Below are 55,225 nucleotides of genomic sequence, written 5' to 3'. Positions count from 1 at the left end.
AGGATGAGGATGTACACCTCCGGGTGGCCGAACAGCCAGAACAGGTTGATGTAGTTCATCAGGTTGCCGCCCTGGGTATTGGTGAAGAAGTGGAAGTCCAGGTAGCGGTCCAGGGCCAGCAGCAGGGTGGCCACGGTCAGCGGCGGCATGGCGAAGATCATCAGGATGCTGGTGCACAGCGCGGTCCAGCTGAACAGCGACATGTGGAACAGGCGCATGCCCGGCGCCCGTTCCTTGTAGAGGGTTACCGCGAAGTTGAGGCCGGTGAGGGTGCTGCCCAGGGAGCTCAGGGTCAGGGCCCAGATCCAGTAGTCCGGGCCGACGCCGGGCTGATATTCGATGCCGGTATAGGGCGGATAGCCGCTCCAGCCACCAGTGGAGAAGCGCCCCAGCACCAGTGAGACCATCACCAGCGCCGCGCCGGCTACCGTCAACCAGAGGCTGATGGCATTGAGCAGCGGAAAGCGCACGTCGCGGGCGCCGATCTGCAGCGGCATGACGAAGTTGATCAGCCCGGTAAGAAAGGGCATGGCCACGAAGAACACCATGATGGTGCCGTGGGTGCTGAACAGCTGCCCGAAGTGTTCCGGCGGCAGATAGCCCGGCGCGTCGATGGCCAGGGCCTGCTGAGTGCGCATCATCACCCCTTCCACCACGCCACGGCTGAACATCACCAGGGCCAGCACCACATACATGATGCCGATGCGTTTGTGGTCCAGGCTGGTGAACCACTCCTGCCAGAGATAGCGCCATTTGCCGAGCCAGGTGATCACCCCGGCCGTGGCGAGGGCGCCGAGGATCACCACGCTGGCGCCGCAGGTGGCCACCAGGCTGTAGAAGGGCAGGGCGTCGTAGCCCAGGCGGCCGAACAGCAGGTGCCAGAGGGCCGAGGAGTCAGTCATGGGCGGCTCCGGTGAAGGTGTCGCAGGCGGGTACCGGGTCCTGGCGATAGCGCGCCAGCACCCAGGCGAAGAGAGCGGGTTGGGTCAGGCGCAGCTCGGCGGCCTGCTCCAGGGTGCCGGGGCGGGCCAGCACCTGGTAATGAGCGCAGTCCAGCGCCTCGCGAGCCTGACCCACCCTTTGGGTCCAGGCTTGAAAGTCGGCCTCGCCCAACACCCGGATCGGGAAGTGCTGGTCCTGGAAGCCCTTACCGCTGTACTGAGCGTTGCGTCCCTCGAACTGGCCGGGCGCGGGAATCTGCAGATAGCGCTGCGTCTGCATGCCGGCCATGGCATAGATCTGGCCGCCCAGGCGCGGCAACAGCAGCGACTGCATCACCGTATCGCTGGTGAGCTTGAGCTGTACCGGACGGCCCGCCGGCAGGACCAGTTCGTTGACACTGGCGATGCCCTGCTCGGGGTAGAGGAACAGCCACTTCCAGTCCAGGCCGATCACCTGGACCTCCAGCGGCGCCACGCCAGGTGTCGGCGAGCGATAGGGGTCCAGGCTGTGGGTGCGGGTCCAGACCAGCATCGCCAGCACCGCGACGATCAGCGCCGGGACGCCCCAGGCGAAGACGTCCAGCAGCCAGGAGAACTCCCAGCGCGGCCGGTAGGCGGCGCGGTCGTTGCCGTGGCGATAGCGCCAGACGATCAGCGGGGTGAGCAGGATCACCGGCAGCACCACCACCAGGGCCAGACCGACGATCCACAGCAGCAGGTCGCGTTCGCCACTGGCGGCAAGGCCGGCCGGGGCGAAAAAGCCGTGTTGCAGCGGCGAACAGCCCGTGAGCGAAGCGGCGAGCAGCAGCCCGGCCAGCGCTCCGACGGCGGAGCGGCGCTTCGAGGTGCTCCCCGGACGAGGGGAAGAAGGACGCGATATTCGCGCTAGGGACATGAGCGGACCCGACCGTAACCAGTTGTTGCAGCCAACAGACCGCCCGAGGGGGCGCGACGTTCACTGGATACTGGCGCTTGGCCGCCTCAGCTCGGGGGCGGGTGACGTGCAAGGCCCGAACTAGGGCTGTTCGGTCTTCCACTGGCCGAGCAGGATGGCGACGAATTTCTCCGCGGCAGGCGACAGCGAGGCCCCACGGCGCGAGACCAGGCCGAGGGTACGGGTCACTTCCGGATCAGTGAGGGGCACGCTGACCAGGGTCGGGTGGTCGGCGTCCGGCATGGCCAGGCTGGGCATGGCCGAGACGCCGAGGCCGGCTTCCACCATGCCCAGGGAGGTGGACAGGTGCTGTACCTCATAGAACCACTTGGGGCGGATGCCCCGCGCGGAGAGGGCATGGTCGAGCAGCACCCGGTTGCCGCTCAGGCGCCCTACGCCGATCAGCCGGTGCTCGACCAGCTCGGCCCAGCTGATCGAGGGGCGTCCGGCCAATTCATGGTCACGCCGGCAGGCCAGCACGAACTGCTCCTGCACCAGGGGCACGAACTCGATGTCCGGATGCTGGCCGCTGAGCATGTTGATACCGAAGTCCGCTTCACCACGCAGCACGGCTTCCAGGCCGTCGTTGGCACTGAGGTCCAGCAGGCGGATGCGGATCTTGGGGTAGTGCTCGTTGTACTGGCGGATCACCGAGGGCAGAAAATAGAAGGCCGCGGTGGGGATGCAGGCCAGGGTGACCTGGCCGGTCTGGCGTTCGGCCAACTCGCGGATGCTGAGGATGGAGTCCTCGAAGTCATCCAGCAGGCGCCGCGCCTTGGGCAGGAAATCGCGGCCGACGCTGGTGAGACCGACGCGACGGGTGGTGCGTTCGAGCAGGGGCGTGCCCAGCCCGTCTTCCAGCTTCTTGATGCGTCGACTAAGCGCCGGCTGCGACAGGTGCAGGGCGTCGGCAGCCTCATGGAAGCTGCCCAGTTCGGCGATTTTCACGAAAGATCGAATATCTTGCAGCTCATAGTCCATGAACAGCCTCTGATCGAGCGTCTCGAGTATTGATTATCCAAGTGGAATAATAGCGACGATATTTGCATTGGATAGATTTATCTACGGCTGCCAATCTTGCCCCTAGAACATCAATAAACGCTATTGATCAACAAGAGACAGCAGTCATGCAACGTATTCCCTGCGTTCTCATGCGAGGTGGCACCTCCAAGGGCCCCTTCTTCCACGCCAGCGACTTGCCCAGCGATCCCGTCCAGCGCGACGAGATGCTGATCGACCTCATGGGTGCCGGTCATGAACTGGAAATCGACGGCATTGGTGGCGGTAGCCCCCAGACCAGCAAGGTCGCCATCATCAGCCCGTCCAGCCATCCCGATGCCGACGTGGACTATCTCTTCGTCCAGGTGATGGTCGCCGAGCGCCGCGTCGATACCGCGCCCAACTGCGGCAACATGCTCTGCGCCGTGGGTCCCTTCGCCGTGGAGCAGGGGCTGGTCGCCGCTGAAGACGGCAAGACCCTGGTGCGCATCCGCAACCTCAACACCAACAGCTTCGTCGATTCGCTGGTACATACGCCCGGCGGCCTGGTGCGCTATGAAGGCGACACCGCCATTGATGGCGTGCCCGGTACCGCCGCGCCGGTGCAGCTGACCTTTCTCGACGCCGTGGGCAGCAAGACCGGCAAGCTGTTTCCCACCGGCCAGGCCACCGACGTCTTCGAGGGCGTGCCGGTGACCTGCATCGACATGGCCATGCCGATGATGATCGTCGACGCCCGCCACCTGGGCGTGACCGGCAGCGAGCGCCCGGCCGAGCTGGACGCCGACTCCGGGCTGCTGGCGCGGCTGGAAGCCCTGCGGCTGCAGGCCGGCCGGGCCATGGGCCTGGGCGATGTCAGCGGCAAGGTGATCCCCAAGCCGGTACTGGTGTCTGCACCCCAGCACGGCGGCACCCTGCAGGTGCGCTATTTCATGCCGCACAGCTGCCACCGCGCCCTGGCCATCACCGGTTCCATCGGTCTGGCCACCGCCTGCGTCACCGCGGAAACGGTGGTGATGGCGTTGCTCGGCGAGTCGGCGCGTGACCTGACCCACGTCCGCCTGGAGCATCCCAGCGGCGGGATCGACGTCGTGCTGTCGCGCGGCGGCGCGGACGACACTACCATCCAGGCCTCCGTCGTCCGGACCGCGCGCCGCCTGTTCGCCGGCCACGTGTACGCGCCCACCGCGCGGAGGCTCGCCAGCTAAAGCGATATCCCCCAACCACCAGCGCATCCGCACAACTTCAATAAACGGTGATGCCCCATGAAACTTGCCAAATCGCTGTACTTCCAGATCCTCTGCGCCGTGGTCCTCGGGGTGCTGGTCGGTCACTTCTGGGCGCAACAGGCCGTCGCGCTCAAGCCCCTGGGTGACGCCTTCATCAAGCTGATCAAGATGATGATCGCCCCCGTGGTGTTCTGCACCATCGTCACCGGCATCGCCGGCATGACCGACAAGAGCACCCTGGGTCGGCTGATGGGCAAGACGCTGCTGCTGTTCCTGGTGCTCACCGTCATCAGCCTGTTCATCGGCCTCGGCGCGGTCTATCTGTTCCAGCCTGGCGTGGGCATGAACATCGATCCCGCGACCCTGAGCACCGCCAGCATCGCCCAGTACACGGCATCGGCGGCCAAGCTCAGCGTGGTGGACTTCTTCATGCACATCATCCCGGACACCTTCATGGGGGCGTTCAACAAGGGTGAGGTGCTGCCGGTGCTGTTCATCGCCGTGCTCTGCGGCTTCGCGCTGTCCGCCATGGGCGAGCGCGGCCGGCCGGTGCTGGATGTGCTGGAGTCGGCGTCGCAGATGGTCTTCCGCATCTTCGGCTACCTGATGCGCTTCGCGCCGGTGGGTGCCTTTGGCGCCCTGGCCTTTACCGTCGGCCAGTACGGCATCACCTCGCTGGGTTCCCTGGCCAAGCTGATCGCCACCCTCTACATCGCCTGCGCCTTCTTCGTCTTAGTGGTGCTGGGCGCGCTGTGCCGCTCGCGCGGCTTCAGCCTGTGGAAGCTGCTGCGCTACTTCCGCGAGGAATTCCTGGTGGTGCTCGGCACCTCGTCCACCGAGCCGGTGCTGCCGCGCATGTTGCAGAAGCTCGAAGGGCTGGGCTGCAAGAAAGGCGTGGTCGGCCTGGTGCTGCCCACCGGCTACTCCTTCAATCTGGATGGCACCGCCATCTACCTGTCGCTGGCCGCGGTCTTCATCGCCCAGGCCTGCAACATCGACCTCACCATCGGCCAGACCCTGACCATGCTGGCGATTATGCTGCTGTCCTCCAAGGGTGCGGCAGGGGTGACCGGCAGCGGCTTCGTCGCCCTGGCCTCGACCCTCACCGTGATCCATGACATCCCCCTGGCCGGTCTGGCGCTGCTCATCGGCATCGACCGCTTCATGTCCGAGGCCCGCGCCCTGACCAGCCTGGCCAGCAACGCCGTGGCCACGGTGGTGATCGCGCTGGGCGAGGGCGCCTGCGACCGCGACAAGCTGATGCGCGCCCTGGAAACCGGCAAAGCCGAACCCGTGGTGCTGCCCGAGGCCGCCGAGTGGACGGCACCGGACGTTCGTCCCCACGCCTGATCGTTTAAACCCCGCTACCGCTGCAGTCCCACCTCCGCGCCGTCACCTGGCCGGAGGAGGGGATCGGCTGGCCCGCGTTTGGCCAGGCACACGACAAGAACAAGGGATATGCCTATGCTCGCGCTTCTCGGTCTGATCATGGTGGTGACCTTCACCTACCTGATCATGAGCAAACGTCTGTCGCCCATCGTGGCGCTCACCGTGGTGCCCATCGTCTTCGCCCTGATCGGTGGCTTCGCTCCCACCACCGGCAAGATGATGCTCGACGGCCTCAAGATGGTGGCGCCCTCGGCGGCGCTGCTGCTCTTCGCCATCCTCTTCTTCGGCCTGATGATCGATGCCGGACTGTTCGATCCGCTGATCCGCAAGATCCTCAAGCGGGTCAACGGCGACCCGGTGAAGATCGCCATCGGCACCGCGCTGCTCTCGCTGCTGGTGGCCCTGGACGGCGACGGCACCACCACCTACATGATCACCTGCGCCGCCATGCTGCCGCTGTACAAGCGCATCGGCATGAATCCCATGGTGCTGGCGACCGTCTCCATGCTCTCGCTGAGCATCATGAGCGGCATGAGTCCCTGGGGCGGCCCGGCCACCCGCGCCATCGCCGCCCTGGGGCTGGACGCCACCGCCTACTTCATTCCCATGCTGCCCACGGTGATCGGCGGGGCGGCCTGGGTGGTCTTCACCGCCTTCCTGCTCGGTCGCCGCGAGCGCGCGCGCATCGGCAACGTCGCCCTGGAAAGCGGCGGGGCGGCGGGCGGCAAGTGCTATATCGAGGAGATCCTCGGTGACTCGCCGAACAAGCGCCCCCGCCTGGCCTACGTCAATCTGGTGCTGGTGATCGCGGTGATGACCGCCCTGGTCATGGGCGTGATGCACGCGGCCATCCTCTTCATGATCGGCTTCGTGCTGGCGCTGATGATCAACTACCCGCAGCTGGAGTTGCAGAAGGAGCGCATCCTGGCGCACTCGGGCAACGCCATGACCGTGGTGCTCCTGGTGTTCGCCGCGGGCATCTTCGCCGGCATTTTTTCCGGCACCAAGATGGTCGATGCCCTGGCCCAGACCCTGGTCGACTGGATTCCGCCGGCCTGGGGCCACTGGTTCCCGCTGGTGGTGGCCATCACCAGCATGCCGCTGACCTTCGTGCTGTCCAACGATGCCTATTACTTCGGCGTGGTGCCCATCCTGGCCAATGCCGCCGCGGCCTATGGGATCGATCCGGTGGAGATCGCCCGCGCCTCGGTGCTGGGCCAGCCGGTGCACCTGATGAGTCCGCTGGTGGCCTCCACCCTGTTGCTGGTGGGCATGGTCGACCGCGACATCGGTGACTTCCAGAAGGCCACCGTCAAATGGGCCGTGCTGACCTCCCTGGTCATCACCGCCATCGCACTGCTCACCGGCGCCATCTCCTTCTTCGTCTGATCCTCCTGGCGGGCGGGCATGCTCGTGCCCGCCCGCTGCAATCCCACTCCAAAAACAACAAGAGACTTCCTCATGTCCCAACTCCTCAAGGGTGGCGCGGGTTGCGCCGCCCTGTGCGCCTGTATGCCCTTCGCCGACGCCGCCGGCTTCCTCGAAGACAGCAAGCTCAGGCTGCAACTGCGCAATGTCTACTTCAACGAGAACTTCCGCGACGAACAGGGCCTGAGCGCGCGCGCCGCTGCCACGGCCAAGAGCGAGCGCACCGAGTGGGCTCAGGGGTTCCTGCTGGACTACCGCTCGGGCTTCACCCAGGGCACCGTTGGCTTCGGCCTGGACGCCCTCGGCCTGCTGGGCGTGCGCCTGGACTCCGGGCGTGGGCGTAGCGGTACTGGATTGTTGCCGGTGCACGGCGACGGGCGGGCGGCGGCGGAGGCCAGCGCCTTCGGCGCCACCGCCAAGGCGCGGCTGGGCAAGACGGTGGTCAAGCACGGCACCCTGTTGCCCAAGACCCCGGTGCTGGTCTACAACGATGCCCGCCTGCTGCCCCAAACCTACCAGGGCACCCAGGTCACCAGTGACGACATCCAGGGCCTGACGCTGACCCTGACCCACCTCGATCGCTTCAAGCTGCGCGATTCCACCAACAGCAACGGCCTCTTTCCCGACGGCTACAGCGGCAGCCAGTCCGGCAATTTCAGCTACGGCGGTGCCGAGTACCAGGTGAGCAAGAGCCTGAGGCTCAGCTACTTCCACGGTGAGCTGAACAACTTCTATCGCCAGGATTTCGCTGGCCTCCAGCATGACCTGCCGCTGGCAGGGGGCGTGCTGACGGGCGACCTGCGTTACTTCAAGAGTCGCGATACGGGCGCAGCCTACGCGGGCAAGATCGACAACGACATGCTCAGCGGCCAACTGACCTATTCCCACAGCGGCCATACGGTCGGCGCGGGGTTGCAAAAGCTCAGCGGGGATGCCGGCCTGCCTTACATCAGCGGTGCCACCGTCTATTCCTTCAGCAACGTCGGCATCGGCAAGTTCATCGAGGAAGACGAGAAGACCTGGCTGCTCAGCTACGTCTACGACTTCAAGACGCTGGGGCTGCCCGGGCTGACCTTCATGACCCGCTACATCAGCGGCGACAACGGCCGCTCCGGCAGCGAAGGCCTGCACGAGTGGGAACGCGATGTGGAACTGGCCTACGTGGTGCCCAAGGGCTCGCTCAAGGGGTTCGGCGTCAAGCTGCGCAACTATGTCTATCGCGCCGACTTCGCCCGTGGCCGGGACAGCAATCGCCTGTACCTGACCTACGACCTGGCGCTCTGGTAGCAGAGGGGAGGAGGGGAGTCGCGAGGGCGACTCCCCTGGGGTTCACTGCGCGGGAATCGGCTTGAGGCCGCTGTCCTGGATAACCTTGGCGGCGTCCTTCGAGGCCAGGTACTGCAGCAGGGCGCGGGCGGCATCCGGGTGCGTGCTCTTGCTGACCACGGCACCGGAATAGAGGGTCATCTTCTGCGCCTGGTCGGGGATCAGGCCGACGATGTCGATGCCTTGCACGGGCTTCAATTCGCTCAGTTGCTGGAAGCCCAGCTGCGCGTCACCGCGGGCGACGACTTCGCCCACCGGCTCGGCGGGGATCATGCGCGCCTTGGCCTTGAAAGCATCGCTCAGCTGCATGCGCGGGAAGAGGATGTGCGCCAGGTAGACGCCGCTGGCGCTGTCGGAATAGGCCACCGACTGGGCGCTTTCCAGGCTCTGCTTGAAAGCCTCCATGGTGGAGATGTCCGGCTTGGGGGCACCCTTGCGTACCGCCATGGCGATGAAGGATTGCCCCAGGTCGACGCGGCTGTCCTTGAGCGCCTGGCCGTTGGCGACCAGCTTGTCCAAGGCCGAACCCACCATCAGCACCACGTCGGCCGGCTCGTTGCGGGCCAGGCGCTGGGGGATGGCCTGGGGCGTGTCGCCCATGGACGGCGCGGCGGCGATGTCCAGTTTCACGCCGGTGGCCTTTTCATAGGCCGGCGCGACCTCGCGGATGGCGCCCATGATCCCGCCCGAACTCAGCACCGTGAGGGTGGTGGCGGGTTGCGCCGCCAGCAGCGGCGTGGAAGCCAGCAGCAGGGCGCCGAGGGCGAGGGTGGGCAAACGTCGAAACATGGTGATGACTCCAGGGTGAAAAGACCGACGATAGACCGCGGGCAAGGCGGGAGCGCGTTAGTCCGAATGAAGAAAAATTTAATTTACCGGCCTGGTGGTTTTCCCTAGGGTGTCCGGTCCGCCAGACCGGGCGCCAGATCCAGAGGCCGCTATGACCCAGGCTTTGGTCATCGAAGACGACGAGGTGACCGCCCATGCCATCGCCAGCGAATTGCAGGCGCAAGACTATCAGGTGCGCTGGGAACGCACCGGCCGCGACGGCCTGGCCGCGGCCATCGCCGGCGGCCACGACATCATCACCCTCGACCGCATGCTGCCGGATTTCGACGGCCTGACCATCGTCAGCACCCTGCGTGGCCTCGGCATCGCCACCCCGGTGCTGATGCTCAGCGCCCTGTCCGATGTCGACGAGCGCGTCCGCGGCCTGAGATGCGGCGGTGACGACTACCTGACCAAGCCCTTTTCCCTGGTGGAGATGATGGCCCGTCTGGAGGCACTGCTCAGGCGGCCGGTGGCCCAGTCCGCCAGTCACCAGCTGCGGGTGGGCGAGCTGACCCTGGACCTGATCGAGAACACCCTGACCCGTGCCGACGAGGCCATCGCCCTGTTGCCCACCGAATTCAAGATCCTCACCTACCTGATGCGCAACGCCGGCCAACTGGTGACCCGCACCATGCTCTTCGAGCAGGTCTGGGGCTATCACTTCGATCCGGGCACCAACATCATCGACGTGCACATGGGGCGGCTGAGACGCAAGATCGAGCGGGCGGGGCGGCCGCTGGTGCATACCGTCCGCGGAGCCGGCTATGTCCTCGTCGTCCCGGACTAGGGCCGGCAGGCGCTGGCGCTCGGGGAGCAGTCGCCTGCTGGCGCTCTATGCGCTGCTCTTCGTGGCCTGGGGTGCGGTCTTCACCGGGGTGCTCTACTGGCAGATCTCCGGCTATCTGGGCGCCGTGGCGGAGCGCACCCTGCTGCAGCGGGCGCACTACTACGGCAAGGTGGCGGATGCCGACCTGCTGGGCGAGCTGCAGGCCAGCGAGGTCTATTCCATGCCCGGTATCGACGCCTACGGCCTGTTCGAAGCCGATGGCCGCTATGTCGCCGGCAACCTGGTCAAGCTCTTGCGTAACCTGCCGGACGATGGCCGGGTGCACTACCTGCAGCGGGGACTCCGGACCTCCGACGCCCTGGACGAGACCCGCAGCAGCCATGCCTTTCTGCAGCGCCGCGCGGACGGCCGCATCCTGGTGCTGGCCCGCGATGGCGGCTCCATCTCCGCAGTCGGTGGCATCATCGGCCAGGCGCTGTTCTGGGGGCTGTCGCTGACCCTGATTCCCGGACTGGTGGGCTGGCACCTGTTGCGGCGGCGCCCGCTGCGGCGGGTGGAACGGTTGCAACGCAGCCTGGAGCGGATCGTCGCCGGTCATCTGGAAGAGCGGCTGCCGCTGTCACCGCGGCACGACGAACTGGACATGCTGGCCGATGCGGTCAATACCACCCTGGCCCAGCTGGAGCGCTCGATGCACGAGGTGAAGGGGGTCTGCGACGGCATCGCCCATGACCTGCGCACCCCGCTGACGCGGCTGCGGGCGCGCCTGCACCAGTTGCAGCAGCTGCCGCTGGCCGAACCCCAGGCCGACAGCCTCGCTGAAGCCCTGGCCGAGACCGAAGCCATCATGTCGCGCTTCCAGGGCTTGCTGCGTATCTCCGAGCTGGAGGACACCCGGCGGCGCATGGCCTTCGCGCCCCTCGATCTGGCCGCGCTGCTGCGCCAGGCCCATGATTTCTACGAGCCCCTGGCCCAGGAAAAGGCCCAGACCCTGAGCCTGGAACTGGGTGAGGAACTGCCGGAGGTGCAGGGCGACGCCGAGTTGCTGTTCGAGGCCCTGGTCAATCTCCTGGACAACGCCCTCAAGTTCGCCCCCGAGGGTGGCCAGGTGCGCCTGGTGGCACGCGGGGTCGGCACCGCGGTGCGCATCGAGGTGATCGACGACGGCCCCGGCATTCCCGAAGCCGAGCGGGAGAGCGTGCTGCGGCGACTCTATCGCGGCGATGCCAGTCGCCAACAGCCGGGCTACGGCCTGGGCCTGTCGCTGGTGGCGGCCATCGTCCGCCTGCATGGCTTCAGCCTGAGCATCGAAGCGGCCGAGCCGGTGGGAGCCCGGGTGGTCATCACCAGCGCCGGCTGAGGCGCGGCTTCCTAAATTTTTCTTCACTTTCCTTCATTTGAGACCGGAGCGGGCCGCTCCCAGGATGGCGGGCCCCACTGCCACACCGGATCCGTCGCCCGTGAAACACCCCTTGCTCTGCCTCGGTCTCGCCGCCCTGGGTCTCGCCTGGCTCGGCCAGGTCGAGGCCGCGCCCGCCGCTGCGCCCGCCGCCAATGTGCTCATTCCCTCGCCACCCCAGCTCTCGGCCAAGGCCTGGGTACTGATGGATGCCACCACCGGCCAGGTGATCGCCGAGGAGGATTCCCACGAGCACCTGCCGCCGGCCAGCCTGACCAAGCTGATGACCGTCTATGTGGCGACCCGCGATATCCAGGCCGGCCAGCTCAAGGCCGACGATCAGGTCACCGTCAGCGAGCACGCCTGGCGCACCGAGGGCTCGCGGATGTTTCTCGATCCGCGCACCTCGGTGTCGGTGCATGATCTACTGCAGGGCATCGTCATCGATTCGGGCAACGACGCCAGCGTGGCCCTGGCCGAGCACATCGCCGGCAGCAACGAGAGCTTCGCCAGTCTGATGAACGCCACTGCGCAGCGCCTGGGCCTGCACGACAGCCACTTCATGAATCCCACCGGGCTACCCGACCCCGAACACTTTTCCTCGCCCTACGACATGGCGCTGCTGGCGCGGGCCATCATCCAGGACGAGTCGGCCTACTACGAGCTCTATGCCAAGAAGTACTTCACCTGGAACGGTATCCGCCAGCCCAATCGCAATCTGCTGCTCTGGCGCGATCACAGCGTGGATGGTCTCAAGACCGGTCATACCGAGGCGGCCGGCTATTGCATGGTGACCTCGGCACTGCGCGATGGGCGCCGGCTGATCACCGCGGTGTTCGGCTCCAACTCCATCAACAACCGCGCGGCGGATACCCAGAAGCTGCTGACCTACGGCTATCGCTTCTTCGAGAACCAGACCCTGGACCAGGCCGGCGTCGCCCTGGGTACCCCGGCGATCTGGGAAGGCGAGCAGTCGACCTTGCCGGTGGGGGTGACCCAGGACGTGGTGCTGACCCGCCCCAAGGGTCAGCAGCCGCCCGAGCGTCGGCTGGTGCTGGACGAGCCGCTGGTGGCGCCCATCGCCCAGGGCGCGGTGGTCGGGCGCCTGGAGCTGGTGGCTGGCGAGCGCATCCTGCAGACCCGGCCGCTGGTAGCCCTAGAGGCGGTGGAGCAGGCCGGCTGGTGGTCACGCTGGCCGGAGCATCTCTACCGGCTGGTGCTGCACTGGTTCGGCCGGATCTGACCGGCGCGGGCGGCCCTAGGCCTCGTGCTGCAGATGCTCGCGTAGAAAGGCGTTCATCCGCGTCAGGGTCCAGCGCACGCCTGGCAGCACCCCGAGCATCTCGATGAAGCCATGGATCATGCCCGGCAACTCGTGGTACTCCACGGCGTTGCCGGCGCCGATCAGCGTCTGGGCGTAGAGGCGGGCGTCATCGCGCAGGGCGTCGCATTCGGCGCCAAAGATCAGCGCCGGCGGCAGGTCGGCGTGGGAGGGGGCATAGAGCGGCGAGACGCGCGGATCGCGGGTGTCCACGTCCCGCAGATACATCCCGGAGAAGTAATCCATCATCGGCCGGGTCAGGGGCGGGACCTCGGCATTCTCGATGCGCGAGGGGTGGTTCCAGGCGTCGGGCGTGTTGTCGACGCCGGGATAGATCAGCACCTGGGCCTTGAGCCGGAGCGGTCCTTCGCGCAGGTGCAGGGCAGCCATGGCCGCCAGGCCGCCGCCGGCGCTGTCGCCGGCCACGGCGACGCGGTCGAGATCGAGATTCAGGGCGCTGCCGGCCTGGGCCAGCCAGTGCAGGGCGGCCAGCACATCGTCGGGGCTCGCCGGTGCCGGATGCTCGGGGGCGAGAGCATAGTGCACCGCCAGCACCGCAAAGCCGGTGCCCAGGGCGATCTGGCGGCAGAGCGAATCATGGCTGTCCAGGTCGCCGATCACCCAGCCACCGCCGTGCAGATAGACCACCAGCGGGCGCGGTCGAGCGTCTTCCGCATAGGGCCGATAGAGACGCAACGGGATGGGGCCGAGGGGACCTGGCGCGGTGAGCGCCTCCACCCGCGTCACCGGCGCCGGCGGCAGGCCGAGGGCGCGATTCAGCTGCACATAGGCGGCGCGCGCCTGCTCCGGGGTGAGGCTGTCCAGCGGCGGCTGCGGGTGAGCGGCCAGCTGCACCAGCAGGCCGGCGACCTCGGGAGTGAGGCGCGCGAAGACGTCGGGCATGGGGCTTCTCCTGTGGTCCCGGGCGCCAGGATGGAGGCCGGGTCGCCGCCAGCCTCGCCGGAGGTCACGGGCGGGTCTATCGATCAGATGAACGATGGCGACCGGCGTTGGACCCCGGTTCGCGCGCGGCCGTTGCGCGGACGCGCGGGTAGCAGAGGGCGGCCTATCCTGCATCTGAACGATAGGCGCGCCGCAGCGGTACGGTAGACTCGGACCCAAGCCAGGCCCCGTCAGGGGGCCGGCATCCTACCCAACGACAATCAAAACAATGGGGGTAGCATGGATCAGTCAGCCGTCGTTTCCTGCAGCGTGCCCAGTGCGGTGGTCGCTCGCTTCAGCCAGGTCGTCCTGGCGCTGCAGGCCCGCCTGCGTGGCGGGGCCATCACCGAATTCCATGCCCAGGCACTGGAGCAGCTGCAGCGCCTGGTCGCCTTCGACAAGGCCTGGTGGGGCAACTCCGCCTGGCGCGACGGCGTCCCCGTGGCGCACAGCACCTTCCTGTTGGGGCTGCCTGGCAGCTATACCCAGGAATGGGATGCCCTCAAGGCCGAGGACCACGCCCTTGGCGACCTGCATCAGGAGCAGGGCCGCTGTCAGCTGTTCGATTGCCGGGACCAGACGGCCGCGCCGGCCCTGGCTGCCCTGGGGCAGCGGTATGGCCTGGCCCATGGCCTGCGCATCGTGCTCACCGACGACCAGACCCGCCTGGGCGTGCACCTCACCCTGTTCCGCGAGGATCCCGCCGCCCCCTTCACCGCCCTCGAATGCCAGCTGGTGGAATGGCTGATGCCGCACCTGCTGCATGCCGAGCGCGAGAGTTGCCTGCGCACCCTGGCGACCCTGAGAGACAGCCAGGGCAGTTTCGACGAAACGGCCCTGGCGGTGTGCGATCGCTATGGCGTGCTGCTGTCCATGGAGCCCGGCTTCGCCGCCCTGCTGGCCGGCGAGTGGGAGGGTTGGCAGGGCAATCGCCTGCCGCCCGCCTGCGATCCTCAGGGCACCTACCAGGGCCGCACCCTGCAGCTCGATGCCCAGCCGCTGGGCGATCTGCTGCTGCTCAAGGCGCGTCGGCGCAGTTCGGCGGAACGCCTCAGCGCCCGAGAACTGGAAGTGGCCCAGTGCTTCGCCCTGGGCCAGACCTACAAGGAAGTCGCCCGCAGCCTGGGCATGGCGCCGGCCACGGTCCGCCATCACCTGAGGCGCATCTACGAGAAGCTCGGCGTCAACCGCAAGGCGCAGATCGCCCAACAGGTCGCCGCCGCGCCGGACTGATCCTCCCCTGATCCCCTATGCCAAGACTGGGCGCCGCCCGTGCCCGGTGAGGCCTCGCTCGCCCGCTCGAATGCCCTGAGGAATCCTGCCATGCCGTCTCTGCCCGGAATGCTGACTCGCGCCGCCGTCCTGTCGCTCGCCGCGCTGGCCGCCACCACCCACGCCACCGAAAAGGGCATGCCGACCACCGCGGCCGGGGTGCAGGACTTCGGCGCCGGCTTCATGCCGCCGTCGACGCCCTTCGGTACGGTCGGCCTGCGCTTCAGCGACTATCAGGCACGGGTGATCAAGGACAGCCATGGCAAGGACGATGGCAACGATTTCAACATCAACGTCCTGGCCATCGGCCTGGCCTATCTACGCATGACCGACCAGCAGCTGTTCGGTGCGCGCTACGGCTTCGGCGCGGTCTCGGTGTTCTTTCGCATGGACGCCGATCTCGGCATCAACGCCGGCGGCCAGCGCGTGTTCAGCGACAGCGCCGAGCTGTTCCGCCCGGCCGATCTGCAGCTGATTCCGCTGATCCTCGCCTGGGAGCCAGCGCCTGGCGTCGGCATCAACACCCAGCTGTCGATCCAGGCACCTACCGGCGACTACGACAAGGATCGCCTGGTCAGCCCCGGGACCAACCACTGGACGGTCTCGCCGATCCTCAACGCCAGCTATATCAGCCCGAGCGGACTGGAGCTGTCGTCCAGCTTCCAGGTCGACCTCAATGCGCGCAACGCGGCCACCGACTATCGCAGCGGGGTGGAGTATCGCCACGAATTCGCCGTCGGCCAGCATTTCGGCCCCTGGACCGCGGGCCTGGGCGGCTACTACTACCGCCAGCTCAGCGACGACGACGCCCCCGGCCTGACCCGCGGCAACCGTGCCCGGACGCTGGCACTGGGGCCGGCGCTCAGCTTCTTCGAGCCCACCTCGGGGCTACCGGCCATCTGGCTGCACGCCTACAAGGAATTCGAGGCGCGCAACCGGGCAGAGGGCTATACCGTGGCGCTGAAGCTCGGCGCCAGCTTCTAGACCGCACCCATCATCTCGCGCACCCGCGCCGCCAGGGCATCGACGGCGAAGGGCTTGGTGAGGATCTCCATGCCGGGATCCAGATGGCCATTGCCGATGGCGGCGTTCTCGGCATAGCCGGTGATGAACAGCGTCTTGAGCCCCGGGCGTGACTGGCGCCCCGCATCGGCCATCTGCCGCCCGTTCATGCCGCCGGGCAGGCCGACGTCGGTGATCAACAGGTCAAGGTGCACGTCCGATTGCAGAATCTTCAGACCCGTCAGGCTGTCGGCCGCTTCGATCACCGCGTAGCCGAGGTCTTCGAGAATATCCATGACCAGCATCCGCACCGTCGGCTCGTCGTCGACGATCAGCACCGTTTCGCCCTGGCTGGTACCGGCCACGTCCAGGCGGGTGGCCAGGCCTTCGGCGGCCGGTGCCTCGCCCAGGTAGCGCGGCAGGTAGATGCACAGGGTGGTGCCCTGGCCGACTTCGGAGTAGAGCCGCACCTGGCCGCCTGACTGACGAGCGAAGCCATAGATCATCGACAGGCCCAGGCCGGTGCCCTGGCCGATGGGCTTGGTGGTGAAGAAGGGTTCGAACACCCGGGCGGCGACCTCGGGCGGTATGCCCACCCCGGTATCGGTCACGCACAGCGACAGGTATTGGCCTTCCGGCAGGTCCTGAGCGCGGGCGATTTCACGATCCATCCAGCGATTGGCGGTTTCGATGGTGATGCGACCGCCCTTGGGCATCGCGTCGCGGGCATTGATGCAGAGATTGAGCAGCGAATTCTCCAACTGGCTGGGGTCCACCAGGGCGGGCCAGAGGCCGGCGGCGCCGACGGTTTCCACCTGGATGCCAGGACCCACGGTGCGCTGGATGAGTTCGGTGAGGCCATCGATCAGCTGGTTGACGTCCACCGGGCGTGGCGCCAGGGTCTGGCGCCGGGAGAAGGCCAGCAGTCGGTGGGTGAGGGCGGCGGCGCGCTTGGCGGCGCCCTGGGCGGCCACCAGATAGCGATCGAGTTCGCGCAGCCGTCCCTGGGCGATGCGCGTCTCCATCAACTCCAAGGCACCGGAGATGCCGGCCAGCAGGTTGTTGAAGTCGTGGGCGAGGCCGCCGGTCAACTGGCCGACCGCCTCCATCTTCTGCGACTGGCGCAGCTTTTCCTCGGCCTGCATCAACTCGGCCGAGCGTTCGGCGACCCGGATCTCCAGGGTCTCGTTGAGGGTCCGCAGGGCGGCCAGGGCCTTGTCCCGCTCGGCTTCGATGGCTCGCCGCTCCTCGACGTCGATGAGCACCCCGGGAAAGTGCAGCGGGGTGCCGTCGGCGGCGTGATCGACCCGGCCATTGGCCTCGATCCAATAGTAGCGGCCATCGGCGCGCCGTACCCGGTACTGGTGGGCGAAGGGACCGCCCTGGGCGATCACGACGTCGATGGCGTGGGCGAGACCGTCCTTGTCGTCGGGATGGACGTTGGTCACCACCTGGGCCAGGCTCAGACCTTCGCGACCCAGGCGCGGGTCGAGGCCGAAGACCGTGGCGAAGGCCTCGTCCACGGTGAATCGGTCGGTGGGCAGGTCCCAGTGCCAGGTGCCGATGATGGCGCCAGCGGACAGAGCCAGCTGCACCCGCTCGATGTTTTCCCGCGCCAGGGCCTCGCTGATGCGCAGCCGTTCCTCGGCGTTGCGCCGCTCGGTCACGTCGCTGAAGAGGATGGCGATCTGGCGTTCGTCGGGATCGCCCACCCGCACGGCGCGGACATCGAACCAGCGCTCGAAGGTGTTGGCGTAGTTCTCGAAGGTCGCCGGCTCGCCGGTCTTGGCCACGTGGCCGTAGGTATCGAACCAGAACCGTTCCAGGTTGGGGGCGAATTCGGTCACCCACTTGCCGCGCAGGTTGACCCCGGCTTGGCGTTCGAAGGCCGGGTTGGCCTCCAGGAAGCGGTAGTCGATGGGCTTGTCGTCGGCGTCGAACTTGACCTGGACGATGGCGAAGGCCGAGCCGATGGTCTCGATGATGGCGCGAAAGCGTTCCTCGCTCTTGCGCAGGGCGGTTTCGGCGGTCTGCAATTGGCTCATGTCCAGCATGGCGCCGATCATCCGCGTCGGGCGGCCGTAGCTGTCGCGGATCACCCGGCCGCGATCGAACACCAGGGCATAGGAGCCGTCCGCCCGCAGGAAGCGGTACTCGCCGGTCCAGACCGTGCCGTCGCCGTCGATCACCCCGTGGATGGAAGCATCGATCCGCGCGCGGTCGTCCGGGTGGATCTGGCCGAGCCACCAGCTGCCAGTGGGCTCCACGGTTTCCGGCAGGTGACCATAGGCCGTGGTCAGGGCTTCGTTCCACAGGACCTGGCCACTGTTGAAGTCCCAATCCCAGATGGCGTCGTTGGTGGCTTCGGCCACCAGGCGATAACGCTCCTGGGTTTCCTTGAGCGCCAGGCCCGCCAGGTGTTCGACGGTGCGATCGCGCAGGATCTTGACGAAGCCCAGGGGCTCCCCGTCTTCGTCGGTGAGGGCCATCATCTCCCCCGAGGCCCAGAAGCGCTGGCCGTCCTGGCGCAGGTGCCAGCGCTCGTCCAGGGCGCTGCCGTCCCTCAGGGCCTTGGCCATCTCGTATTCGGCGCGATGGTTGGCGCGGTCTTCGGGGGTGAAGAAACGTGAGGCTTGCTCGCCGATCATCTCCCGAGCGCTCCAGCCCATGACCTGCTCGGCACCCGGATTCCAATCGGTGATGCGCCCCTGACGGTCGCTGACCACGATGGCGAATTGGGTGGTGCTTTCCAGCACCGCGCGACTACGAGCCTTGCTGGAGCGGGGCGCGGCAGGCTGCAGGGCGGCACGCAGGCGCAGAACTTCGGCTTCGAGCTCTGCGCGGGTCAGCGTGGCCAGGGGTACCTCACTCATCTTGCTGGAAATCCTCGGCGAAAGCGGTCACGGGAGGGTTGGACCGCGAAAAACGCCAGAGTGTGGCGGGCGCGCTTCGGGCAGAAAAGCCTCTGCCGCTGATCGGCAAGCCGACTGGATGAGAGGACGCTCCAGCGCGAGAAAAGCACTGCGCCTTCGAGCGAGACGGCGACCTGGTCCAGTCGCCTGGCCTAGAGCAGGGCAAGCGAGGCGGGCAGGGCAGCGAAACCGGCACGTCCGAGCGACGGCCAGGCCTGCAAGGCGTCCGCAGGTTCGCTGGATGAACGGTCCGCGCCTGGAACCCGGTCGTCGCCAGCGCTCTCTACGGTTGCACGAGACGGACCCGGCAAGGGTTCGCCGCTTTCCCTTCGATCGCTCAAGGAGCACCACCGCATGGCCCAGGAATCTGCAGCCGCACCGGGCGCACTCAAACGCGCCATCACCCTGCCCATGCTGTTGTTCTTCATCCTGGGCGACGTCCTAGGCGCGGGCGTCTATGCCCTGGCGGGCACCATTGCCGGCCGGGTCGGCGGCGCCATCTGGGCCCCCTTGCTGATTGCCCTGCTGTTCGCCCTGCTGACCGCGGCCTCCTATGCCGAGCTGGTCACCAAGTACCCCAAGGCCGGCGGGGCGGCGGTGTTCGCCGAACGGGCCTTCGGGCGGCCCTGGCTATCCTTCCTGGTGGGCTTCTCGATGCTGGCCGCCGGGGTCACCAGCGCCGCGGGATTGGCCGTGGCCTTTTCCGGTGGCTATCTGCAGGCGCTGGTGCCCTGGCCCGCCAGCTGGGTCTGCCTGGGCTTTCTGCTGTTGATAGGCCTGCTCAATGCGCGCGGCATCAAGGAGTCGCTGTCAGTCAATCTGGTGATGACCCTGATCGAGCTGTCAGGTCTGGTGATCGTCGTCGCGGCGGCGGCCTGGTTCGTCGCCCAGGGGCAGGGCGAGCCGGCGCGGCTACTGGAGGTGGATGCGCCATCGGCCACCTTGGCCATTCTCAGTGCTTCGCTGTTGGCCTTCTACTCCTTCGTCGGCTTCGAGACCTCGGCCAACCTGGCGGAAGAGGTACGGGACGTCAGCCGGGTCTATCCGCGGGCGTTGTTTGGCGCTCTGGTCATCGCCGGTATCGTCTACATGCTGGTAGGCGCCGGCGCCGCCCTGGTGCTGCCGGTGGCGCAGCTCAAGGCCTCGGGTGCGCCGCTGATGGACGTCCTCGGCGCCTCGGGCCTGGGCGTGCCGACCCGAGTGTTCGCCGTCATCGCGCTCATCGCGGTGGCCAATGGCGCGCTGCTGACCATGATCATGGCCAGCCGTCTGGCCTACGGCATGGCTCGTCAAGGTCTGCTGCCCGCGGTGCTCGGCCGGGTGCTGCCACGGCGGCAGACTCCTGGCATCGCCATCCTCGCCACCACCGCGGTGGCCATCGCCCTGACCTTCACCAGCACCCTGGATGTGCTGGCCGAAACCGTGGTGCTGCTGCTCCTGGTGGTGTTCATCAGCACCAACCTGGCGGTGCTGGTGCTCAAGCGCGACCGGGTCGAGCATCCGCATTTCCGCGTGCACTGGCTCTTCCCGGTGCTGGCCCTGGCCTCCTGTGCGCTACTGATCGCCCAGCAGGGCGCGGCGACCTGGTGGCGCGCCGGGCTGATGCTGCTGGTGGGCGTGGCGCTCTATGGGCTGACGCGGCTGGCCGGCGCGCGCCGGGTAACGGCCTAGGGGCCCACCAGGGCATAGAGGGTCTGCATGTCGGCCGGCTTGGTCAGGTGATGATCGAAGCCGGCCGCCAGGGCCTCGGCCTTGTCCTGGGCCTGGCCCCAGCCGGTCATGGCGATCAGCTTGACGGCCTGACCGGCCGGCGTCTCGCGGATCGCCCGGGCCAGTTGATGACCGGTCAGGCCCGGCATGCCGATATCCGAGATGACGATCTCGGGGCCATAGCTCTGGAACAGGGTCAGTGCCTGCTGGCCATCGTAGGCGACACGCACCTCGTGGCCGTTCAGCTCAAGGAGTTCGGCGATGGTGTCGGCGATGTCGGAGTTGTCGTCTGCGACCAGGATCCGGCGGGTGGCGGGCGCCGCCGAGGCGGCCGCTACGGCCTCCTGCTCTGTGGCCGGGGGCGCCACCGTCAGCGGCAGGTTCACGGTGAAGCGGCTGCCCTGGCCCAGGCCGGCGCTGGTGGCGGCGATGTCGCCGCCCTGCAGCCTTGCCAGCTCGCGGGAAAGGGCCAGGCCGATACCCAGGCCAGGCGAACGCTCCGCCAGGCGTGGATCGATCTGGCCGAACATCTGGAACAGATCGCTCAGGCGTTCTGGGGCGATACCGATGCCGTTGTCGGCAATCTCCACCCGTACCTCTTCGTCACCCGTGGAGACGGCGAGCACGATCCGACCGCCCTCCGGGGTGTAGCGGGCGGCATTGCCCAGCAGGTTGACGAAGATCTGCTCCAGGCGCAGCGGGTCGGCGTACAGCCAGAGCGGCGCCTCGGGCAGGTGCAGGTCGAAGCGCTGGTGCTTGTCCTGCATCGGCGCCAGGGTCGCATCGGCCGCTGCCTCGAGTACCGACTGCAGGGTGATGAAGGTGTTGTGCAGGGTGATGCGGCCGAAGGTGATGCGCGAGATATCCAGCAGGTCGTTGAGCAGGGCACCCATACGCTCCACCTGCCGCTCGATGGTCTGGCAACTGCGCTGTTGCTGTTCGGGCGACGCCTGCGGCGCGGCGATCAGTGCCGCCGCGTGGCGAATGGGCGCTAGGGGATTGCGCAGTTCATGGGCCAGCACGGCGAGGAATTCGTCCTTTTGCCGATCGTTGTCGCGCAGTTGCTGCTCCTGGCGCTTGCGCTCGCTGATGTCCAGAAACCAGACCGCCACGTTGCCGTCGAAGGGTGTCGCGCCGATCTGCAGCCAGCAACTGGCGCCCTGGGCATCCGGCCCCTGCAATTCGACGGACCAGGCGACTTCCTCGGCCTGGTGGTCCGCGCAGAGCTGCAGGATGTGGGCGCTGGCCCAGGGCAGGCGGGCGTTGGCGTCACGGCTGTCGAGACCCAGGGTGGTGGTTCCGATGGGGTTGAGATAGTCCCAGGCGAAAGTGCCTTCGGCAGCGGGTACGGCGATACCAAAGGACACCTGCGAGCTTTCCAGCGCCACCCGCAGGCGGCGTTGCGACCGCAGGGCAGCCTCCTGGATACGGGCACGATCGATCACCAGCACCGCCTTGGACGCGCACAGGTCGGCCAGGCGCTGCTCGCGCGGCGTGGGCTCGCGTGCCTCCGGCAGGTGCACGGTGAGGGCGCCCAGGGTGCCGTGCAGGGTGCTGCGCAGCGGCACGGCATGTACGGCTGCGAAACCCAGGCGGCAGCCGATGGCGGCCAGGGCGGCGAGCTCGGGTGCCTTTGCCAGGTCGGGCACCAGCACCCGTTCACCCTGCTCGATGGCGGCTGCACAGACGCTCTCCGCGGGAGCCAGGGCGGTCAGGCGTGCCTGGTCCTCGGCCGAGAAACCGGCGGTGACATGGAGCCGTGGCGGCTGGCCGTCTTCCACCAAGGACACGCAGCCCAGGGGCGTCTGATGAAAGCGACAGAGGACGTCGAGAATCTCCTGCAGCTGCTGTGGCAGTGAAGGCAGTTGCAGCAGGCGATGATTGAGCCGTTGCAGGATTTCCAGGTCGGCGACCTGCAACTGCAGCTGCGCCTGGCTCAGTTGCAGGCCGCGCAGGTAGTCGTCGCGCTCCTCTTCGATCAGCCGCCGGGCTTCGGCGGCGGCCAGCAGCGCTTCGCCCACCTGGCGGATCTCCAGCACGTCGCTGTCGGGCAATACCGGCGGCAGGCGCCTGCCCAGGGCCTGAGCGGCCTCCTGCAGGGCCTGCACCGGACGGCTGATGCGCCGTGACAGCAGCAGGGCTACCGTCCAGGCAAAGGCTACCGACAGCACCAGGCCGCCGCCATAGAGGGCGAAGGAGCGATTGGCGGCCGCGGCCACCTCTTCGGTGGGGATCGCCGTGGTCACCGTCCAGCCGGAATCGGGCAGGCGCACGAAGGCCGTATAGACGTCGTGGCCTTCCCGGGTACGCGAAGTGCCGACGCCTTCTTCGCCCGGCTGCGCCAGGATCTCCGCCAGACCTGGCAGGGCCGGCTCGCCCAGGCTTTCCTCGTGCCGGCTGGTACGAGCGATGCGCCGGCCATGGCGATCGAATACCGAACCCACCCAGTCCTTGGGCAGGGCGCGGGTCAGGCGCGCCGCGCGGATGCTCTCCGGCGTCATCACCGCGGTCAGCACGAAATTCAGTCGACCCTCGCGCAGCACCGGGACCCGGATCGGAAAGGCCAGAAGGCCGGCGGGACCGCGGCCGAGTTGCCCGATCACTGGCCGGCGTTGGGCGAGTACCTCGGCAAAGCTGTCCGGTTCGGCGAGAGGACCGCCGGTGGGCCGGTTGACGCTCGATATCCGCCTGACGACCTGGCCGTCCGGCGTAGCGAGCAGCACCGTTCGCCAACCTGGCACCAGCGGCAGGATGCGCCCAACCAGGGTTTCGAAATCGCTCAGGTCACCTGTCCGCAACAGGGGCGACTCGGCCAGCGCCTGGAGAATGGTCACAGAGCGGCGCAATTCGCTTTCGATGGTGGTCGCGGCTTGGCGACTGGACTCCAGTGCCCGCTGTTCGGCTTCGTGCTGCTGGTGTTGCACGAGCAGCCAGAGTCCCAGGCCGGCTACCAGCGCCAGGGGCACGATTCCGGCGAAGGCGATGGCCAGCAGGCGATTGCGCAAGGGGACCAGACGCGCAGGGCGAAGCTTCGTCGGCGGCATGGGGATTTCGATTGAGGAAAAGTCTCATTCTAGCCTGACTGTGCATGGCATTTTGCCAGGGCGGCGGTTGCTCGTCAGGTTGACACACTCCCCTGGAGCCCGCGTCAGCTCTAGCCTGCAGCTCGTGGGGGTTATGCCGTTGATCGCCGATGGGTGGCTATTCAGCCAGTAACGGTAGCGCCGACCAGAAGGGGTGAATACGCCTTTCCTGCCTGGAGTTGCGCCATGCGTACCCTGAAATTGTCGGCCCGTTCGGCCGTGTGTTTTGCCGCCGTTACCCTGTTGCTGCTGGTACTGGCGGTTACTTCGGCCGTGGGCCTGAATTCGCTTTATAAAGCGGAACAGGACGTCGAGACCAACTGGATGGCCAGCATCGCCCAGACCGCCAAGATGGATACCCTGGTACTTCGTCTGCGTCTGGAGACCCTGCGCATGGTGGCCTCGGAAGACGAGCAGATGAAGCAGACCGCCGCGGCGACCATCACCCAGGCACGCGGCCAGCTGCAGAAGGAAGTGGCGGCTTATCAGGCCCTGGTCGCTTCGCCCGAGGAGCAGCGGTTGGCCGATGCCGTGTCCGCCGGCGTCAAGGCCTACGACGCACGTCTCGACGAGATCGTTGCCATCGCCCGGACGCGTCCGGCCAGCGAAGGGACCGCCTACGTCAATGCCAATATCCGTCCGCTGACCAACGACCTGCAGGAGAAGATCGTCGCCCTGGGTGACTTCAACCAACGCGGCGCCAAGCAGGCGGGCGAGCTGGCCAACCAGACCTATAGCCGTAACCTCTGGCTGCTCGGGATCATCTCCGCCGTGGCCGTGGTGCTTACCGTGGTGCTGGCCGTGCTCTACACCCGCAGCATCCTGCAGCCGCTGCGCCAGGTGCTGGCCATCAACAAGCGCATTGCCGAAGGCGATCTGCGGGTCGCGGCCCAGGCAACCGGTCGAGACGAGATGGCCGACCTGATGCGCGCCACGGTGCAGATGCAGCAGACCCTGCGCGACACCGTCAGCCACATTGGCGAGGCCTCGACCCAGCTGGCGTCCGCCGCCGAAGAGATGAATGCCGTGACCGACGAGGCCAGCCGTGGCCTGCAGCGCCAGAATGGCGAGGTGGAGCAGGCTGCCGCGGCGGTCAACGAGATGACCGCCGCCGTCGAGGAGGTGGCACGCAACGCCGCCTCGGCCTCGACCTCGGCGCAGCAATCCGAGCGTTCCACCGGCCTGGGCGCGGCCCGCGTCACCGAGACCGTCAACGCCATCCATTCGCTGACCAGCACCGTGTCCCACACCAGCGAGCAGATCGTCGCTCTGGCCGGTCAGGCGCAAGGCATCGCCACCGTGGTCGATGTGATCCGCGGCATCGCCGAGCAGACCAACCTGCTGGCGCTGAACGCCGCCATCGAGGCCGCCCGAGCCGGTGAACAGGGCCGCGGCTTCGCCGTGGTCGCCGACGAGGTGCGCGCCCTGGCCCATAGAACCCAGGAATCCACCCGCGAGATCGAGCAGATGATCGGCGGCATCCAGAGCGGTTCGGAAGGCGCCGTGCAGGCCATGCAACGCAGCCGCGACGAGGCCACCGCCACCCTGAAGATCGCCAACGAAGCCGGCGCCGCCCTGGAGGAGATCGCCCGCTCCATCACCGAGATCAACGAGCGCAACTTCCTTATCGCCACGGCTTCGGAAGAGCAGGCCCAGGTCGCCCGGTCGGTGGACCAGAATCTGGTCAGCATCCGCGATCTGTCGATGCAGACCTCGGCCGGTGCCCACCAGACCGCAGCGGCCGCCCATGAGGTCTCGCGCCTGGCGGTGGACATGAATCGCCTGGTCGGTCGCTTCTCGGTCTGATCCGGACGCAAAGGTCAGGAAAGGCCCTGCCGAGAGCGCCTCGGTGGGGCCTTTTCGTTTCCAGGCTGCTGGCGGGCAGGGGTTGCAGGACCAACGGACGGGAACCCATCCGGGGTGCGCCAGGGTCTGCAGCCAATACCCCAGGAGAGACGGCCATGTACCTCGTCCAGTTGCTGCTACCCCTCAACGACAATGACGGCCAGCGCCTGCCAGGGGCGCTGTTTCAGGAGGTGCGCCAGGTGTTGGTCGAGCGCTTCGGCGGCCTGACCGCCTTCAGCCGCGCCCCGGTCGAAGGTCTGTGCCAGGACGAGGCGGACCGGGTCGAGGACGATGAGTTGCTGGTCTACGAAGTGATGACCGAGACCCTGGATCGGGCCTGGTGGGACGGCTATCGCCGCCAGCTGGAAACGGCCTTCCGCCAGCGCGAAATCCTCATTCGCGCCCAGCCCACGGAACGACTCTAGGCCTCGGCCAGTACGACCCGCGCACGTCCAGCCCGCTTGGCCTGGTAGAGGGCGGCGTCCGCCCGACGGATCAGCTCATGGACGTTGAGCGTGCCATCGGCGCAGTGGGCGATGCCGATGGATGAGGTGGTACTCAGGGTGACGCCCTGGATGTGCCAGGGTTCCTGCAGGGCGCGGCACAGGCGCTCGGCCATGGCCAGGGCGGCAGTGGGCGTGGTATCGCATAGGTAGACGATGAATTCGTCACCGCCGATACGGCCGAGCAGATCCTCCCGCCGCAGGCAGGCGCTGACCCGGGCGACGAACGCCACCAGGAGCAGATCGCCGAACTCGTGGCCGAATTCGTCGTTGATGGCCTTGAAGCGGTCGAGATCCAGGTAGAAGAGGGCACAGGGGCCGCTGGCGTCGCTGGCTCTGTGGCGTGCGATCTGGTCGAGAATGCTGCGCCGATTGGCGACCCCGGTCAGGGCATCCAGATAGGCCAGGGACTTGTAGCGACTCTCGCTTTCCTGCAAGGCGGTCTCCGCCAATTTGCGCTCGGTGACATTGCGGCTGACGATGGTCAGCAGCCGGCGTTCGCCTCGTGCGTCGAAGTGCGGGGTCTTGACCACTTCCCAAGTATTGATACGTCCATCCGGACCCATGAAGGACTTTTCGACCAGCGTAGGCGCGGCGTTTTGCCAAGCGAGTTCGTCGGTCTGGATGTTGTAGACGAACGCCTCGGCAAAGGCGGGAAAGCGTTCGATCAATTCGGCATCGGTGACGCCGACGTAGTCGAAGCCGACCATGGCATAGGCTTCGAGCACGATACGGTTGACGAACAGCCAACGCCCCTGGCCGTCCTTGGCGACGATGAACTCCTGGATCGAGTCGAGGAGGGCGCGAAGATCGACAGCGGAATCGACAGGGGACATGGGCAGGGCCTGGAGGTCGAACGAATTGTCAGGTTATCGGCCTGGCGCGGCGGGAACTGAGGTCTGTCGTCCGGTCACCCGTCGCCGTGTTGTCGGTGAGAGGAGGCAGGTGAGGCGATCGGGGCGTTCGCCGACGAATGGCAGACCGGGCAGGCGCAGGCGTTTGACGGCTTCAAGCGAGACGGCTAGCCCGCATGCCCGAGCCGCTCGGAACCAAGCTGTGGCCTGCAGGCCGAATAGGGTATTCATCAGCTGCCAGACGTGCCCTCTATGCAGACCACTACAAGAGCCGTGACCGGCCAGCACCCTGGGGCGACTCCCGTCGCCTTGGAACCCGCCAAGGCGCTCTATCGCGAACTACTGGTGGAAAATCCCAGCCGTGGTGCGCGGGAGCAGGCGCGGCACTATCTCGATGACCAGCTGCAGGCCGTGAGTGCCATGCAGGCCGACCTCCCGGCGGATCCCCAGGCGCTGGAAGCCTGGGTGCTGGAGAACAACGCCCGGGTCGGCGCCCAGTACCAGGACTATCTGGCCGCCCGCAAAGCCGGCGCACCGCGGCGCTATTTCGGCAGCAAGGCCCATGCGCTGTACTTCCTGCGTGGCGTGGCGCCCACCAAGCTGGTGGATGGTGCCTGGCTCTATGGCACGCTCGCCCACTGGGACGACCTGCGCTATCGCGCGGCTATCCAGATCTACCTGGAGGAACTGGGTGACGGTCAGCCCGACAAGAATCATGTAGTGCTCTATCGCAAGCTGCTGGCCAGCCATGGCTGTGAAGATTTCTCGCAATTGAGCGACGATCATTATGTCCAGGGCGCCATCCAGTTGGCTCTGGCCTATAACGCCGATCACTACCTGCCCGAGGTGCTGGGTTTCAACCTTGGTTACGAGCAGCTGCCGCTGCACCTGCTGATCACCTCCTACGAGCTCAACGAACTGGGTATCGATCCCTATTACTTCACCTTGCATGTGACCGTCGACAATGCCGGCACCGGTCATGCGCGCAAGGCGCTGCAAGCCGTACATGACGCCATGCCCGCCGAAGGCCGCGCTGCTTTCTACCAGCGCGTGGTGCAGGGCTACCTGCTCAATGAACTGGGCGCCAGCACCACCTCGGTGATCGGCGGCTTCGAGCTGGAGCAGGCGGTGATCGAGGTACTGGCGGAAAAGAGCACCGTTGGCCGCTATGTGCATTCGGACTATTGCCGCATCGGTGGCCGTAGCGTCAGCGACTGGTTGACCGATCCCGCGCAGATTCCCGAATTTCTCCAGGTGATGCAGGAGCAGGGCTGGATCAAGCGTCATGAAGACCCGACCAACAGTCGCTTCTGGCGCCTGATCCAGGGTGAGCGCGCCGAGATGTTCGGCGTCTTCACCGCCTACGAGCAGCAGCTGATTCACGACTGGATCGCCGGTGACTTCGTGCACAGCGGCGCCCGGCACCAGGCGGCCGCCGAGCGGGTGTCCGTCTTGCCGCGCCGCGAGGTGAGCTTTCGCGCTCGCCAGCGTCAGCAGGAGCGTCTGTGTCCAGCGCTGGAAGCCGAGCAGGGCACGGCGGCCAATGCGAGCAAGGCCCAGGCGAGCGACTTCGATAGTGATGAAGTCGCCCTAGAGCAGCGTCTGGCTAGCCAGCCCAGCCGCGCGGCCGCCATGGCATTACTGGTGGAGCAGCTGTCACCGGCGCGCCACCACAGCCGTGCCGGTCTGCTGGCGACACGACTGTTCGCCTCTCTGTTGGGCTGATCCCTATTCAAGGACCCGCAAGGGTCCTTTTCATTTAGACTGTCATTGAAGGAACCACCCGTGACGGCCATGGAACATCCTGAACGCATCGCGACCAGCCATGACGCGGTCGCTGCCCTGAAACTGCTGATCGAGACGCTGCGTGCAGCGGACTATCACTTCATCACGCCCACCCCGGCCTCTCACGCGCGGGTCAATGCCCGGCCAGGCAACGCCTGGGCGCGGGATCTGCAGGGCATCTTCGGCTGGAGCCGGCCGTTTTCCCCCGACCTGCTGCCCGGCTCTCTAATCGACACCCTGGCGGCAGCCGAGCTGCTGACCGCGGTGCCGGGCGGCTGGCGCAGTCGGGTGCGGGTATCGAGCCTGGGTGACCAGCTGTTCGTGCATTCCGCCTATCCCACCGAGGACGCCGATGCGGTGTTCTTCGGACCCGACACCTATCGCTATGCCAATGCCCTGGAAGCCCAGTTGCGCTTCGAGACCGCCGACATCCGCCGCGCCGTGGACATCGGCAGCGGGGCCGGTCCCGGCGCCATCCTGGTCGCCCTGGCGCGGCCCGATGCCGAGGTGCTGGCGGTGGACATCAACGAGCGCGCCCTGGCGCTGACCCGGGTCAATGCCGAGCTGGCCGGTGCCGACAATGTCAGCGCGTGCTACAGCAACCTGCTGAACGATGTGGCGGGCGACTTCGATTTCATCCTGTCCAATCCCCCTTATCTGGTCGATCCCGGCGAGCGCGCCTATCGCCATGGTGGCGGTCCTCTCGGGGCTGGCCTGTCGCTGGCCATCCTGGACACGGCGCTGCAGCGCCTGGCGCCGGGCGGCACCCTGCTGCTCTATACCGGCGTTGCCATGGTCGAGGGCCGTGATCCCTTCCTCGAAGAAGTCCGCACCCGCCTGGACGGCCAGGACGTGGCCTGGCGCTATCGCGAGCTGGATCCGGATGTCTTCGGTGAAGAGCTGGAGACAGGGGTCTATGCCCATACCGATCGCATCGCCGCGGTCGTGCTGACGGTGACGCGGCCGCACTGAGGGTGCACGGCAGCGGCTACACTGGCGGGTGCCTCTATCGCCCGCCCGTGTCCCGGAGTCCGCCATGCAACTGCTGCTGAACCAGACCTCACCCTACGCCCGCGCCGCGCGCGTCACCGCCCTCGAAGCTGGCTTCGGCGAGCGTCTTGAGCTGGTGTGGAGCGATCCCTGGAACGACGATCCGACCTTGCTGGCCGCCCATCCCGGCAACAAGGTCCCGGTACTGATCACCGACGAGGGCATCGCCCTCAGCGAGACCCTGCTGATCTGCCTCCATCTGCATCTGTTGGCCGGCGGCAGTCCGCTTTCCGCCAAGCGCCTGCAACTGGCCGGTCTGGGCCAGGGCCTGATCGACGCGGCCTTTGGCACGGTGATCGCCCGTAAGCATGGCGGTGCGGCCCAGGATGAGTCGGTGCTGGGCGCCCGCCGGCTGGCGGCCATCGACCGGCTGCTGGTGCGCTTGGACGAGGCTTCCACACTGGATGCAGAGGACCTCGATTTCAGCCACTACCTGGTGGCGGTCGGCCTCGACTACCTGAGCTTTCGGCTGCCGGAAATCGGCTGGTCCGCGCACTCGCAGCTGGTGGCCTTTCACCAGCGGCTCCTGGCGCGTCCCAGCTTTGCCGCGACGGCTTTCCAGTAAGGCAAAAAAGCCCCACGCGGCGGCCCCCGCCGACCGCGTGGTAAAGCCCTAGAGCTCGATCAGGATCTTCAGCTGGGTCCCGGCCTTGTCCAGCAAGGCTTCGAAGCCCTGTTCCACCACGTCGTCCAGCGCGATGTGGCGGGTCACGACCTTCTCCGCCGGTAGCTGGCCGCTGGCGATCAGCGCTGCTACCTGGGGCCACATCAGCGTCGAGTAGCACCAGGAGCCGCGCAGGTCGACGTCCTTGTAGGTCAGGGTGAAGCCATCCAACGCCGGCGGCTTGCCCTGCATCCCCACCTGGACCACCACACCCTGGCGGCGGACCGCTTCCAGGCACAGCCCCAGCGGTGCCTCGGCGCCCACGCATTCGAAGGCCACATCCACCCCCACGCCCCCGGCGGTGCGGGCACGCACCTCGCGCAGCACATCGGTGCTGCCGGGATTCAGGGTGATGAGCCCCTCCACCAGGCGGTGGGCCATCTCCAGCCGGTTGTCGTTGAGGTCCACCAGGAAGATCCGGGTGGCCCCGGCTGCGCGGGCGGCCATGACCTGCAGCTGGCCGATGGGCCCGGCGCCGGCCACCAGCACGCTGTCGCCGGGCTTCACGCCACCCCGGTGGGTGGCGTAGACGGTCACCGCCGTGGGCTCGATCAGCGCCGCGTGCTCGGTGCTGAGATCGTCCGGCATGGGGATGGCGTTGTAGTCCTCCACGAGGGAGTACTCGGCCATGCCGCCCCAGGGATGGGACAGGCCGATGATGGCCAGCTGTTCGCTGAGTTGATACTGGCCGCGGCGGCCGTAGTAGTCGTCGCGTGGCGACACCATGGGCTGGATGGAGACTCGATCACCGGGTTTCACCGCTGTCACCTGGCTGCCCACGGCCTCCACCACACCGGAATACTCGTGGCCGAGGATCTGCGGCACCTGGCCGCCGGTGTAGCTGTGCGGCGCGGTGGGAATGAAGATGGGACCGCCAAGGTACTCGTGCAGATCGGTACCGCAGATACCGCAGAACTGGTTTTTCACCAGGACCTGGGTAGGGCCCGGCGCGCCGGGGGCCGGGACGTCTTCCACCCGGATGTCGCGGGCGGCATGGAAACGGGCTGCTTTCATCGTGAGGCTCCTCTAGCGTTCGCAGCGGGGCAGGAAGGCCTGGATCAGGGCGTTGACCCGGTCCGCGGCTTCCATCTGCACCATATGGCCCTGGCCCTCCAGGATCTCGACCTGGACGGTTCCGGGCAGGCCTTCGGCATGCTGGACCGGAATGATGGCGTCGGCCTTGCCCCAGATCACCAGGGCGGGCAGATCGCCGTCGAGTGCCTGGCGCAGCACCTGGGCCTGCTGACCATTGGGGAAGAGCGTGTCGGCCAGTCGCTTCAGGGCCTGGTCCACCCCTTCCAGGCGCTTGTACTTGAGCAGGTCTTCCAGCAGTGGTCGGGTGACCAGGCCGGGATCACTGAACAGCAGGCTGACCGGTCCCTTGAGCTGGTTGCGGCTGGTGGCGGCGACGAAGCCTTCCAGGTAGGCGCCATTGATGTCCCGGCCCAGTCCCGCACTGCCGATCAGGACCAGGCCGGCGACCCGCTGCGGCGCCGTCTGCACCAGTTGCAGGGCCACGGCGCCACCCATGGAGTGGCCGACGAGCACGGCGCGGGGGATGTCCAGATGGTCGAGCAGAGCCAGCACGGCGGCGCCCAGCTCGGCGAGATCCGCCGTGGCGAGCGTCTTGCCGGACTGGCCGTGACCCGGCAGGTCCAGGGCGATCACCCGGCGCCCGGCGGCCAGCGCCTCGTGGTTGAACAGCCAGTTGTCCAGATCGCCGGAAAAGCCGTGGATCAGCACCAGCGGCAGGCCGCCTTCACCGCGCTCCAGATAGCGCAGCGGCCGGCCGTCGAGTTCGATGCGCTGGGCCTGGGGACCGGCATCGGCGGCGTCTTCGCCACCGGGCACGAACTCCTCCTGGAAGCGCGCGATCACCGCCTCGATCTCTTCGTCGCTGGCCTCGCCTTCCACCACGATGGCCAGCAGGGCGCCTACCGCAAGGGTCTCGTCCTCGCGGGCCAGGCAGCGGCGCAGGATGCCGGAGAAGGGCGCCTCGACGCTGCTGCTGATCTTGTCGGTCTCGACGTCGAGCACCTCGTCGCCCTTGGTGATGCTGTCGCCTTCGGTCTTGAGCCAGGCGTTGACCCGGCCTTCGCTCATGGACAGGCCCCACTTGGGCATGGTCAGGGTATGGATCTGGCTCATGCGGCCTGCCTCCCTTGGGTGATCTTCAGCACGGCGCGCTCGATCTTGGCCGCGTCGGGGATGTAGAGGTCTTCCAGGGCATCGGAAAAGGGCACCGGGGTATGCGGCGCGGTCACCAGCTGCACCGGGGCGCGCAGGTCGTCGAAGGCGTGCTCGGCAAGCAGGGCGGCGATGTCGGTGGCCACCGAGCAGCGCGGATTGGCCTCGTCGATGACCACCGCGCGGCCGGTCTTCTCGACGCTTTCCAGGATGCTGTCGCGATCCAGTGGGCTGGTGGTGCGCAGGTCCAGCACCTCGCAGGACACGCCCTGGCGCGCCAGGTTGGCGGCGGCCTCCATGGCCAGGTGCACCATGCGGCCATAGGTGATGAGGCTGACGTCGTCGCCCTCACGCAAGAAGCTGGCCTCGCCGAAGGGGATGGCGTAGGACTCCTCGGGCACCTCGCCCTGCATCCCGTAGAGCAGCTTGTGCTCGCAGAAGATCACCGGGTCGTTGTCGCGGATGGCCTGGATCAGCAGGCCCTTGGCATCGTAGGGGGTGGCCGGGCAGACCACCTTTAGCCCGGGGATATGGGTCCACCAGGAGGTCAGCATCTGCGAATGCTGGGCAGCGGCGCGGAGACCCGCGCCGACCATGGTGCGCAGCACCAGCGGGGTGACCGCCTTGCCGCCGAACATGTAGCGGAATTTGGCCGCCTGGTTGAGGATCTGGTCCAGGCAGCAGCCGGCGAAGTCGACGAACATCAGTTCGCACACCGGGCGGGTGCCGCGGGCGGCGGCGCCCACCGCGGCGCCGACGTAGCCGAGCTCCGACAGCGGGGTGTCCAGCACCCGCCCGGGAAACTTGTGGTAGAGGCCCTTGGTGACCCCGAGCACGCCGCCCCAGGCGTCCTGCTCGCCGGGCGCTCCGGCGCCCCCGGCGTTGTCTTCGCCCATGAGGAAGACGGTGGGATCGCGGCGCATCTCCTGTTCCAGGGCTTCGTTGATGGCTTGCTGGTAGCTGATCTTTCTGGCCATGGTGGCGCTCCTTGTTGTTTTCCGATCAGGCGTAGGTGACGTAGACGTCGGTGAGCAGGTCTTCCGGGCCGGGCTTGGGATCGGCCTTGGCCTTGCGCACGGCGTCTTCGATGAGCTGTTCCACCTCCTGGTCGATGCTGTCGAGCAGGGCGGGCTGGAGTTGGCCGGAGCGCGTCACCCGCTCGCGGAACTGCATCAGGCAGTCGCGCTGCTCCCGGGCCTGCTTGACCTCGTTGGGGTCGCGATAGGTCTGGGCATCACCTTCGAAGTGGCCGAAGTAGCGGGTGAACTTCACCTCGATCAGCGAGGGGCCTTCGCCGGCCCGGGCGCGGGCCACGGCGGCCGCGGCGGCTTCATGGACGGCGAAGAAGTCGAAGCCGTCCACCGTCACCCCGGGCATGCCGAAGCCGGCGGCGCGATCGGCGATGTGGTCGCAGGCCACCGACCAGTTGGCGGCGGTGGCCTCGGCGTAGCCGTTGTTCTCGGCGACGAAGATGCACGGCAGATTCCACACCGAAGCCAGGTTCATCGCCTCGAACACCGCACCCTCGTTGGAGCCGCCGTCGCCGAAGAAGGCCACGGCAACGGCGTCGCTGCCCTTGAGCTTGGCCGCCAGGGCGGCGCCGGCGGCCAGGGGCGCGCCAGCCCCGACGATGCCGTTGGCACCGAGCATGCCCTTTTCCAGGTCGGCGATGTGCATGGAGCCGCCCTTGCCCTGGCAGACCCCGGTCTTCTTGCCGTAGATCTCGGCCATCATGCCGTAGACGTCCACGCCCTTGGCGATGCAGTGGCCGTGGCCACGGTGAGTGGAGGCGATGCTGTCCTCGTGGCCCAGGTGGGCCATGACGCCGGCGGCCGAGGCCTCCTCGCCGGCATAGAGGTGGACGAAGCCGGGAATCTCGCCGGTGGCGAATTCCACGTGCAGCCGCTCTTCGAAGGCGCGGATGGTGCGCATCACTCGGTAGGCATGGCTCAGATTTTCGACGCTGGGGTTCTCGCTCATCTTATTGTTCTCCAGGATTGCCAAGGGGCGACGCGGGCAGGCGGCGGACCAGCAGGCGCTGCTGCGCCGCCAGTTCCAATACCCGCTCCACGTCGATGCTCAGGGGGCCGTCGAGGTCCAGCGTCACCTGCGGACGCTCCTCGGGGCCGAATTCGATTTCCCGCTCGCCGTCCAGCGCCAGGGTGCCGGTAGCGAGGGACAGCGCCCGGGGTTCGCCGGGCAGGAGCAGGCCACTGGCGGCGATGCCGGCCTGGGCCAGTACGCCGGGGGCGAGGGGAACGGTCAGTTGCGCCGGAGGTTCGGGCTCCAGCCGCACCCAGCCGCCATGGGGGGCGCTGCGCGCGACCGGATGCCAGAGGCCGCAGAGGGCCGACAGGCCGATGGCCCAGGGCTCGGCGAAGGTGGTGAAGACCTCCGCGAGATCCTCCACCTGGGTCACCGCGCGGGCACCGATATAGGCCTGGCGACAGACCGCCACGTCCACCAGCGCCCAGTCGCGAATGCCGCGCTCGGGCACTTCCACCCGCAACCGCTTGTTGCGCCGCAACGCGAGTGCCGGGTCGACCCGGCCGGCCGCGACCAGGCCGCCGGCCAGCCCCGCGCTGGTGGCCTCACGCAATTCCGGAAAGGCGTTGTTGGTGCCGGTGGAGAGGGTCAGCAGCGGCAGGTCGCCCACCTCGGCAGCCACCGCCTTGTGGGTGCCGTCGCCGCCGAGCACGGCGATCACCGCCGCGCCCTGGGCCAGCAACAGCCGCGCGGCGCGCCGGGTGTCGTCCACGGTCTGGGTCAGCGGCAGGTTGAGAAACGTAAGCTCCGGCCAGCGCTGCTCGCGGGCCTGGCGACTGCCGCTGGCCTTGAGCACGGCGGCGGCGATGCCGGTCATGTCCGGCGGCAAGAGCACCCGCTCCACGCCGGTGGCGCCAAAGGCGGCCAGCAGGCGCATCACCACCCCGGCCTTGTCGGTGCTGGAGGTCAGGGCGGCATTGCCGGTCAGCCGGCGTAGGTCTCGGCCGGAAGCGGGGTTGGGCAGGATGCCGACGGTTATGGGCATGGCTGGACTCCGACGCCTGGGCCAGCGGTCAGGGCAGCCGTGTGGCGATGCCGGGGTGCGCTCATGGGTCTGGCCCTCTTGTCGTTGTGATGGGAGCGTCGCAGAGCCCTGAGCAAGGCCGGTGCCAAGCCGCGATGAATCCGCTGCAGTGCAGGCAGGGCGCGGGTTTGGAAGGAGGCGGCAGGTAGTGGGAGGAGCGCCTCCACGCGCCGGGGCGTCTCACGACTGCGACGGGATGGCGAGACGCTGAGACGATTCGTCTCACGGGGTCGCGGACTTGAAGGCAGCGTCCTGGGAGCGCTAAATGAAGGCCAGAACAATGACCGGCCTTCCATGCCATGACCGGAATTCAGGGAGAGACGCCCATGTTGTCTACCCAGGCCCGCTATCACGCCCGCGCCATCGACCAGGCCCTGCGCGCGCCCTTGCGCTCGGCCAGTCCGCCCGGGCGCATCCTCGATTCCTGGCGCCGTTCCTTCGAGCAGTATCAGCTCGACCCGGGCAGCCTGCGCGGCCCGCGCATCCTCTCGCGCTACGAATTGCGCCAGCACCAGCAGGCGGCGGAAGACTTCCTGCGCGTCGCCGACGGCGAACTGGGCGCCCTGCATGCGCGGGTCGAGGCGGCCGACTATTGCGTGCTGCTGGCCGACGCCCAGGGCCATACCCTGGACTACCGGGTCAGCGATCGGCTGGACGACGAATGCCGGCGCGCCGGGCTCTACCTGGGCACCTGCTGGTCCGAGCAGGAGGAGGGCACCTGCGGGGTCGCCGCGGTGCTCACCGACCGGGCGCCGGTGACGGTGCACAAGGCCGATCACTTCCGCGTGGCCTTTACTGGCCTGACCTGTACCGCCGCACCGGTGTTCGCGCCGAGCGGCGAGTTGCTCGGGGTACTGGACGTCTCGGCGCCGCGTTCGCCGGACGACCGCCGCAGCCAGCTGCTGATCCAGCAATTCACCCGCGACAGCGCCCAGCGCATCGAGAATGCCTATTTCATGCACAGCGCCCGGGGCGACTGGGTGCTCTGCGGCCATGCCCAGGCCAGCTATCTCGACACCCAGCCGGAATTCCTGCTGGCCTGGGATTCGAATGGGCGCCTCACCGGCCTGAATCGCCCGGCCCGGCAACTTTGCCTCGCTCAGCTGGGCTATCTGCCGCAGCGCCTGGACGAGCTCTTCGGTCGCGATGCCCCGGTGCGGTTGCAGGAGGACGATGGCGAACCCCTGCGCCTGGGAGAAGCGCATTTCCACGCCCGGGTTCGGGCGCCGCGGCAGCGTCTTGGGGTGGTGATCCCGCTGGTTCGCGAGCCGCGTACGGCGGACCCCGAAGAGGAGTCCCGGGTCAGCCAGGCGCTCGCGACCGCTCTGCGGCTCTATCGCCATGGCCTGCCGATCCTGGTGACCGGCGAGACCGGCACCGGCAAGGAGGTGTTTGCCCGCGGCCTGCACCAGGGTGGCGATCGTGCCGGGCGGCCCTTCGTCGCCCTCAATTGCGCGGCGCTGCCGGAAAGCCTGATCGAGAGCGAATTGTTCGGCCATGCCGCGGGGGCCTTTACCGGCGCCCAGCGCCAGGGTCGCGATGGCCTGATCGTGACGGCCGATGGCGGCACCCTGTTTCTCGACGAGATCGGCGACATGCCCCTGGCGCTGCAGACCCGGCTGCTGCGGGTGCTGGCCGAGGGCGAGGTGCTGCCGGTAGGCAGCGCCCAGGCGCGGCGGGTCGATGTGCGGCTGGTCTGCGCCACCCACCGTGATCTCCAGGCGCAGGTCGCCGCCGGGCTGTTTCGCGAAGACCTGCTCTATCGCCTCAATGGCGCCGTCTTCCAGCTGCCGCCGCTGCGCACGCGTGCCGACCGCCTGGCACTGGCGCGGCGGCTGCTCGAAGAGGAATGCGGCGAGCGCCCTGCGCCGGAGCTGGCGCCCCAGGTGCAGGAGGCCATCCTGGCCCATGACTGGCCGGGCAATGTGCGGGAATTGCGCAACGTGCTGCGCTACGCCTGGGCCCTGTGCGACGGCGCGCTCATCACCCTCGAACATCTTCCGGCCAGTCTGCGGACGGGTGAGGCGCCTGCCGCCGAGCCGCCACCCGAGGTCGACAGCCCCGAGCGGCGGGCGATCCTGGCGGCCCTGGTCCGCCATCGCTGGAAGGCCATCCCTACTGCCCGGGCGCTGGGGGTGTCCCGGGCTACCCTCTACCGGCGGCTCAAATTGCACGGCATCGCCATGCCGCATCGCCAGTCCGAGGACTGAGGCGTTCCGCCGAACGGTCATGGCCGGCAGCGGCGCCCCTGGCACGGTAGTTACCGCAGACAACCGAAGCGGCAAGCGCCGGCATCGCTGGCCCCGGTCGTCTCGCTGCGGGACGTCAGCGCGGTCGCCGAGGAGTCACACCTCAGACACAGACCCTGAGGAAGCCCCCCTGATGCGTACCCTGCCGCTGTTGCTTGCCCTGCCTGCCGCCCTGGCTCTGCTGAATCGCACCTCGTCCCGCCGTGCGCCGCGGATCGATCGTCAGCAGCTGAATGGCCGGACTATCGTTGTCACTGGCGCCTCCAGTGGCGTCGGCCGCGGCGTGGCCCTGGCGCTGGCTCGGCATGGTGCCAATCTGGTACTGGCGGCGCGGCGCAGCGAGGCGCTGGAAGCCTTGGCGGTCGAGGTCCAGGCCCTGGGCGTGGCCGCTCTGGCAGTGCCCACCGACGTGGCCGAGGTGGCGCAGATGACCGCCCTGGCCGAGCAGGCCGAGCAGCGCTTCGGCCGTATCGATGGCTGGATCAACAATGCCGGCGTGGTGGCGGTTGGGCGTTTCGAAGAGGTGCCTCTGGAAGACCACCTGCGCCTGCTGGATACCAATGTAAAGGGCGTGGTGATCGGCAGCCACCTGGCCTTGCAGCGCTTCCGTCGCCAGGGCTACGGCCGGTTGGTCAACGTGGCCTCGGTGGACGGCGAGATCCCCCACGCCTACCAGGCCTCCTACTCGGCATCCAAGGCTGCGGTGCTCAGTCTCGGTCGGGTGCTGCAGCAGGAATTGCGCCGCGGCCGCCAGCCGAACATCCAGCTGTCGACGGTGCTGCCCTGGGCGCTGGATACGCCGATCTGGGGCCATGCCGCCACCTACACCGGCCACCGCGCCGACCTGCCCACCAAGGATTCGCCGGACAAGGCGGTGCAGGCCATCGTCGGCGCACTGTTGCAGCCGCAAAAGGAGATCACCGTAGGCTACAAGGCGAAGCTGGCCTATTGGGGCCATCGCCTGGCGCCGGAGCTGAACGAGCGCTTCACCGCGGCCGCGGTCCAGCGCGCCGAGATCGACTGGAATCCGGCCAAGGCCGCCACCTCGGGCAATCTGCAGCAGCCCGATCAGGCGGGACGGACGATCCGGGGTTCGAATTTCTGACGAGGCCAAAGCGACGTCCGGAGCCGGTCTGCGCGTCCGTTCGGGATCAGTGGTGGGTGGCGCCCGCCGTCGCGACGCCGTTATCCGTGCCGCCCACGATCAGCTGAGAGAGCAGCCCATGGCTGCGCAAGGCGGCCTCGAGCGGTGGCACGAGGGCCGCGCGGGTGCACAGCAGCGCCGTGGGTGCGACCGCCTCCAGGGCGCTCTGCCACTCGGGCCAGTCCAGCTTCGACGCGGTATCGAGCTCCAGGCGGGGCAGCAGCGGCAGGCCCGCCGCCAGCATGACCTCGCCGTGCCCCTGCAATTCGGCGTCCGCCCGGAGGGCGTCAGCCTCAACGTGCGCAACCAGCAGGATGCGCCTATGACCAAGCGCGATCAGCTGCCGGGTAGCCTGGGCGATCCGCCGGCCCTGGGCCGCCGCCGACCACCGGCGAAGCGTGACTGGGAGGGTGGCAGGGCGGGGCGCCGGAAGGGCAATGGGGGTGACGGCAACAGGCGTATCCATCGGGTGACCTCGGCCATGGGGCGATCGGGTCACCCAGCTTGGCCGCCACGGATGGCAGCTTCGTGACAGTGCGGCCAATCCCCTGGCTGGCCGTCTGCCGCGCCAGCATAGTTGTCTTGCGTTCCTCAGCGTGACGGCTAGCCTTGAGGGTACACGTCTGGTTTTAGCGAGGCCCGGCATGGACAAGTTGCACGAACGTTTGGCCCAGCTCGATCCCCCGCTGCGTCACCAGCTGGAGCAAAGGGATGACGGCCTGCTGATCACTCTTATCGATATCGATCACAATGCCCGGGTGACGCGACTGATCCGCGCCGAAGACCTGAGAGTCGAGCGGATCAACCTGATCCTGCTGCACGCCATCAACGAATTGCGCCGCAAGGGCGCCCAGGTCCCGCTCGACAAGGACAGTGTCTTCATCAACGACCTGTCCGACCAGTGCATCAGCTTCCACAGCTGACGCCTAGTCCTCCAGCTCCAGATCCAGCAACGCCGCACCCAGGCCCTTGCCGTGGGCGTCCAGCGCCAGCGAGCGGGTGACCCCGCCGCGCAGGGCGCCGGGCAGCACGAAATTCAGCGCGCCCAGGGCCGGCAATTCGTAGCGGCGCACCGGCGCGGCGTCGGCCGGGCGGCTGTCGGCGAACCAGGCGGCGACGCGTTCCGCGGTAAGCGCCTGGCGCAGGCGCTCGAAGTCTTCGTGGCGATAGGCGATCACCGCCATGTTCGAAATGTCCCCCTTGTCGCCGGTACGGACGTGGGCGATCTCGCGCAGTTTCATGGCAGCGTCTCCAGCTCCAGGGTAGGGGTGACGGCCGTACGCGGCCACAGCAGCGAGGCCACGGCGATGACCTCGCGGACCGCCTTGGTGGCGCCGCCACCGCCAGCCGGGCCGTTGGTGTACAGCGTTTCCACCTCGTTGCCGATCTGCACCGCCGCCGCCCGGCTGGCGCAGCGACCGACAACGCGCAGGCGCACCTCCCAGGGTTCGCCGCTGGCGCGCGCGGCCAGGGTCGCGCCATGCAGGGCGTCACAGCCGATCAGTTCGCAGCGCAGCTCTTCCACCGGTACGCCACAGAGTTGCAGGCGTTCGCGCACCACCTCAGCCGCCAGCCTGGCCCGGCCCACGGCGCCCGGTCCGGCGTAGGAGATCTGGCCTTCGCCATGCCAGCCGTCGCGATAACCCACCGAGACCTTGAGCTGCTCGGGGCGCGGCTGGCCCCGGGCCCCGCTGACCGCGACCCGGTCGGGCGCGGACTGCTCCAGGGCGACGCCGGAAAAGTCGGCGGTCACGTCCGGCGTCAGATAGGCCGCTGGGTCATGCACCTCGTAAAGCAACTGCTCGGTGCAGGTCGCCGGGGTCACGCAACCGCCGGAGCCAGTGACCTTGGTAAGGGTGGCGTGGCCATGCGCGTCTACCTCGGCCAGGGGAAAGCCCAGGCGAGCGAGGTCGGGCACGTCCTTGTAGCCGGGATCGGCGAAGTAGCCGCCGGTGACCTGCCCGGCGCATTCCAGCAGATGGCCGACCAGGGTGCCGCGTCCGCGACGTTCCCAGTCATCCGCCGCCCAGCCGAACTCATGCACCAGCGGCGCCAAAAACAAGGAAGGGTCTGCCACCCGGCCGGTGACGATGACATCGGCGTCGGCTTCCAGGGCCTGGACGATGCCGTCCACGCCCAGGTAGGCGTTGGCCGAGATCACCCGGTCGCCCAGTTCGGCCAGGGTCTGGCCATTGTCCAGCAGGGCGTCGGCCGGCAGCTGGGCCAGCACGTCGTCGCCGGCCACGGCAGCGATCTTCAGCCCGGTGACGCCCAGCTCTCGCGCCAGGGCCGCGACCTTGCGCGCCGCCGCGGTCGGGTTGGCGGCGCCCATGTTGGTGATCACCCGCAGGCGCGGACGGTTCGCCTGGCGCAGCAGTGGCAGGATGCGGCGCATCCGCGCCTCCAGCAGCGGATCGAAGCCGGCCTCGGGATCGGCCAGTCGCGCCTGTTGCGCCAGGGCGATGGTGCGTTCGGCCAGGCATTCGAACACCAGGTAGTCGAGACGGCCATGCTCGGCCAGCTCCACGGCGGGTTCGATGCGATCACCGGAATAGCCGGCGCCGCAGCCGATGCGAAGGAAACGGGTCATCTAGAAGACTCCCAGGAGCAGGGCGGTCAGGGTCATCAGGACCGAGGCCGCGAACAGGAAGGGGATGGTGAAGCGCTGGTGATCGGCGAGGTCCAGCTTGCACAGGCCCACCAGCAGGAAGGTCGCCGGGGTCAGGGGGCTGACCGGGAAGCCGGTGGTGTGCACCCCGAGCAGCGAGGCCTGGGCCACCTGCACCGGATCCACGCCCAGGTTGCGGCCGACCTCGGCGATCACTGGCATCACGCCGAAGTAGAAGGAATCCGGATCGAACAGCAGGCTCAGCGGCATGGACAGGAAGCCCACCACCGCCGGGATCAATTGGCCATGCCCGGCCGGGATGCCGGCCACTGCCACCTGGGCCATGGCCTTGAGCATGCCGCTGCCCTGCATGATGCCGGTGAAGACGCCGGCGGCGAAAAGGATGCTGGCCATGGTCAGGGCGGTCTTGGCGTGGGCGTCGATGCGCGCCTTCTGGGCGTCTACCGAGGGGTAGTTCAGGCACAGCGCGGCCACGGTGCCGAGCATGAACATCACCACCGGATCGACCCAGCCGGCGATCATCACGCCCATCACCACCAGGGTCAGCAGCAGATTGATCCAGAAACGCTCCGGGCGACGCAGGGCACGCTCGGCCTCGCTGAGTACCCGCTCCGGTGCAGCGCCCGCGCCACTAGCGTCCAGCCAGGGCGCCTGGCCGGCCAGGGTCAGGCGTTTTTCTTCGCGGCGCCCGAGCCACCAGGCACTGGCGAAGACGAAGGCCAGACCCACCAGCTGCACGGGGATCAGCGGCTGGAACAGATCGGCCACCGGCACGTGCAGGGCGGCGGAAGAGCGCAGCACCGGCCCGGTCCAGGGCAGGAAGTTGACCCCGGCAGCCATGGCCGCAACGCAGGCCAGGATGCGCCGGTCCAGGCCCAGGCGGGTATAGAGCGGCAGCATGGCAGGGATGGTCACCAGGAAGGTCACCGCGCCGGAGCCGTCCAGGTGCACCAGCAGGGCGAGCAGGGCGCTGCCGCAGACGATGCGCGTCGGCCGGGTGCCGACGGTGCGCAGGATGCGGTCGATGATGGGATCGAGCATCCCGGCGTCGGTCATGATGCCGAAGAACAGGATGGCGAAGACGAACATGCCGATCACCGGGGCGACGCCCTTGATCCCGGCGATGATGAAGGCGCTGGTGCCCAGGCCGAAGCCACCGATCAGGGCGGCGGCAATAGGGATGACGATGAGGGCGACCAGGGGTGAAACGCGTTTGCTCATGACCGCGACGAGCAACGCGAGAATGGTGACGACACCGAGCAGGGCGAGCATGGCGGACTCCTTGGACCGTGGCACGGCAGGCGGGCGCACGGGAGGTTTTGTTGTTGTAGGTCCAGTATTCGAAGACGTCCGATGTCCTGTAAATTGGAATCTTCCGAAGCAGCGTTCAGAAAAACAAAATGAAAAATCTGCTCCAGCACGTGCAGGCCTTTCTCGCCGTGGCCCGCCAGGGCTCCTTCGCCCGCGCGGCCGAGGAGTTGCACCTGTCACCGCCCGCGCTCACCGTGCAGATCCAGCAACTCGAAGCGTGGCTGGAGGTGCAGCTGCTGGAGCGCACCCCGCGGCGGGTCCAGCTGACCACCGCGGGTGAAGAACTGCGCGGCCCCCTGGAACGGGTCCTGGTGGACCTGGGCGATGTCCAGACCCATGCCCGGGACCTGGCGGGCCTGCGCCGGGGACGGATCACCCTGGCGGCCTTGCCATCCTTCTTCATGGGCCCCTTTCCCGAATTGCTGAAGACCTTCCAGGCCCGTCATCCGGCCATCGAGGTCCGCCTGCAGGATGTGGTGGCCGGTAGAGTCGAGGCGCTGGTCCGGGAAGGGCAGGTGGATCTGGGCATCGGCGTCCGGCCACGGGCCGTGGGCCTGGAGTTCCAGCCGCTGTATGTCGATCACCTGCAGCTGTTCGTCCCTCGCGACCATCCCTGGGCGGGCCGTGCCGAAATCACCCTGGCCGAACTCGACGCCGTACCCCTGCTGCTCACCGGTCGCGACAGCAGCGTGCGCGAGTGCCTGGACTTCGCCTTCGCCGCCGCCGGCCTGCGCCTGGTGGCGGCGCTGGAAGCCAACTACATGAGCACCCTGCTGGCCCTGGTGGCGGCCGGCCAGGGCCTGGCCCTGCTGCCGGAGTCGGCGGGCGGCGAGGCCCCGGTGGTGGCCCTGCCGGTCCGCGGCGAGAGCCTGGCCCGGCCGCTGGGCATCCTGACCCCCACCGGCCGCAGCCTTACGCCGGCGGCTCAGGCGTTCGTCGCGCTGCTCCGGGAGCGGCTGCAGGCAGACTAATACTCGAAGGGCTGGCCCAGCTCCTGTTGCAGCCAGTCGAGAAAGCGCCGCACCCGGGCGTAGCGCGAGTGCGCCCGGGGAAACACCAGGTGGTGCGCGGCCACCGGCAGGTCGTCGTCCTGGGGCAAGACCCGCACCAGATCGCCGCGAGCCAGATAGTCCGCCGCCAGCACCGTGCTCTCCAGGGCGAAGCCCAGACCATGGCGGGCGGCTTCCAGGGTCATGTAGGAGCGATCGAAACTCAGGGTGTAGGGTCGCTCCGGCAGCGCCAGGCCCTGCTGGGCGAACCAGTTGGGCCACTTCATGAGGGTGGCCTCGGACAGGATCAGTTCGCTGTGCAACAGATCCGCCGGCGACTGGACCGGGCGTTTTTCCAGCAACTGCGGCGCGGCCAGTACCGCCAGGCGTTCGCGCTGCAGGGTGCGGATCTCCAGGTTCGGCCAGCTGGGCAGGCCGTGGCGGATGTCGATGTCGACCTTGTCGCGGCTGAAGTGCAGGGATTCGTAGGAGCAGGAGAGATTGATCTGCAGGTCGGGATGGCTCTGGCGGAACTGTTCCAGCCGTGGCATCAGCCAGAGCAGGCCGAAGCTCGGCGCGGAGTGCAGGCGCAGGCATTCCAGGCCGGCATCGCTGGCCGCACGATCCGTGGCCATGGCCAATCGGTGCAGTACCTCGCTGACCTCTTCCAGGTATTGCTCCCCGGCCGGGGTCAGGGTCATGCCGCGCGCACCGCGGACGAAGAGCGCGCGACCCACCAGAGCCTCGAGCTTGGCCAACTGATGGCTGACCGCCGAGGGCGTCAGCGCCAGTTGCTCGGCAGCCCGGGCGACGTTGGCGAAGCGGGCGGTCTGCTCGAAGGCTTGAAGGGCTTTCAGGGGTGGCAGGGAAAGCGTCTTGCCTGAATCCATGGGTCGCGGTCCTGTAGGCGTTTCACGTCCGATTCTCGGCTGGCCAGGCGGGGCTGCCAAGCCGTAGGCATGAATATTATTCAGCACGGTCTGACGCAGGCTGCGTTGCTGGGGCCCTGGGGCAGGGGCACTCTGGCCCTCAGCGACAGCCCTCCACAACAACAAGAAGGATAGCGTCATGCCCCTGCATTCCCTGCTGCTGCAAGACAAGATCGCCCTCGTCACCGGCGCCGCCTCCGCCCGTGGCATCGGTCGCGCCACGGCCCAGGCCTTCGCCGCCCAGGGCGCGCGGGTGATCATCCTCGATCTGGATGCCAGCGCCGCCCGCGATGCCGCCGCCAGCCTCGGCGAAGGTCACCTGGGCCTGGCGGCCAACGTGGCCGACGAAGCCCAGGTCAGGGCTGCGGTCGACCAGGCGCTCGCCCAGTACGGTCGCCTCGACGTGCTGGTCAACAATGCCGGCATCACCCAGCCGGTGAAGACCCTGGAGATCGGTCGCGCCGACTACGACCGCATCCTCGACGTCAACCTGCGCGGCACCCTGCTGATGTCCCAGGCGGTGATCCCGGCCATGCGCGAGCAGGGCGGTGGCAGCATCGTCTGCCTGTCCTCGGTGTCCGCCCAGCGCGGCGGTGGCATCTTCGGCGGACCGCACTACAGTGCCGCCAAGGCTGGGGTGCTGGGCCTGACCAGGGCGATGGCGCGGGAATTCGGGCCGGATGGCATCCGCGTGAATGCCCTGACCCCCGGCCTGATCCAGACCGACATCACCGGCGGGCTGATGCACGACGAACGCCGCCAGTCGATCATCGACGGCATCCCGCTGGGCCGCCTCGGCGAGCCCAAAGACGTGGCCAATGCCGCGCTGTTCCTGGCCAGCGATCTCTCCGGCTACCTGACCGGCGTCACCCTGGACGTCAACGGCGGCATGCTGATCCACTGATCGCCCCCTCGTGTTCAACGCTCTGCATCGAAAAGGGTGCCCGCGGCTGCGGCGCCCATAACAACAAGAGATCAGACCATGACTACGCTCACCCTGGCAGCGGCCACCTCGGCGCGCGCCAATGCCTATCGCAAGACCGCCTGGCGGCTGATGCCCTTCCTGATGCTGTGCTACTTCTGCGCCTATCTGGACCGGGTCAACGTCGGCTTCGCCAAGCTGCAGATGATGAACGACCTGGCGCTGAGCGAAGCCGTCTACGGCCTCGGCGCCGGCATGTTTTTCATTGGCTATTTCCTCTGCGAGGTGCCCAGCAACATCATCCTGCACAAGGTCGGCGCCCGCCGCTGGATCGCCCGCATCATGATCACCTGGGGCATCCTTTCCGGGATGTTCGCCTTCGTCGAGACGGCCTGGCAGTTCTATGTCCTGCGCTTCCTGCTCGGCGTGGCCGAGGCCGGCCTGGCGCCGGGCCTGCTGCTCTATCTCACCTACTGGTTTCCCTCCTACCGCCGCGCCCGCATGACGGTGCTCTGGTTCGTCGCCATTCCCTTGTCGGGCATGATCGGCGGACCGCTGTCGGGCTGGATCATGAATCAGTTCGCCGGGGTCCACGGCTGGGCCGGCTGGCAGTGGATGTTCGTCATCGAAGCCATTCCCACGGTAGTGGTGGGGCTGATGGTGCTCGGCTATCTCAAGGACGGCGTGCACCAGGCGACCTGGCTGGACGATGAGGAAAAGGCGCTGATCCAGAAGGAACTGGCCGAGGACAACCAGCACAAGACCGAGCACGCCAGCGTGCGCGACTTCATCCGTGATCGCCGGCTGTGGCTGCTGGCCGCCATCTACTTCTGCGTGGTCATGGGCCAGTACGCCATCACCTTCTGGCTGCCGACTCTGGTGCGCAACTCCGGGGTCGCCGATCCGCTGCACATCGGCCTGCTCACCAGCCTGCCCTATATGTGCGCCATCGTCGCCATGCTGCTGGCCGGGCGCAGCGGGGACAAGCATCGCGAGCGCCGCTGGCACCTGGTGATTCCCATGCTGCTGGGCGCCTGCGGCCTCAGCCTCGCCGGGGTCTTCGGCCACAACGTCACCCTGTCGATCCTCAGCCTGTGCCTGGCCGCGGCCGGCATCCTCTCCGCGTCCTCGCTGTTCTGGATGTTGCCCACCACGCTGCTGGGCGGGGTCACCGCCGCCGCTGGCATCGCCGCGGTGAACAGCTTCGCCAACCTGGCCGGCTTCTGCTCGCCCTACCTGATCGGCTGGATCACCACCAGCACCGGTTCCAGCGCCATCGGCATGTTCCTCATCACCGGGGTGCTGGTGATAGGCGCCACGCTGGTCCTGCGCATTCCTGCCGCCCTGGTCAATCGCTAATCGAGGTACAGATCATGACCGCTTCTTCGCCACAACGCGCACCGCTCTCGCTGGCCGAGCGCGCCCACAACATCCGCCGCCATGCCCTGCGCATGGGCCAGATCCAAGGCCAGGGTTATGTCGGCCAGGCCCTGGGCGTCGCCGACGTCCTGGCCGTCGCCTACTTCCATGCCCTGAGCTACCAGCCGCAGGACCCCGACTGGGAAGGGCGCGACCGCTTCTACCTGTCCATCGGCCACTACGCCATCGCCCTCTATGCCGCCTTGATCGAGGCCGGGATCGTGCCGCTCGAGGAACTGGAGACCTATGGCTGCGACGACAGCCGCCTGCCCATGTCGGGCATGGCCGCCTACACCCCAGGCATGGAGATCACCGGCGGTTCCCTCGGCCAGGGCCTGGGCATCGCCGTGGGCGCCTGCCTCGGCCTCAAGCGCAAGCAATCGAAATCCTTCGTCTACAACCTGCTGTCCGATGGCGAACTCAACGAAGGCGCCACCTGGGAAGCGGCCATGTCGGCCTCTCACTGGCAGCTGGACAATCTCATCGCCCTGGTGGACGTGAACAATCAGCAGGCCGACGGGCACTGCCGCGAGATCCTGGCCTTCGAGCCCCTGGCCGAACGCTGGCAGGCCTTCGGCTGGTTCGTCCAGCGCGTCGACGGCAACGACCGCGCGGCGCTGGTCGCCGCCTTCGACCGGGCCCGCCAGCACCCTGGCCGGCAGCCCCGGATCATTCTCTGCGATACCCGCATGGGCAAGGGCGTGCCCTTCCTGGAAACCCGCGACAAGACTCACTTCATCCGCGTCGAGGCGCACGAATGGGCCCTGGCCCTCGATGCCTTGGATGCCGGGAGGGACTTCTGATGACTACCAGCACCGCCACCAAGCCACGCCTGACCACCTCGGCGATGATCGCCAGCATCGCCGCCGAGGGCCAACCGACCCGGCCGGCCCCTTTCGGTCACGCCCTGGCGGCCCTGGCCGAGCAGCGCCAGGACATCGTCGGCCTCACCGCCGACCTGGCCAAGTACACCGACCTGCACATCTTCGCCAAGGCCCACCCCGAGCGCTTCTACCAGATGGGCATGGCCGAGCAGCTGCTGATGAGCGCCGCCGCCGGCCTGGCTCGCGAAGGCTGCGTGCCGTTCGCCACCACCTATGCAGTATTCGCCTCGCGCCGCGCCTACGACTTCATCTGCATGGCCATCGCCGAGGAGAACCTCAACGTCAAGATCGTCTGCGGGCTGCCGGGGCTGACCACCGGCTACGGCCCCAGCCACCAGGCCACCGACGACCTGGCGATCTTTCGCGCCATGCCCAACCTCATGGTGATCGACCCCTGCGATGCCCTGGAGATCGAGCAGGCGGTGCCTGCCATCGCCGCCCACCAGGGTCCCGTCTACATGCGTCTCTTGCGTGGCAACGTGCCCCTGGTGCTGGATCGCTACGACTACCGGTTCCAGCTCGGCAAGGCCCAGGTGGTGCGCCCCGGTCGTGACGTGCTGGTGGTGTCCACCGGGCTGATGACGATGCGCGCCCTGGAGGCAGCCGAGGCTCTGGCAGCGGATGGCGTGGACGTCTCGGTGCTGCACGTGCCGACCATCAAGCCCCTGGACGAGGCGACGATCCTGGCGGAAGCGCGCAAGCCGGGACGGCTGGTGGTGGCGGCGGAGAACCACTCGGTGATCGGCGGACTGGGCGAGGCGGTAGCGACCACCCTGCTGCGCAACGGCGTGACGCCCACCTTCCGCCAGATCGCGCTGCCCGATGCCTTCCTCGACGCCGGGGCGCTACCGACCTTGCACGACCGCTACGGCATCTCCACCACGGCGGTCTGCCAGCAGATCAAGGGCTGGTTGTAGGGCCGGGATGAGGCGCCTGGTTACCCTCGGGATTGCACCGAGGGAGCCAGGCGCCGCCAGGGCGATTCGAAGACTCGACGCCGCCCGCCCATCCGGGCATGGTGAGCAGCTGTCTTCCTCGCCCGCTGGCCGTCATGTCCGATACCGATGAACTCACCCTGCGCAAGCTGGAGATCTTTCTGGCCTTCATGCGCAGTCGCAACCTGGCGCGGGCCGCCGCCGAGCTGGGCACCAGCCATGTCAGCGTGCATCGCGCCATCCACTCCCTGGAAAACGCCCTGCGCTGCCCACTGTTCAAGCATGAGGGGCGTACCCTGACGCCGCTGGATGGCGCCTTCGTGCTGGAGGCTCGGGCCGAGCGACTGATGCAGGACCTGGCCGAGACGGTCCGGCTCACGCGCCAGGCGGCGGGCTTTTCGGCCGATCGCTTTCGCCTGGGGGCGCTCTATTCGCTGACGGTCAAGACCGTGCCCCAGCTGATCATGGGCCTCAAGCTGAGGCGCAGCGAACTCAACATCGACCTGGTGCTGGGTTCCAATGCCGACCTCGCCGAGCAACTGCACGATTTCAAGCTGGACGCCATGCTCGTGGCCCTGGACGACGCCGTGGTGGATGCCGACTGCGAGAGCGTCGAGCTGTTCAGCGACGACATCTTCCTCGCCGCGCCCAGTGATTCGCCCTTCGCCGACCAGGCCGAGGTGGACCTGCGCGACCTCTCGGGGGTGCCCTTCGTGACCCTGACCCAGGGTTTCGCCACCTTTCGCGATGGTCGCCAGGTGTTCGCCCAGGCCGGCTTCGAGCCGGAGGTGATCATGCAGGTCAACGACATCTTCTCGCTGATGAGCATGGTTAGCTCCGGGGTGGGCTATGCGCTGCTGCCGGGGCGGGTCGAGGCGGTCTACCAGAACCGCCTCAAGCTGTTGCCCCTGGCCCCGCGCTATCGCCTCCAGCAGCGCATTGGCGCGGTGTTCCTGCGCAGCCGCGAGCGCGATCCCAATCTGCTGGCCTTCGTCGCCGAATGCCGGATGTACGCGCGCAACTAAGCCACCAGTGCCCGCACGCAGAAGAACAGCAGCGACGGCCCCAGCAGGCAGCCTAGGCCGGTGTGGAAGGTAGCGGTCAGGGCGCCATAGGGCACCAGCCGGCGATCAGTGGCGGCGAGCCCCGCGGTGACGCCGCTGACGGTGCCGGCCAGGCCGCCGAAGACCATTGCCGAGCGCGGATTGTCCAGCGCCAGCAGCCGCGCCGAGGCGGGCGTCGCGACCATGACGATGATGGCCTTGATCAGGCCGGTGGCGATGGACAGTGCCATGACGTCGGAGCTGGCGCCCAGGGCGGCGCCGGTCACCGGGCCGACGATGTAGGTCACGGCGCCCGCACCGATGGTGGTCATGCTCACCGCGTCGCGATAGCCGAAGGCCCAGGCCACGGCGGCGCCGACGATGAAGGGCAGCACGGTGCCGAGCAGCAGGGCCACGGCGCCGATCATCCCCGCCTTGCGCGCCTCGGTGGCCTGGACCTCGAAGGCGGTGGCCACGATGGCGAAGTCGCGCAGCATGGCGCCGCCCATCAGGCCGATACCGGAGAACAGCGCGAGGTCGGCCAGGCCTTTCTGGCCGCCGGTGACGGTCCCGCCGACCCAGGCCAGTACCAGGCCGATGACGATGGCGATGGCCGAGCCATGCACCCGGCCGAAGGTCAGTCGGCGCGAAAGGACCACCGAGATCCACATGATCAGGCCGATCAGCGCGAAGGCGGCGACCAGGCCGTTGTGTTGCAGGGCTTTGGTGACGATATCGTTCATCCTAGCGACCTCCGGCCGGTGCGGCGTGGGCTACGGCCGGCGCTGGCGCCACGGGTTCGTCAGGCAACGGCGGTAGCGGTTCGCCGCGATGGCTGCGACTGATCAGGGCGATGGTCACCCCGCAGATACCCACGGCGCCGACGGCCGCCAGCACTGCCACGGGTCCGCCATGCAGGGCGGTGACCACGTTCTGCTGGGCGGCCATGGCCACCACCACCGGGATATAGAGCGCACCCCAGAAGCCGACGCCGAATTCGCATTCCTTGCTCATGCCGCCGTGCCGCTCCATGTAGAGTCGGGCGCAGATCAGCAGGAGCATGGCGATGCCCACCCCGCCGACATTGGATTTGACCCCGAGCAGGACGCCCAGGAAGTCACCGATGATGACGCCTGCAAGCATGCAGACGGCCAGGAGCGCTACACCGTAGATGATCATTGTTGTTGTCCTCGGTTGTGCTTGGGGTGGGGTGAAGCCTGGCCGCTGCGCCCGCTTTTACCCCCTCTCCCTCGGGGAGAGGGCTGGGGTGAGGGCAGCCGCCGTATGGGGATTGCTCAGTCCAGTCGTGCCGCCTCCTCGCGCCTGAGCGCGTCCAGGGTGTCAGGATGGGTGTCCTGCCAGGCCAGCACCCCGGCCGCGGGCAAGACGCGTTTGGCCAGTTGGCTGAGCACGCTGCCCGGCGCTAGTTCGATGGCCAGGCGCACGCCACGCTCGCAGGCGGCTTCCAGGGTGGCGTGCCATTCGATGGGCCGCGCCATGTTGAAGGCCAGGTCGTCGCGCAACTGCTCGGCACGCACCAGCCGTCGTGCCGAGGTACCGCTCAGATAGGCCAGCCGGGGCGCGCGTAGCTCGACCTCGGCAAAGGCCTGATCAAGAGTCTGGGCGGCTTCGGCGAGCAGCGGGCAGTGGGACGGCACGCTCATGGCCAGGCGCTTGGCCGCTGCGGCACCCTGGGCGCGCGCGGCTTCGGCCAGCGCGGCCAGGCCGGCATCGCTGCCCGCGACCACGTATTGCTGCTCGGCATTGGCATTGGCCAGGTACAGCGGCGCGGCAGGGCGATGGTGGTCAGCGACCAGGCTCTCCACCGCGCCACGCCCCAGGCCCAGGATCGCCAGCATGCCGTAGCCGGACGGGTAGACCGCCTGCATCAATTCGCCGCGACGGGCCACCAGGCGCAGCGCATCGGCGAAGTCCAGGGCCTCGGCCACCACCGCCGCGGCATAGGCACCGATGGACAGCCCGGCCACCAGCTGTGGCGCCGGTCCGCGGCTCAGCAGCAGGCGCGCCGTGGCGACGCCGGCGATCAGCAGGCAGAGCTGCACGGCGCGGGTATGTTCCAGGGCCTGGGCGGTGTCCAGGTTCAGGGGATCGGCCTCCAGCACCCTGGCCGCTTCCTCCAGGGTGCGCCGGACCTCGGGGTCCTCGGGCAGGGTATGCAGCATGCCGGAACGCTGGGCGCCCTGGCCGGGAAACTGGAAGAGGGTACTCATGCGGCGCGCTCCCCTGACCAGGGATCGCTCACCAGCTGGGGACCGGCCGCGGTCTTGAGCAGCACACGTGGGGCGTTCCCACCCCAATCGGCCAGGGCCACACCGCCGAGTGGGGTCTCCAGCAAGATGTCCAGGCGGCACAGCGCCTGCGCCTGCAGGGACGTCAGCAATGCCCGCGCCTGCTCGCGTGGCAGCGGGGCGGTGCAGCGGATCAGCAGATCCAGATCGCTCGCGGCGTGCAGCGCCGGCCAGCCAGAGGCCAGCTCGTAACCTGCGGCGCCGGTGGGGCCCCAGGGTAAGCCCAGGTCGTCCAGCCGGGTTTGCAGGCGGGCAAGGGTGTCGAAGACCGGTAGATCGCGGCAGCCGGTTGTGATCCGCAGGTTTTCAGGTGCGCGCTGTTGCACTACGGCGGCTGGTACAAGCCAGGCCGCCAAGCGCTCGGCGCGGGTAGCGCCGCGCAGGCCGACCGGGATACGGCCGGCCTCGGGTGCGGTTCGGCGGACCACTACGGGCAGGCCAGCCTGGGCGATCTGGTGGGCCCAGGTGGGGGCGTCCGCGGGAAGGGTATCCGGGGTCAGGCCCCATAGGAGGTCGTGGGGCCTGTGTTGGGCTTCGCGTCGCTCAACCCAACCTACGCAGGTGTTCCGTAGGTTGGGTTGAGCGCCAGCGAAGCCCAACGGGCCCATCCGCCCGCTCGTCACGCCTTCCATCCCGCCCGCAGGCGATCGCGTACTGCGCGAGAGGCCGCGCGGTTGGCGCCGTCCAACCGTAGTTTGAGATCGGTGGTACCGCTGGCGAGCACATCGGCCTGGGCCTCGGCCAGGGCCTGGCGTACCTGCTCCAGATCGGCGGTCGAGGGCTGATCGGGCTGGCCGACCTCCAGCTGGCGCCAGAGCAGGCCCAGGGAGGCATAGCTGTCCAGATCGTAAGCCATGGGCGGGATATCGGCGGCCAGGCGTTCCAGCTCCTCGACGCTGCGCAGGGTCACCCGCGCGGCCGAGGCCTTGCCCATGGCGTGCACCTGCACCTGGGGATCACGCAGGGCCAGCAGGCGATTGGCCTGGTAGCCATGGGCGAGAAAACCCCCGGACATGGCCTTGCCTACCAGCAGGCCCAGCACCGGGTGTCCGGCCAGGCGCGCCTCGGCATAGGCACCCGCGGCGCCGGCCAGGGCTTGGTGGATGCCATAGGCCTCCTCGCGGCGACCGTAGGCCTGGCTGGGCACGTCCACCAGGGCGATCAGGGTGCGTTTCACCTGGGCGCCAGCATCCTCGGCGATGGCCTGCTGAATGGCTCGGGCCAGGCCCCAACCCTCCAGCAGACCGACCTCGCCCTGGCGGGCGCGGGGAAAGGGATTCTCGGCATCTGCTACCACCGCCAGCCAGCGCGCGGGGCGTCCGGCCAGTTCCAGGTCGGCGACGCGCAGGGAGGCGGGCAGGCCGGTGACGGCCTCGCCCTGGCTGGCCAGGGCCTGGAACCAGGTCAGGCCGCGTTGCGAAGGCTGGGTGCTCATGGCTGGTCTCCGGCATAGAGGTGGCGGACCGCGGCGGCGTCCGCCTGGGGACGGGTATCGAGATCGACGAGGCGCGTCAGGTAGTGGTCGGCCCGCTGGCTGCGCAGAGGGGCGGCAACGCCCTGGGTGAAGCCCTGGCGGATGGCGGTGGTCACGGCGGCGCTGTCGTCGGCAACGAAGATGTCGGCCAGGCCCGTGGCGACCCGCTGTTCGCCGCCGGTCAGGCTCCAGATGAAGGGGCGGTCGCGGGAATCGTATTCCTCGATGCCGGCTTCCTGCTCGATCACCTGGGGACCGTTGAGTCCCAGGCGTGCCTCGCGGGTGACTATCAGTTGGGTGCACAGGCCGGCGGCGATGGACATGCCACCAAAGCAGCCGACGCTGCCAGCGATGACGCCGATGACCGGCTGATGCGAGCGCAAGGCAACGATGGCCGCCTGGATCTCGGCGATGGCGGCCAGCCCCAGATTGGCCTCCTGCAGGCGCACGCCGCCGGTTTCCAGCAGCAGCACGGCGCGGGTCGGGATGCCCGCGAGGTTGTCTTCCAACGCCAGCTCCAGGGCACCGGCGATCTTGGCGCCGCCCACCTCGCCCATGCTGCCACCCTGGAAGGCGCCCTCGATGGCGCAGACCACCGCGGGCTGGCCGTCGATCAGCCCCTTGGCCACCACCACGCCGTCATCGGCCTGGCAGACGATGCCCTGCTTGGGCAGCCACGGCGACATCAGCCGTTCGAAGGGCCCGACCAGCTCGCGAAAGCTGCCGGCATCGAGCACCACACGGGCCCGCTCGCGGGCGCCGAGTTCGACGAAGCTGCGGCTGTGCAGCAGCTCCTGGACATCGGGAAGAGGGGCTTCAGCCATGGGTGCTGTCCTCCAGGTCGAGGGTTTCCAGGCCCTGTTCCAGGCGCAGGCGTACCACGCCCGGGGTGGCGCCGAAGTCATGGATGTCCAGGGTCAGCGCCGGCAGGTCCTCGCGGGTGGCGAACAGCCGGTCGAAGAGGGCGCGCCAGCGCGGTTCGCTGCCGTTGACCGAGGTGGTCACCTTGAGGGTGAAATCGGCCGTGGCGGGTTCGAGGAGGACCTCCAGGTCCCCCGAGCCGACACAGCCGACCAGGGCGCGACCCTGGCGGCGCTGGCTGGCCGGATAGCTGCAGGTGAAGTGTTCCATCAGAGGTCTCCAGGGAGCCATGGCTCCAGGCGATCGACGAGAAGGGTGGCGGCCAATAGATCGGCGGCGCCGCCGGGAGAAGCATTGGCGACCAGCAACTGGCGGTCCAGGGTCAGCAGCTGGCGCCGCCCGGCAAGACTGGCGCTGCCCCCGGCCTTCAGCACGGCGCGGGCGCCCTGCTGCATGGTGGTGAGGGCCGCCGGGCCACCTCGGTGCAGCACGCAGGTGTCGTCCAGCGCGGTCATGATGGCCAGGAGCGCATCCAGGCGAGCGTTCTGCTCGCCCGCACCGGCCTGGCGGCTGGCGCGCAGCTGCGGCAGGCCGCGCCTGTGGATGGCGGGGAAGCCCGCGGCGGCCTCGGCCCGGGCGCCGCCGACGCCATAGCGCTGGGCGA

50 protein-coding genes and 1 pseudogene (1 of these 51 cut by a window edge) are annotated in these 55,225 nt (G+C 68.0%); 25 read left to right on the top strand and 26 right to left on the bottom strand.

Annotated elements, in window-relative coordinates:
- From C722_RS24970 to C722_RS0114680, 3 genes are all read right to left on the bottom strand, one after another.
- Nucleotides 1–902, bottom strand: the beginning of a protein-coding gene (locus C722_RS24970; RefSeq protein WP_017641223.1) for a cbb3-type cytochrome c oxidase subunit I. 1,162 nt of this gene lie to the left of the window's left edge; the window shows 902 of its 2,064 coding nt (coding positions 1–902); the start codon lies at nucleotides 900–902; the stop codon falls past the left edge of the window.
- A complete protein-coding gene (locus C722_RS0114685; RefSeq protein WP_017641222.1) occupies nucleotides 895–1,836 on the bottom strand; it encodes a hypothetical protein in 942 nt (313 codons plus the stop codon). The genes C722_RS24970 and C722_RS0114685 overlap by 8 nt, the downstream gene beginning before the upstream one ends.
- 120 nt (nucleotides 1,837–1,956) lie before the next feature.
- Nucleotides 1,957–2,856, bottom strand: coding sequence for a LysR family transcriptional regulator (locus C722_RS0114680; protein WP_017641221.1), 900 nt, complete (start codon nucleotides 2,854–2,856; stop codon nucleotides 1,957–1,959).
- Nucleotides 2,857–3,002: 146 nt separating this feature from the next.
- Between C722_RS0114680 and C722_RS0114675 the strand changes: the two genes are divergently transcribed.
- From C722_RS0114675 to C722_RS0114660, 4 genes are all read left to right on the top strand, one after another.
- A complete protein-coding gene (locus C722_RS0114675; protein WP_026083864.1) occupies nucleotides 3,003–4,082 on the top strand; it encodes a 4-oxalomesaconate tautomerase in 1,080 nt (359 codons plus the stop codon).
- 57 nt (nucleotides 4,083–4,139) lie between these two features.
- Nucleotides 4,140–5,453, top strand: a complete 1,314-nt coding sequence (dctA, locus tag C722_RS0114670; protein ID WP_017641219.1) for a C4-dicarboxylate transporter DctA — start codon at nucleotides 4,140–4,142, stop codon at nucleotides 5,451–5,453.
- A 114-nt stretch (nucleotides 5,454–5,567) separates the two neighbouring features.
- Nucleotides 5,568–6,881 carry a CitMHS family transporter gene (locus C722_RS0114665; protein ID WP_017641218.1) on the top strand — a complete coding sequence of 438 codons (1,314 nt, stop codon included), beginning with the start codon at nucleotides 5,568–5,570 and terminating at the stop codon, nucleotides 6,879–6,881.
- Nucleotides 6,882–6,953: 72 nt separating this feature from the next.
- Nucleotides 6,954–8,207, top strand: a complete 1,254-nt coding sequence (locus C722_RS0114660; protein ID WP_017641217.1) for an OprD family porin — start codon at nucleotides 6,954–6,956, stop codon at nucleotides 8,205–8,207.
- A gap of 42 nt (nucleotides 8,208–8,249) precedes the next feature.
- Here C722_RS0114660 and C722_RS0114655 read toward each other — a convergent pair whose 3' ends face one another.
- Nucleotides 8,250–9,035 carry a substrate-binding domain-containing protein gene (locus C722_RS0114655; RefSeq protein ID WP_017641216.1) on the bottom strand — a complete coding sequence of 262 codons (786 nt, stop codon included), beginning with the start codon at nucleotides 9,033–9,035 and terminating at the stop codon, nucleotides 8,250–8,252.
- 151 nt (nucleotides 9,036–9,186) lie between these two features.
- Here C722_RS0114655 and C722_RS0114650 point away from each other — a divergent pair, with 151 nt between their 5' ends.
- The 3 genes from C722_RS0114650 to C722_RS0114640 all read left to right on the top strand — a co-directional run bounded on the left by C722_RS0114650 (nucleotide 9,187) and on the right by C722_RS0114640 (nucleotide 12,506).
- Entirely contained in the window at nucleotides 9,187–9,864 is a 678-nt protein-coding gene (locus C722_RS0114650) for a response regulator transcription factor (RefSeq protein ID WP_017641215.1), read from the top strand.
- Entirely contained in the window at nucleotides 9,842–11,224 is a 1,383-nt protein-coding gene (locus C722_RS0114645) for a HAMP domain-containing sensor histidine kinase (RefSeq protein ID WP_017641214.1), read from the top strand. Before C722_RS0114650 ends, C722_RS0114645 begins: the two co-directional genes overlap by 23 nt.
- A gap of 112 nt (nucleotides 11,225–11,336) precedes the next feature.
- Nucleotides 11,337–12,506: a serine hydrolase gene (locus C722_RS0114640; RefSeq protein ID WP_017641213.1), complete on the top strand. Its 1,170-nt coding sequence runs from the start codon at nucleotides 11,337–11,339 to the stop codon at nucleotides 12,504–12,506.
- Nucleotides 12,507–12,521: 15 nt separating this feature from the next.
- On the opposite strand, the gene C722_RS24965 is transcribed toward C722_RS0114640, so the two are convergent.
- Complete coding sequence (locus tag C722_RS24965; RefSeq protein WP_017641212.1) at nucleotides 12,522–13,487, bottom strand: alpha/beta hydrolase; 966 nt, start codon at nucleotides 13,485–13,487, stop codon at nucleotides 12,522–12,524.
- Nucleotides 13,488–13,766: 279 nt separating this feature from the next.
- On the opposite strand from C722_RS24965, the gene C722_RS0114630 reads away from it, so the two are divergent.
- Together C722_RS0114630 and C722_RS0114625 are read left to right on the top strand one after the other, a co-directional pair.
- Complete coding sequence (locus C722_RS0114630; RefSeq protein ID WP_037064016.1) at nucleotides 13,767–14,759, top strand: helix-turn-helix transcriptional regulator; 993 nt, start codon at nucleotides 13,767–13,769, stop codon at nucleotides 14,757–14,759.
- A gap of 108 nt (nucleotides 14,760–14,867) precedes the next feature.
- On the top strand, nucleotides 14,868–15,782 hold the full coding sequence (locus C722_RS0114625) for a transporter (RefSeq protein ID WP_017641210.1): 915 nt from the start codon (nucleotides 14,868–14,870) through the stop codon (nucleotides 15,780–15,782).
- On the opposite strand, the gene C722_RS0114620 is transcribed toward C722_RS0114625, so the two are convergent.
- Nucleotides 15,779–18,673, bottom strand: a complete 2,895-nt coding sequence (locus tag C722_RS0114620; protein ID WP_017641209.1) for a PAS domain S-box protein — start codon at nucleotides 18,671–18,673, stop codon at nucleotides 15,779–15,781. The genes C722_RS0114625 and C722_RS0114620 overlap by 4 nt on opposite strands.
- Nucleotides 18,674–19,066: 393 nt before the next feature.
- Between C722_RS0114620 and C722_RS0114615 the strand changes: the two genes are divergently transcribed.
- On the top strand, nucleotides 19,067–20,383 hold the full coding sequence (locus C722_RS0114615) for an APC family permease (protein ID WP_017641208.1): 1,317 nt from the start codon (nucleotides 19,067–19,069) through the stop codon (nucleotides 20,381–20,383).
- Here the strand turns inward: C722_RS0114615 and C722_RS0114610 are convergent.
- Entirely contained in the window at nucleotides 20,380–23,466 is a 3,087-nt protein-coding gene (locus C722_RS0114610) for an ATP-binding protein (RefSeq protein WP_017641207.1), read from the bottom strand. The two genes, C722_RS0114615 and C722_RS0114610, sit on opposite strands and share 4 nt — an antisense overlap.
- 225 nt (nucleotides 23,467–23,691) lie before the next feature.
- On the opposite strand from C722_RS0114610, the pseudogene C722_RS27085 reads away from it, so the two are divergent.
- The 3 genes and pseudogenes from C722_RS27085 to C722_RS0114600 all read left to right on the top strand — a co-directional run.
- Nucleotides 23,692–24,456, top strand: a pseudogene (locus C722_RS27085) (MCP four helix bundle domain-containing protein); the annotation flags it as partial.
- Nucleotides 24,430–25,311: a methyl-accepting chemotaxis protein gene (locus C722_RS27080; RefSeq protein WP_371099790.1), complete on the top strand. Its 882-nt coding sequence runs from the start codon at nucleotides 24,430–24,432 to the stop codon at nucleotides 25,309–25,311. The pseudogene C722_RS27085 and the gene C722_RS27080, both read left to right, overlap by 27 nt.
- A 155-nt stretch (nucleotides 25,312–25,466) precedes the next feature.
- Entirely contained in the window at nucleotides 25,467–25,775 is a 309-nt protein-coding gene (locus tag C722_RS0114600) for a hypothetical protein (protein WP_017641205.1), read from the top strand.
- Here C722_RS0114600 and C722_RS0114595 read toward each other — a convergent pair.
- Complete coding sequence (locus tag C722_RS0114595; protein WP_017641204.1) at nucleotides 25,772–26,689, bottom strand: GGDEF domain-containing protein; 918 nt, start codon at nucleotides 26,687–26,689, stop codon at nucleotides 25,772–25,774. The genes C722_RS0114600 and C722_RS0114595 overlap by 4 nt on opposite strands.
- Nucleotides 26,690–26,959: 270 nt before the next feature.
- On the opposite strand from C722_RS0114595, the gene C722_RS0114590 reads away from it, so the two are divergent.
- The 3 genes from C722_RS0114590 to C722_RS0114580 all read left to right on the top strand — a co-directional run bounded on the left by C722_RS0114590 (nucleotide 26,960) and on the right by C722_RS0114580 (nucleotide 30,107).
- On the top strand, nucleotides 26,960–28,432 hold the full coding sequence (locus C722_RS0114590) for an iron-containing redox enzyme family protein (RefSeq protein ID WP_026083862.1): 1,473 nt from the start codon (nucleotides 26,960–26,962) through the stop codon (nucleotides 28,430–28,432).
- A 69-nt stretch (nucleotides 28,433–28,501) separates the two neighbouring features.
- Complete coding sequence (locus C722_RS0114585) at nucleotides 28,502–29,464, top strand: class I SAM-dependent methyltransferase (RefSeq protein ID WP_037064064.1); 963 nt, start codon at nucleotides 28,502–28,504, stop codon at nucleotides 29,462–29,464.
- 64 nt (nucleotides 29,465–29,528) lie between these two features.
- Nucleotides 29,529–30,107 carry a glutathione S-transferase N-terminal domain-containing protein gene (locus tag C722_RS0114580; RefSeq protein ID WP_017641201.1) on the top strand — a complete coding sequence of 193 codons (579 nt, stop codon included), beginning with the start codon at nucleotides 29,529–29,531 and terminating at the stop codon, nucleotides 30,105–30,107.
- 48 nt (nucleotides 30,108–30,155) lie between these two features.
- Here C722_RS0114580 and C722_RS0114575 read toward each other — a convergent pair whose 3' ends face one another.
- From C722_RS0114575 to C722_RS0114555, 5 genes are read right to left on the bottom strand one after another with little or no spacing between them, the layout of a single operon-like run.
- Nucleotides 30,156–31,220 (bottom strand): 2,3-butanediol dehydrogenase, encoded by a 1,065-nt coding sequence (locus C722_RS0114575; RefSeq protein WP_017641200.1) that lies wholly within the window; start codon nucleotides 31,218–31,220, stop codon nucleotides 30,156–30,158.
- 12 nt (nucleotides 31,221–31,232) lie between these two features.
- Complete coding sequence (locus C722_RS0114570) at nucleotides 31,233–32,354, bottom strand: acetoin dehydrogenase dihydrolipoyllysine-residue acetyltransferase subunit (protein WP_017641199.1); 1,122 nt, start codon at nucleotides 32,352–32,354, stop codon at nucleotides 31,233–31,235.
- A complete protein-coding gene (locus C722_RS0114565; protein ID WP_017641198.1) occupies nucleotides 32,351–33,370 on the bottom strand; it encodes an alpha-ketoacid dehydrogenase subunit beta in 1,020 nt (339 codons plus the stop codon). The genes C722_RS0114570 and C722_RS0114565 overlap by 4 nt, the downstream gene beginning before the upstream one ends.
- 25 nt (nucleotides 33,371–33,395) lie before the next feature.
- Nucleotides 33,396–34,373: a thiamine pyrophosphate-dependent dehydrogenase E1 component subunit alpha gene (locus C722_RS0114560; protein ID WP_017641197.1), complete on the bottom strand. Its 978-nt coding sequence runs from the start codon at nucleotides 34,371–34,373 to the stop codon at nucleotides 33,396–33,398.
- A 1-nt stretch (nucleotide 34,374) separates the two neighbouring features.
- Nucleotides 34,375–35,424, bottom strand: a complete 1,050-nt coding sequence (locus tag C722_RS0114555) for an ATP-NAD kinase family protein (protein ID WP_017641196.1) — start codon at nucleotides 35,422–35,424, stop codon at nucleotides 34,375–34,377.
- Between the two features lie 365 nt (nucleotides 35,425–35,789).
- On the opposite strand from C722_RS0114555, the gene C722_RS0114550 reads away from it, so the two are divergent.
- Both C722_RS0114550 and C722_RS0114545 read left to right on the top strand, forming a co-directional pair.
- Complete coding sequence (locus C722_RS0114550; protein ID WP_017641195.1) at nucleotides 35,790–37,673, top strand: sigma-54-dependent Fis family transcriptional regulator; 1,884 nt, start codon at nucleotides 35,790–35,792, stop codon at nucleotides 37,671–37,673.
- 172 nt (nucleotides 37,674–37,845) lie between these two features.
- Nucleotides 37,846–38,817 carry an SDR family oxidoreductase gene (locus C722_RS0114545; RefSeq protein ID WP_017641194.1) on the top strand — a complete coding sequence of 324 codons (972 nt, stop codon included), beginning with the start codon at nucleotides 37,846–37,848 and terminating at the stop codon, nucleotides 38,815–38,817.
- Nucleotides 38,818–38,863: 46 nt separating this feature from the next.
- Here C722_RS0114545 and C722_RS24960 read toward each other — a convergent pair whose 3' ends face one another.
- The gene (locus tag C722_RS24960) at nucleotides 38,864–39,322 is read right to left on the bottom strand and encodes a substrate-binding domain-containing protein (RefSeq protein WP_017641193.1); all 459 of its coding nucleotides are present in this window, start codon (nucleotides 39,320–39,322) and stop codon (nucleotides 38,864–38,866) included.
- 178 nt (nucleotides 39,323–39,500) lie between these two features.
- Between C722_RS24960 and C722_RS0114535 the strand changes: the two genes are divergently transcribed.
- Complete coding sequence (locus C722_RS0114535) at nucleotides 39,501–39,779, top strand: hypothetical protein (RefSeq protein WP_017641192.1); 279 nt, start codon at nucleotides 39,501–39,503, stop codon at nucleotides 39,777–39,779.
- A 3-nt stretch (nucleotides 39,780–39,782) separates the two neighbouring features.
- On the opposite strand, the gene C722_RS0114530 is transcribed toward C722_RS0114535, so the two are convergent.
- The 3 genes from C722_RS0114530 to C722_RS0114520 are packed head-to-tail and all read right to left on the bottom strand — an operon-like array spanning nucleotide 39,783 to nucleotide 42,757.
- The gene (locus C722_RS0114530; RefSeq protein WP_017641191.1) at nucleotides 39,783–40,097 is read right to left on the bottom strand and encodes a hypothetical protein; all 315 of its coding nucleotides are present in this window, start codon (nucleotides 40,095–40,097) and stop codon (nucleotides 39,783–39,785) included.
- The gene (locus C722_RS0114525) at nucleotides 40,094–41,446 is read right to left on the bottom strand and encodes an acyclic terpene utilization AtuA family protein (protein ID WP_017641190.1); all 1,353 of its coding nucleotides are present in this window, start codon (nucleotides 41,444–41,446) and stop codon (nucleotides 40,094–40,096) included. Before C722_RS0114525 ends, C722_RS0114530 begins: the two co-directional genes overlap by 4 nt.
- Nucleotides 41,447–42,757 (bottom strand): CitMHS family transporter, encoded by a 1,311-nt coding sequence (locus C722_RS0114520; RefSeq protein ID WP_017641189.1) that lies wholly within the window; start codon nucleotides 42,755–42,757, stop codon nucleotides 41,447–41,449.
- A gap of 128 nt (nucleotides 42,758–42,885) precedes the next feature.
- Here C722_RS0114520 and C722_RS0114515 point away from each other — a divergent pair, with 128 nt between their 5' ends.
- Nucleotides 42,886–43,767, top strand: a complete 882-nt coding sequence (locus tag C722_RS0114515; protein ID WP_017641188.1) for a LysR family transcriptional regulator — start codon at nucleotides 42,886–42,888, stop codon at nucleotides 43,765–43,767.
- Here C722_RS0114515 and C722_RS0114510 read toward each other — a convergent pair.
- On the bottom strand, nucleotides 43,764–44,675 hold the full coding sequence (locus tag C722_RS0114510) for a LysR substrate-binding domain-containing protein (RefSeq protein WP_017641187.1): 912 nt from the start codon (nucleotides 44,673–44,675) through the stop codon (nucleotides 43,764–43,766). The two genes, C722_RS0114515 and C722_RS0114510, sit on opposite strands and share 4 nt — an antisense overlap.
- 193 nt (nucleotides 44,676–44,868) lie before the next feature.
- On the opposite strand from C722_RS0114510, the gene C722_RS0114505 reads away from it, so the two are divergent.
- The 5 genes from C722_RS0114505 (at nucleotide 44,869) to C722_RS0114485 (ending at nucleotide 49,899) form a co-directional block, all read left to right on the top strand.
- Nucleotides 44,869–45,618 carry an SDR family NAD(P)-dependent oxidoreductase gene (locus tag C722_RS0114505; protein WP_026083860.1) on the top strand — a complete coding sequence of 250 codons (750 nt, stop codon included), beginning with the start codon at nucleotides 44,869–44,871 and terminating at the stop codon, nucleotides 45,616–45,618.
- Between the two features lie 78 nt (nucleotides 45,619–45,696).
- The gene (locus C722_RS0114500) at nucleotides 45,697–46,995 is read left to right on the top strand and encodes an MFS transporter (protein ID WP_017641185.1); all 1,299 of its coding nucleotides are present in this window, start codon (nucleotides 45,697–45,699) and stop codon (nucleotides 46,993–46,995) included.
- A gap of 14 nt (nucleotides 46,996–47,009) precedes the next feature.
- Nucleotides 47,010–47,858 (top strand): transketolase, encoded by an 849-nt coding sequence (locus tag C722_RS0114495; protein ID WP_017641184.1) that lies wholly within the window; start codon nucleotides 47,010–47,012, stop codon nucleotides 47,856–47,858.
- Complete coding sequence (locus C722_RS0114490) at nucleotides 47,858–48,856, top strand: transketolase family protein (protein WP_017641183.1); 999 nt, start codon at nucleotides 47,858–47,860, stop codon at nucleotides 48,854–48,856. Before C722_RS0114495 ends, C722_RS0114490 begins: the two co-directional genes overlap by 1 nt.
- Before the next feature lie 134 nt (nucleotides 48,857–48,990).
- A complete protein-coding gene (locus tag C722_RS0114485) occupies nucleotides 48,991–49,899 on the top strand; it encodes a LysR family transcriptional regulator (RefSeq protein ID WP_017641182.1) in 909 nt (302 codons plus the stop codon).
- Here the strand turns inward: C722_RS0114485 and madM are convergent.
- From madM to C722_RS0114445, 8 genes are all read right to left on the bottom strand, one after another.
- Nucleotides 49,896–50,660: a malonate transporter subunit MadM gene (gene madM / locus C722_RS0114480; RefSeq protein ID WP_017641181.1), complete on the bottom strand. Its 765-nt coding sequence runs from the start codon at nucleotides 50,658–50,660 to the stop codon at nucleotides 49,896–49,898. The two genes, C722_RS0114485 and madM, sit on opposite strands and share 4 nt — an antisense overlap.
- Before the next feature lies 1 nt (nucleotide 50,661).
- Complete coding sequence (madL, locus tag C722_RS0114475) at nucleotides 50,662–51,096, bottom strand: malonate transporter subunit MadL (RefSeq protein ID WP_017641180.1); 435 nt, start codon at nucleotides 51,094–51,096, stop codon at nucleotides 50,662–50,664.
- 116 nt (nucleotides 51,097–51,212) lie between these two features.
- Nucleotides 51,213–52,148, bottom strand: a complete 936-nt coding sequence (mdcH, locus tag C722_RS0114470; RefSeq protein WP_017641179.1) for a malonate decarboxylase subunit epsilon — start codon at nucleotides 52,146–52,148, stop codon at nucleotides 51,213–51,215.
- Nucleotides 52,145–52,834, bottom strand: coding sequence for a malonate decarboxylase holo-ACP synthase (locus C722_RS0114465; RefSeq protein WP_017641178.1), 690 nt, complete (start codon nucleotides 52,832–52,834; stop codon nucleotides 52,145–52,147). The genes mdcH and C722_RS0114465 overlap by 4 nt, the downstream gene beginning before the upstream one ends.
- Before the next feature lie 11 nt (nucleotides 52,835–52,845).
- Nucleotides 52,846–53,661 carry a biotin-independent malonate decarboxylase subunit gamma gene (gene mdcE / locus C722_RS0114460; RefSeq protein WP_017641177.1) on the bottom strand — a complete coding sequence of 272 codons (816 nt, stop codon included), beginning with the start codon at nucleotides 53,659–53,661 and terminating at the stop codon, nucleotides 52,846–52,848.
- Nucleotides 53,658–54,524, bottom strand: a complete 867-nt coding sequence (locus tag C722_RS0114455; RefSeq protein WP_017641176.1) for a biotin-independent malonate decarboxylase subunit beta — start codon at nucleotides 54,522–54,524, stop codon at nucleotides 53,658–53,660. The genes mdcE and C722_RS0114455 overlap by 4 nt, the downstream gene beginning before the upstream one ends.
- The gene (locus C722_RS0114450; protein ID WP_017641175.1) at nucleotides 54,517–54,831 is read right to left on the bottom strand and encodes a malonate decarboxylase subunit delta; all 315 of its coding nucleotides are present in this window, start codon (nucleotides 54,829–54,831) and stop codon (nucleotides 54,517–54,519) included. The genes C722_RS0114455 and C722_RS0114450 overlap by 8 nt, the downstream gene beginning before the upstream one ends.
- On the bottom strand, nucleotides 54,831–55,225 hold a 395-nt coding region (locus C722_RS0114445), incomplete at its 5' end, for a triphosphoribosyl-dephospho-CoA synthase (protein WP_017641174.1). The genes C722_RS0114445 and C722_RS0114450, both read right to left, overlap by 1 nt.

It is taken from the genome of Pseudomonas sp. 313, from assembly GCF_000316965.1.
Classification (GTDB): domain Bacteria; phylum Pseudomonadota; class Gammaproteobacteria; order Pseudomonadales; family Pseudomonadaceae; genus Chryseomonas; species Chryseomonas benzopyrenica.
This window is presented reverse-complemented; position numbering and strand designations above follow the sequence as displayed.

What these genes read in the sequence shown, in the direction of transcription:
- C722_RS0114680 (WP_017641221.1), bottom strand. Translation starts at nt 2,856, where the DNA reads ATGGACTATGAGCTGCAAGATATTCGATCTTTCGTGAAAATCGCCGAA.
- C722_RS0114590 (WP_026083862.1), top strand. Translation starts at nt 26,960, where the DNA reads ATGCAGACCACTACAAGAGCCGTGACCGGCCAGCACCCTGGGGCGACT.
- mdcH (WP_017641179.1), bottom strand. Translation starts at nt 52,148, where the DNA reads ATGAGTACCCTCTTCCAGTTTCCCGGCCAGGGCGCCCAGCGTTCCGGC.
- C722_RS0114685 (WP_017641222.1), bottom strand. Translation starts at nt 1,836, where the DNA reads ATGTCCCTAGCGCGAATATCGCGTCCTTCTTCCCCTCGTCCGGGGAGC.
- C722_RS0114485 (WP_017641182.1), top strand. Translation starts at nt 48,991, where the DNA reads ATGTCCGATACCGATGAACTCACCCTGCGCAAGCTGGAGATCTTTCTG.
- C722_RS0114495 (WP_017641184.1), top strand. Translation starts at nt 47,010, where the DNA reads ATGACCGCTTCTTCGCCACAACGCGCACCGCTCTCGCTGGCCGAGCGC.
- C722_RS0114650 (WP_017641215.1), top strand. Translation starts at nt 9,187, where the DNA reads ATGACCCAGGCTTTGGTCATCGAAGACGACGAGGTGACCGCCCATGCC.
- C722_RS0114535 (WP_017641192.1), top strand. Translation starts at nt 39,501, where the DNA reads ATGGACAAGTTGCACGAACGTTTGGCCCAGCTCGATCCCCCGCTGCGT.
- madL (WP_017641180.1), bottom strand. Translation starts at nt 51,096, where the DNA reads ATGATCATCTACGGTGTAGCGCTCCTGGCCGTCTGCATGCTTGCAGGC.
- C722_RS24960 (WP_017641193.1), bottom strand. Translation starts at nt 39,322, where the DNA reads ATGGATACGCCTGTTGCCGTCACCCCCATTGCCCTTCCGGCGCCCCGC.
- C722_RS0114520 (WP_017641189.1), bottom strand. Translation starts at nt 42,757, where the DNA reads ATGCTCGCCCTGCTCGGTGTCGTCACCATTCTCGCGTTGCTCGTCGCG.
- C722_RS0114570 (WP_017641199.1), bottom strand. Translation starts at nt 32,354, where the DNA reads ATGAGCCAGATCCATACCCTGACCATGCCCAAGTGGGGCCTGTCCATG.
- C722_RS0114565 (WP_017641198.1), bottom strand. Translation starts at nt 33,370, where the DNA reads ATGGCCAGAAAGATCAGCTACCAGCAAGCCATCAACGAAGCCCTGGAA.
- C722_RS0114665 (WP_017641218.1), top strand. Translation starts at nt 5,568, where the DNA reads ATGCTCGCGCTTCTCGGTCTGATCATGGTGGTGACCTTCACCTACCTG.
- C722_RS0114600 (WP_017641205.1), top strand. Translation starts at nt 25,467, where the DNA reads ATGTACCTCGTCCAGTTGCTGCTACCCCTCAACGACAATGACGGCCAG.
- C722_RS0114625 (WP_017641210.1), top strand. Translation starts at nt 14,868, where the DNA reads ATGCTGACTCGCGCCGCCGTCCTGTCGCTCGCCGCGCTGGCCGCCACC.
- C722_RS0114450 (WP_017641175.1), bottom strand. Translation starts at nt 54,831, where the DNA reads ATGGAACACTTCACCTGCAGCTATCCGGCCAGCCAGCGCCGCCAGGGT.
- C722_RS0114510 (WP_017641187.1), bottom strand. Translation starts at nt 44,675, where the DNA reads ATGGATTCAGGCAAGACGCTTTCCCTGCCACCCCTGAAAGCCCTTCAA.
- C722_RS0114545 (WP_017641194.1), top strand. Translation starts at nt 37,846, where the DNA reads ATGCGTACCCTGCCGCTGTTGCTTGCCCTGCCTGCCGCCCTGGCTCTG.
- madM (WP_017641181.1), bottom strand. Translation starts at nt 50,660, where the DNA reads ATGAACGATATCGTCACCAAAGCCCTGCAACACAACGGCCTGGTCGCC.
- C722_RS0114580 (WP_017641201.1), top strand. Translation starts at nt 29,529, where the DNA reads ATGCAACTGCTGCTGAACCAGACCTCACCCTACGCCCGCGCCGCGCGC.
- C722_RS0114455 (WP_017641176.1), bottom strand. Translation starts at nt 54,524, where the DNA reads ATGGCTGAAGCCCCTCTTCCCGATGTCCAGGAGCTGCTGCACAGCCGC.
- C722_RS0114550 (WP_017641195.1), top strand. Translation starts at nt 35,790, where the DNA reads ATGTTGTCTACCCAGGCCCGCTATCACGCCCGCGCCATCGACCAGGCC.
- C722_RS0114675 (WP_026083864.1), top strand. Translation starts at nt 3,003, where the DNA reads ATGCAACGTATTCCCTGCGTTCTCATGCGAGGTGGCACCTCCAAGGGC.
- C722_RS0114610 (WP_017641207.1), bottom strand. Translation starts at nt 23,466, where the DNA reads ATGCCGCCGACGAAGCTTCGCCCTGCGCGTCTGGTCCCCTTGCGCAAT.
- C722_RS0114660 (WP_017641217.1), top strand. Translation starts at nt 6,954, where the DNA reads ATGTCCCAACTCCTCAAGGGTGGCGCGGGTTGCGCCGCCCTGTGCGCC.
- C722_RS0114620 (WP_017641209.1), bottom strand. Translation starts at nt 18,673, where the DNA reads ATGAGTGAGGTACCCCTGGCCACGCTGACCCGCGCAGAGCTCGAAGCC.
- C722_RS0114490 (WP_017641183.1), top strand. Translation starts at nt 47,858, where the DNA reads ATGACTACCAGCACCGCCACCAAGCCACGCCTGACCACCTCGGCGATG.
- C722_RS27080 (WP_371099790.1), top strand. Translation starts at nt 24,430, where the DNA reads ATGCGCGCCACGGTGCAGATGCAGCAGACCCTGCGCGACACCGTCAGC.
- C722_RS0114630 (WP_037064016.1), top strand. Translation starts at nt 13,767, where the DNA reads ATGGATCAGTCAGCCGTCGTTTCCTGCAGCGTGCCCAGTGCGGTGGTC.
- C722_RS0114585 (WP_037064064.1), top strand. Translation starts at nt 28,502, where the DNA reads ATGGAACATCCTGAACGCATCGCGACCAGCCATGACGCGGTCGCTGCC.
- C722_RS0114655 (WP_017641216.1), bottom strand. Translation starts at nt 9,035, where the DNA reads ATGTTTCGACGTTTGCCCACCCTCGCCCTCGGCGCCCTGCTGCTGGCT.
- C722_RS24965 (WP_017641212.1), bottom strand. Translation starts at nt 13,487, where the DNA reads ATGCCCGACGTCTTCGCGCGCCTCACTCCCGAGGTCGCCGGCCTGCTG.
- C722_RS0114525 (WP_017641190.1), bottom strand. Translation starts at nt 41,446, where the DNA reads ATGACCCGTTTCCTTCGCATCGGCTGCGGCGCCGGCTATTCCGGTGAT.
- mdcE (WP_017641177.1), bottom strand. Translation starts at nt 53,661, where the DNA reads ATGAGCACCCAGCCTTCGCAACGCGGCCTGACCTGGTTCCAGGCCCTG.
- C722_RS0114530 (WP_017641191.1), bottom strand. Translation starts at nt 40,097, where the DNA reads ATGAAACTGCGCGAGATCGCCCACGTCCGTACCGGCGACAAGGGGGAC.
- C722_RS0114595 (WP_017641204.1), bottom strand. Translation starts at nt 26,689, where the DNA reads ATGTCCCCTGTCGATTCCGCTGTCGATCTTCGCGCCCTCCTCGACTCG.
- C722_RS0114500 (WP_017641185.1), top strand. Translation starts at nt 45,697, where the DNA reads ATGACTACGCTCACCCTGGCAGCGGCCACCTCGGCGCGCGCCAATGCC.
- dctA (WP_017641219.1), top strand. Translation starts at nt 4,140, where the DNA reads ATGAAACTTGCCAAATCGCTGTACTTCCAGATCCTCTGCGCCGTGGTC.
- C722_RS0114560 (WP_017641197.1), bottom strand. Translation starts at nt 34,373, where the DNA reads ATGAGCGAGAACCCCAGCGTCGAAAATCTGAGCCATGCCTACCGAGTG.
- C722_RS0114615 (WP_017641208.1), top strand. Translation starts at nt 19,067, where the DNA reads ATGGCCCAGGAATCTGCAGCCGCACCGGGCGCACTCAAACGCGCCATC.
- C722_RS0114465 (WP_017641178.1), bottom strand. Translation starts at nt 52,834, where the DNA reads ATGGGCCCGTTGGGCTTCGCTGGCGCTCAACCCAACCTACGGAACACC.
- C722_RS0114515 (WP_017641188.1), top strand. Translation starts at nt 42,886, where the DNA reads ATGAAAAATCTGCTCCAGCACGTGCAGGCCTTTCTCGCCGTGGCCCGC.
- C722_RS0114555 (WP_017641196.1), bottom strand. Translation starts at nt 35,424, where the DNA reads ATGCCCATAACCGTCGGCATCCTGCCCAACCCCGCTTCCGGCCGAGAC.
- C722_RS0114645 (WP_017641214.1), top strand. Translation starts at nt 9,842, where the DNA reads ATGTCCTCGTCGTCCCGGACTAGGGCCGGCAGGCGCTGGCGCTCGGGG.
- C722_RS0114575 (WP_017641200.1), bottom strand. Translation starts at nt 31,220, where the DNA reads ATGAAAGCAGCCCGTTTCCATGCCGCCCGCGACATCCGGGTGGAAGAC.